This window comes from Streptomyces sp. SudanB5_2050 (assembly GCF_964272335.1).
GTDB classification, from domain to species: Bacteria; Actinomycetota; Actinomycetes; order Streptomycetales; family Streptomycetaceae; genus Streptomyces; species Streptomyces rochei.
The window spans coordinates 5,098,868-5,155,608 of the sequence record NZ_OZ186760.1 but is presented as its reverse complement, the minus strand read 5'-3'; the positions used below and the strand labels follow the sequence as shown (position 1 = coordinate 5,155,608).

49 protein-coding genes (2 of these 49 running past the window's edge) are annotated in these 56,741 nt (G+C 73.3%); 21 read left to right on the top strand and 28 right to left on the bottom strand.

Translation table 11 applies throughout. The annotated features are described in order from the left end of the window. From ACFZP7_RS23105 to ACFZP7_RS23095, 3 genes are all read right to left on the bottom strand, one after another. Positions 1-2,274, bottom strand: the 5' portion of a protein-coding gene (locus ACFZP7_RS23105; RefSeq protein WP_385635501.1) for a UvrD-helicase domain-containing protein. The gene continues 1,431 nt to the left of window position 1, outside the view; only the first 2,274 of its 3,705 coding nucleotides appear in the window; its start codon is at positions 2,272-2,274; the stop codon falls past the left edge of the window. Between the two features lie 106 nt (positions 2,275-2,380). Continuing rightward, entirely contained in the window at positions 2,381-5,995 is a 3,615-nt protein-coding gene (locus ACFZP7_RS23100; RefSeq protein WP_385635499.1) for an ATP-dependent helicase, read from the bottom strand. Positions 5,996-6,402: 407 nt separating this feature from the next. Next, positions 6,403-6,789 (bottom strand): MGMT family protein, encoded by a 387-nt coding sequence (locus tag ACFZP7_RS23095; protein ID WP_019327008.1) that lies wholly within the window; start codon positions 6,787-6,789, stop codon positions 6,403-6,405. Between the two features lie 185 nt (positions 6,790-6,974). On the opposite strand from ACFZP7_RS23095, the gene ACFZP7_RS23090 reads away from it, so the two are divergent. The 3 genes from ACFZP7_RS23090 (at position 6,975) to ACFZP7_RS23080 (ending at position 13,136) form a co-directional block, all read left to right on the top strand. Continuing rightward, on the top strand, positions 6,975-9,806 hold the full coding sequence (locus ACFZP7_RS23090) for a lysylphosphatidylglycerol synthase domain-containing protein (RefSeq protein WP_385635497.1): 2,832 nt from the start codon (positions 6,975-6,977) through the stop codon (positions 9,804-9,806). Between the two features lie 76 nt (positions 9,807-9,882). Then, positions 9,883-11,457 carry an alpha/beta hydrolase gene (locus tag ACFZP7_RS23085; RefSeq protein ID WP_385635495.1) on the top strand — a complete coding sequence of 525 codons (1,575 nt, stop codon included), beginning with the start codon at positions 9,883-9,885 and terminating at the stop codon, positions 11,455-11,457. Between the two features lie 137 nt (positions 11,458-11,594). Beyond that, on the top strand, positions 11,595-13,136 hold the full coding sequence (locus ACFZP7_RS23080) for an alpha/beta hydrolase (protein ID WP_385635493.1): 1,542 nt from the start codon (positions 11,595-11,597) through the stop codon (positions 13,134-13,136). 86 nt (positions 13,137-13,222) lie between these two features. On the opposite strand, the gene moeZ is transcribed toward ACFZP7_RS23080, so the two are convergent. The 7 genes from moeZ to ACFZP7_RS23045 all read right to left on the bottom strand — a co-directional run bounded on the left by moeZ (position 13,223) and on the right by ACFZP7_RS23045 (position 22,668). Beyond that, a complete protein-coding gene (moeZ, locus tag ACFZP7_RS23075) occupies positions 13,223-14,401 on the bottom strand; it encodes an adenylyltransferase/sulfurtransferase MoeZ (protein ID WP_019327012.1) in 1,179 nt (392 codons plus the stop codon). 63 nt (positions 14,402-14,464) lie between these two features. Further along, entirely contained in the window at positions 14,465-15,214 is a 750-nt protein-coding gene (locus ACFZP7_RS23070) for a spherulation-specific family 4 protein (RefSeq protein WP_385635492.1), read from the bottom strand. Then, positions 15,202-16,260: an NAD-dependent epimerase/dehydratase family protein gene (locus tag ACFZP7_RS23065; protein ID WP_385635490.1), complete on the bottom strand. Its 1,059-nt coding sequence runs from the start codon at positions 16,258-16,260 to the stop codon at positions 15,202-15,204. Before ACFZP7_RS23065 ends, ACFZP7_RS23070 begins: the two co-directional genes overlap by 13 nt. 99 nt (positions 16,261-16,359) lie before the next feature. Beyond that, the gene (locus tag ACFZP7_RS23060; protein WP_385635489.1) at positions 16,360-17,655 is read right to left on the bottom strand and encodes a hypothetical protein; all 1,296 of its coding nucleotides are present in this window, start codon (positions 17,653-17,655) and stop codon (positions 16,360-16,362) included. Then, positions 17,652-19,520 (bottom strand): DUF3492 domain-containing protein, encoded by a 1,869-nt coding sequence (locus tag ACFZP7_RS23055; protein WP_385635488.1) that lies wholly within the window; start codon positions 19,518-19,520, stop codon positions 17,652-17,654. The genes ACFZP7_RS23060 and ACFZP7_RS23055 overlap by 4 nt, the downstream gene beginning before the upstream one ends. A 215-nt stretch (positions 19,521-19,735) precedes the next feature. Further along, positions 19,736-21,310: a DUF3152 domain-containing protein gene (locus tag ACFZP7_RS23050; protein ID WP_385635486.1), complete on the bottom strand. Its 1,575-nt coding sequence runs from the start codon at positions 21,308-21,310 to the stop codon at positions 19,736-19,738. A 335-nt stretch (positions 21,311-21,645) separates the two neighbouring features. Further along, positions 21,646-22,668: an alpha/beta fold hydrolase gene (locus ACFZP7_RS23045; RefSeq protein ID WP_031016207.1), complete on the bottom strand. Its 1,023-nt coding sequence runs from the start codon at positions 22,666-22,668 to the stop codon at positions 21,646-21,648. A gap of 231 nt (positions 22,669-22,899) precedes the next feature. Between ACFZP7_RS23045 and ACFZP7_RS23040 the strand changes: the two genes are divergently transcribed. The 4 genes from ACFZP7_RS23040 (at position 22,900) to ACFZP7_RS23025 (ending at position 24,839) form a co-directional block, all read left to right on the top strand. Then, positions 22,900-23,121, top strand: a complete 222-nt coding sequence (locus ACFZP7_RS23040; protein WP_019327020.1) for a hypothetical protein — start codon at positions 22,900-22,902, stop codon at positions 23,119-23,121. A gap of 229 nt (positions 23,122-23,350) precedes the next feature. Next, the gene (locus ACFZP7_RS23035) at positions 23,351-23,992 is read left to right on the top strand and encodes a TetR/AcrR family transcriptional regulator (RefSeq protein WP_029393682.1); all 642 of its coding nucleotides are present in this window, start codon (positions 23,351-23,353) and stop codon (positions 23,990-23,992) included. A gap of 156 nt (positions 23,993-24,148) precedes the next feature. Then, positions 24,149-24,376 (top strand): DUF3107 domain-containing protein, encoded by a 228-nt coding sequence (locus ACFZP7_RS23030; protein ID WP_019327022.1) that lies wholly within the window; start codon positions 24,149-24,151, stop codon positions 24,374-24,376. A 193-nt stretch (positions 24,377-24,569) separates the two neighbouring features. After that, positions 24,570-24,839 (top strand): hypothetical protein, encoded by a 270-nt coding sequence (locus ACFZP7_RS23025; RefSeq protein WP_030971187.1) that lies wholly within the window; start codon positions 24,570-24,572, stop codon positions 24,837-24,839. A gap of 187 nt (positions 24,840-25,026) precedes the next feature. Here ACFZP7_RS23025 and ACFZP7_RS23020 read toward each other — a convergent pair whose 3' ends face one another. Beyond that, positions 25,027-25,800, bottom strand: a complete 774-nt coding sequence (locus tag ACFZP7_RS23020; RefSeq protein ID WP_019327025.1) for a ferritin-like domain-containing protein — start codon at positions 25,798-25,800, stop codon at positions 25,027-25,029. A gap of 523 nt (positions 25,801-26,323) precedes the next feature. On the opposite strand from ACFZP7_RS23020, the gene ACFZP7_RS23015 reads away from it, so the two are divergent. Further along, positions 26,324-29,098 carry a DEAD/DEAH box helicase gene (locus ACFZP7_RS23015; RefSeq protein ID WP_385638511.1) on the top strand — a complete coding sequence of 925 codons (2,775 nt, stop codon included), beginning with the start codon at positions 26,324-26,326 and terminating at the stop codon, positions 29,096-29,098. A gap of 426 nt (positions 29,099-29,524) precedes the next feature. After that, positions 29,525-30,406 (top strand): alpha/beta fold hydrolase, encoded by an 882-nt coding sequence (locus ACFZP7_RS23010; RefSeq protein WP_385635484.1) that lies wholly within the window; start codon positions 29,525-29,527, stop codon positions 30,404-30,406. 142 nt (positions 30,407-30,548) lie between these two features. On the opposite strand, the gene ACFZP7_RS23005 is transcribed toward ACFZP7_RS23010, so the two are convergent. Next, complete coding sequence (locus ACFZP7_RS23005; RefSeq protein WP_019327029.1) at positions 30,549-31,445, bottom strand: NYN domain-containing protein; 897 nt, start codon at positions 31,443-31,445, stop codon at positions 30,549-30,551. A 247-nt stretch (positions 31,446-31,692) separates the two neighbouring features. Here ACFZP7_RS23005 and ACFZP7_RS23000 point away from each other — a divergent pair, with 247 nt between their 5' ends. Beyond that, entirely contained in the window at positions 31,693-31,845 is a 153-nt protein-coding gene (locus tag ACFZP7_RS23000) for a hypothetical protein (protein ID WP_007444413.1), read from the top strand. Positions 31,846-31,914: 69 nt separating this feature from the next. Here the strand turns inward: ACFZP7_RS23000 and ACFZP7_RS22995 are convergent, their stop codons facing one another. From ACFZP7_RS22995 to ACFZP7_RS22985, 3 genes are all read right to left on the bottom strand, one after another. Next, positions 31,915-32,520, bottom strand: coding sequence for a MarC family protein (locus tag ACFZP7_RS22995; RefSeq protein WP_019327030.1), 606 nt, complete (start codon positions 32,518-32,520; stop codon positions 31,915-31,917). 55 nt (positions 32,521-32,575) lie between these two features. Further along, positions 32,576-33,433: a PHP domain-containing protein gene (locus tag ACFZP7_RS22990; protein ID WP_030971178.1), complete on the bottom strand. Its 858-nt coding sequence runs from the start codon at positions 33,431-33,433 to the stop codon at positions 32,576-32,578. 259 nt (positions 33,434-33,692) lie between these two features. After that, positions 33,693-34,334 carry a DUF6758 family protein gene (locus ACFZP7_RS22985; RefSeq protein WP_125773211.1) on the bottom strand — a complete coding sequence of 214 codons (642 nt, stop codon included), beginning with the start codon at positions 34,332-34,334 and terminating at the stop codon, positions 33,693-33,695. Between the two features lie 157 nt (positions 34,335-34,491). Between ACFZP7_RS22985 and ACFZP7_RS22980 the strand changes: the two genes are divergently transcribed. Then, complete coding sequence (locus ACFZP7_RS22980) at positions 34,492-35,715, top strand: MFS transporter (RefSeq protein WP_062132315.1); 1,224 nt, start codon at positions 34,492-34,494, stop codon at positions 35,713-35,715. Between the two features lie 22 nt (positions 35,716-35,737). Here ACFZP7_RS22980 and ACFZP7_RS22975 read toward each other — a convergent pair whose 3' ends face one another. Next, on the bottom strand, positions 35,738-36,334 hold the full coding sequence (locus ACFZP7_RS22975) for a suppressor of fused domain protein (RefSeq protein ID WP_385635481.1): 597 nt from the start codon (positions 36,332-36,334) through the stop codon (positions 35,738-35,740). 535 nt (positions 36,335-36,869) lie between these two features. Between ACFZP7_RS22975 and ACFZP7_RS22970 the strand changes: the two genes are divergently transcribed. Further along, entirely contained in the window at positions 36,870-37,985 is a 1,116-nt protein-coding gene (locus ACFZP7_RS22970; RefSeq protein ID WP_030971166.1) for a magnesium and cobalt transport protein CorA, read from the top strand. Positions 37,986-38,018: 33 nt separating this feature from the next. Continuing rightward, positions 38,019-38,531: a hypothetical protein gene (locus tag ACFZP7_RS22965; RefSeq protein WP_019327036.1), complete on the top strand. Its 513-nt coding sequence runs from the start codon at positions 38,019-38,021 to the stop codon at positions 38,529-38,531. A 22-nt stretch (positions 38,532-38,553) separates the two neighbouring features. On the opposite strand, the gene ACFZP7_RS22960 is transcribed toward ACFZP7_RS22965, so the two are convergent. Continuing rightward, on the bottom strand, positions 38,554-39,291 hold the full coding sequence (locus ACFZP7_RS22960) for a hypothetical protein (RefSeq protein ID WP_029393685.1): 738 nt from the start codon (positions 39,289-39,291) through the stop codon (positions 38,554-38,556). A 285-nt stretch (positions 39,292-39,576) separates the two neighbouring features. Here ACFZP7_RS22960 and ACFZP7_RS22955 point away from each other — a divergent pair, with 285 nt between their 5' ends. The 3 genes from ACFZP7_RS22955 to ACFZP7_RS22945 are packed head-to-tail and all read left to right on the top strand — an operon-like array spanning position 39,577 to position 42,636. After that, entirely contained in the window at positions 39,577-40,869 is a 1,293-nt protein-coding gene (locus tag ACFZP7_RS22955) for a magnesium transporter MgtE N-terminal domain-containing protein (RefSeq protein ID WP_031016200.1), read from the top strand. Beyond that, positions 40,859-41,458 (top strand): DUF1003 domain-containing protein, encoded by a 600-nt coding sequence (locus ACFZP7_RS22950; RefSeq protein ID WP_019327039.1) that lies wholly within the window; start codon positions 40,859-40,861, stop codon positions 41,456-41,458. Before ACFZP7_RS22955 ends, ACFZP7_RS22950 begins: the two co-directional genes overlap by 11 nt. A gap of 44 nt (positions 41,459-41,502) precedes the next feature. After that, the gene (locus tag ACFZP7_RS22945) at positions 41,503-42,636 is read left to right on the top strand and encodes an Mrp/NBP35 family ATP-binding protein (RefSeq protein WP_029393686.1); all 1,134 of its coding nucleotides are present in this window, start codon (positions 41,503-41,505) and stop codon (positions 42,634-42,636) included. Positions 42,637-42,697: 61 nt separating this feature from the next. Here the strand turns inward: ACFZP7_RS22945 and ACFZP7_RS22940 are convergent, their stop codons facing one another. The 5 genes from ACFZP7_RS22940 to sigE form a co-directional block, all read right to left on the bottom strand. Then, positions 42,698-43,369: a hypothetical protein gene (locus tag ACFZP7_RS22940; protein WP_029393687.1), complete on the bottom strand. Its 672-nt coding sequence runs from the start codon at positions 43,367-43,369 to the stop codon at positions 42,698-42,700. Positions 43,370-43,614: 245 nt separating this feature from the next. Next, on the bottom strand, positions 43,615-44,070 hold the full coding sequence (locus ACFZP7_RS22935; RefSeq protein WP_019327042.1) for a sec-independent translocase: 456 nt from the start codon (positions 44,068-44,070) through the stop codon (positions 43,615-43,617). 146 nt (positions 44,071-44,216) lie between these two features. Further along, positions 44,217-46,460: a trypsin-like peptidase domain-containing protein gene (locus ACFZP7_RS22930; protein WP_385635478.1), complete on the bottom strand. Its 2,244-nt coding sequence runs from the start codon at positions 46,458-46,460 to the stop codon at positions 44,217-44,219. Positions 46,461-46,555: 95 nt separating this feature from the next. Continuing rightward, the gene (locus ACFZP7_RS22925; protein ID WP_385635476.1) at positions 46,556-47,533 is read right to left on the bottom strand and encodes a zf-HC2 domain-containing protein; all 978 of its coding nucleotides are present in this window, start codon (positions 47,531-47,533) and stop codon (positions 46,556-46,558) included. Next, positions 47,530-48,201, bottom strand: coding sequence for an RNA polymerase sigma factor SigE (gene sigE, locus ACFZP7_RS22920; protein WP_031016195.1), 672 nt, complete (start codon positions 48,199-48,201; stop codon positions 47,530-47,532). Before sigE ends, ACFZP7_RS22925 begins: the two co-directional genes overlap by 4 nt. Positions 48,202-48,488: 287 nt before the next feature. On the opposite strand from sigE, the gene ACFZP7_RS22915 reads away from it, so the two are divergent. Then, on the top strand, positions 48,489-49,187 hold the full coding sequence (locus ACFZP7_RS22915; protein WP_162602112.1) for an O-methyltransferase: 699 nt from the start codon (positions 48,489-48,491) through the stop codon (positions 49,185-49,187). Between the two features lie 92 nt (positions 49,188-49,279). On the opposite strand, the gene ACFZP7_RS22910 is transcribed toward ACFZP7_RS22915, so the two are convergent. Further along, entirely contained in the window at positions 49,280-49,447 is a 168-nt protein-coding gene (locus tag ACFZP7_RS22910) for a DUF3117 domain-containing protein (protein WP_018105485.1), read from the bottom strand. Positions 49,448-49,811: 364 nt separating this feature from the next. Here ACFZP7_RS22910 and ACFZP7_RS22905 point away from each other — a divergent pair, with 364 nt between their 5' ends. Continuing rightward, the gene (locus ACFZP7_RS22905; RefSeq protein WP_046251306.1) at positions 49,812-50,615 is read left to right on the top strand and encodes an enoyl-CoA hydratase/isomerase family protein; all 804 of its coding nucleotides are present in this window, start codon (positions 49,812-49,814) and stop codon (positions 50,613-50,615) included. Here ACFZP7_RS22905 and ACFZP7_RS22900 read toward each other — a convergent pair. Both ACFZP7_RS22900 and ACFZP7_RS22895 read right to left on the bottom strand, forming a co-directional pair. Beyond that, a complete protein-coding gene (locus ACFZP7_RS22900; protein ID WP_385635474.1) occupies positions 50,600-51,241 on the bottom strand; it encodes a DNA-3-methyladenine glycosylase I in 642 nt (213 codons plus the stop codon). The genes ACFZP7_RS22905 and ACFZP7_RS22900 overlap by 16 nt on opposite strands. After that, complete coding sequence (locus tag ACFZP7_RS22895; protein WP_037822001.1) at positions 51,238-51,588, bottom strand: DivIVA domain-containing protein; 351 nt, start codon at positions 51,586-51,588, stop codon at positions 51,238-51,240. The genes ACFZP7_RS22900 and ACFZP7_RS22895 overlap by 4 nt, the downstream gene beginning before the upstream one ends. Before the next feature lie 226 nt (positions 51,589-51,814). Between ACFZP7_RS22895 and folP the strand changes: the two genes are divergently transcribed. Next, positions 51,815-52,675, top strand: coding sequence for a dihydropteroate synthase (gene folP, locus ACFZP7_RS22890; protein ID WP_030971149.1), 861 nt, complete (start codon positions 51,815-51,817; stop codon positions 52,673-52,675). A gap of 122 nt (positions 52,676-52,797) precedes the next feature. Here folP and ACFZP7_RS22885 read toward each other — a convergent pair whose 3' ends face one another. Together ACFZP7_RS22885 and dapE are read right to left on the bottom strand one after the other, a co-directional pair. Next, on the bottom strand, positions 52,798-53,556 hold the full coding sequence (locus ACFZP7_RS22885) for a TIGR00730 family Rossman fold protein (protein WP_019327052.1): 759 nt from the start codon (positions 53,554-53,556) through the stop codon (positions 52,798-52,800). Between the two features lie 108 nt (positions 53,557-53,664). Further along, positions 53,665-54,744, bottom strand: coding sequence for a succinyl-diaminopimelate desuccinylase (gene dapE / locus ACFZP7_RS22880; RefSeq protein ID WP_385635472.1), 1,080 nt, complete (start codon positions 54,742-54,744; stop codon positions 53,665-53,667). 84 nt (positions 54,745-54,828) lie between these two features. On the opposite strand from dapE, the gene ACFZP7_RS22875 reads away from it, so the two are divergent. Continuing rightward, positions 54,829-55,803: a heavy metal transporter gene (locus ACFZP7_RS22875; RefSeq protein WP_385635470.1), complete on the top strand. Its 975-nt coding sequence runs from the start codon at positions 54,829-54,831 to the stop codon at positions 55,801-55,803. A gap of 321 nt (positions 55,804-56,124) precedes the next feature. Further along, positions 56,125-56,556 carry an ATP-binding protein gene (locus ACFZP7_RS22870; protein WP_385635468.1) on the top strand — a complete coding sequence of 144 codons (432 nt, stop codon included), beginning with the start codon at positions 56,125-56,127 and terminating at the stop codon, positions 56,554-56,556. Positions 56,557-56,672: 116 nt separating this feature from the next. On the opposite strand, the gene ACFZP7_RS22865 is transcribed toward ACFZP7_RS22870, so the two are convergent. Continuing rightward, on the bottom strand, positions 56,673-56,741 hold the final stretch of the coding sequence (locus ACFZP7_RS22865) for a bifunctional succinyldiaminopimelate transaminase/glutamate-prephenate aminotransferase (protein ID WP_030971146.1). Its footprint extends 1,029 nt past the window's final position; 69 of the gene's 1,098 nt are visible here — the last part of the coding sequence; its start codon lies beyond the right edge, outside the window — the gene reads right to left on this strand; it ends in the stop codon at positions 56,673-56,675.

The following is a 56,741-nucleotide window of genomic DNA, read 5'->3' as shown; positions in this document are numbered from 1 at the left end:
CTGACTGGGTCCCCACCAGTGGCCGGAGCCCAGCAACAGGGAGCGGGGGCGGGTGAAGGTGACGTATCCCAGGCGCAGCTCCTCGGTGCGCTGGTGCTCCTTCATGGCCTCGTGGAAGGACTTCAGCCCCCGCGAGTCCCAGGAGTCGACGTCGGGCAGCGTGTCGGCGTCGCCGCGCAGGGCATGCGGCAGCACCTTGCCCTGGGCGGTCCACTTCTCCCGGCCCCGGTCGCTGGGGAAGGCGCCGGTGACCAGTCCGGGTACGGCGACGACGTCCCACTCCAGCCCCTTGGACTTGTGCGCGGTGAGCACCTTGACGGTGTTCTCGCCGCCCGGCAGGGCGTTGTCGAGGCCCTTCTCGTACTGGGCGGCGGTGCGCAGGAAGCCCAGGAAGGCGAGCAGGCCGGCCTCGCCGTCGCTCGCGGCGAAGGACGCGGCCACATCCAGGAAGTTGGACAGGGTCTCGCGGCGGCGGGCGGCCAGGGCGTGCGGGGACGCCGACAGCTCGACCTCCAGGCCGGTGACGGCGAGGACGCGGTGGAGTACGTCCATGAGCGGGTCGGCGAGGGCACGGCGCAGCTCGCGCAGCTCGGTGGCCAGCCGCGCGAACCGCACCCGCGCGTCGGACGAGAAGGGCAGCCCGTCGTCGTCCCCGGTGCCGTCCAGCGGCGTCTCCAGGAAGGTGTCGAGGGCGTCCGCGAGCGATATCACCTCGGCCGGGTCGACGCCCTCGACGGCCGCCGCGAGCCGCCGGTCGGGGTCGTCGTCGCCGTCCACGCGCCCGTGGCTCACCAGGAGCCGGGCGCGGCGGCCCAGGAGGGCGAGGTCGCGCGGGCCGATGCGCCAACGCGGGCCGGTGAGCAGGCGGACCAGGGAGGCGTTGGCGCCGGGGTCCTGGAGCACTTCGCAGACCGCGATCAGGTCGGCCACCTCGGGCAGGTGCAGCAGCCCGGACAGGCCGACGACCTCGACGGGCACGTCGCGGGCGACCAGGGCGCCCTGGATCTCGGCGAAGTCGGTCGCCGTACGGCACAGGACGGCGATCTCGCCGGGCGCCTTGCCGGTGCGCACGAGGTGGGCGATGGAGTCGGCGATCCAGTCGATCTCCTCCGCGTGGGTGGGCAGCAGGGCGCAGCGGACCGTGCCGTCGCGCTCGGCTCCGGGGGCCGGACGCAGGGCTTCCACTCCGGCGTGCATGGCGCGCAGGGGCTCGGCGAGGCCGTTGGCGAGGTCGAGGAGGCGTCCGCCGCTGCGGCGGTTCTCGCTGAGCGCCTGGCGGGCGGCGGGGCGGCCGTCGGCGTGCGCGAAGTGGTCGGGGAAGTCGTCGAGGTTGGCGACGGAGGCGCCGCGCCAGCCGTAGATCGCCTGGCAGGGGTCGCCCACGGCGGTCACGGGGTGGCCGGTGCCGCCGCCGAAGAGACCGGCCAGCAGAACGCGCTGGGCCACCGAGGTGTCCTGGTACTCGTCGAGGAGCACCACCCGGAACTCGTCGCGCAGGGCCCTGCCCACCTCCGGGAGCCCGGCGAGCCGCGCGGACAGCGCGATCTGGTCGCCGAAGTCGAGCAGGTCCCGTTCGCGCTTCGCGGCGCGGTAGCGGATGACCAGCTCGGCCAGTTCCCGGCGCGCGGCGGCGGCTTCGGGGACCTTGCGCAGATCGGCGTTGCCGAGCTTGACGCGCTGGAGGGAGTCGAGGAGGCCGGCGTCCCAGGTGCGCAGCTCCTCGGGGGTGACGAGGTGCTCGGCGAGTTCCGCGTCGAGGGTGAGGAGGTCGCCCACCAGGTCGGGGAAGGAGCGGGTGAGCGCCGGGTAGGGGCCGGGGGCCTCGCGCAGGACGCGCGCGGCGAGCTGGTAGCGGGTGGCGTCGGCGAGCAGCCGGGAGCTGGGCTCCAGTCCGAGGCGCAGCCCGTGGTCGGTCAGGAGCCGGCCCGCGAAGGCGTGGTACGTCGAGATCACCGGCTCGCCCGGCGGCTCGTCCGGGTCGATCACGTCCGGGTCGGTGACGCCGGCCTTGATCAGAGCGGTGCGGACGCGCTCCGCGAGTTCACCGGCGGCCTTGTTGGTGAAGGTGAGGCCGAGGACCTGCTCGGGGGCGACCTGGCCGGTGCCGACCAGCCAGACCACGCGCGCGGCCATCACCGTCGTCTTGCCCGAACCGGCTCCGGCCACGATCACCTGCGGGGCGGGCGGCGCGATGATGCAGGCCGTCTGCTCCGGGGTGAAGGGGATACCGAGGAGCTCCTTGAGCTGCTCGGGATCGGTGAGATGGGCGGGCACGTCGAAGAGGCTAGCCGCGGGCACTGACAGCGCGTGCGCGATCCCCGGCCGGGCACCGTACAAGCGCAGGTCAGCGCGGTCGGTGCGACTCGTCACACCGGCCCGCTCACTCCACCACGTGCCGCCCCTCGGGCCGTGCGCTGCACGACGCGCGGAAGGCGCAGTGGGTGCAGTGCTGACCCGTGGTCGGGGTGAACCGTTCGTCGAGGACCTTGCCCGCGGCCGTGGCCAGCAGGTCCCCGACCCACTCGCCCTCCGGGCCCTCCAGGGACTGCTGCGCCTGCACCTTGGGCAGGGTCTCTCCGCCGTCCCGCTTGGGCGCGCCCTGACGCAGTTGGACGAGTTCGGCGCCGCCCGACTCGGGGCGTGCGCCGCCGAACGCCTCGTCGACGGCGCCCTCGCGGACGGCCAGCTGGTAGACGGCGAGCTGGGGGTGGTGGGCGACCTCGGCCGAGGTCGGCGCCTGTTTGCCGGTCTTGAAGTCGACGACGTAGGCGCGGCCCTCGCCGTCGGCCTCCACGCGGTCCATCTGGCCGCGGATGCGCACCTCGTACTCGCCCGCCTCCAGCGTCACGTCGAAGTCGTGCTCGCTGGCCACCGGCGTGCGTCCGGCCCGGTCCATGACGTGCCACTTCAGGAAGCGCTCGAGCGCCGCGCGCGCGTTGGCCTTCTCCTGCGCCGACTTCCACGGCGCGTCGAAGGCGAGCGCGTTCCACACGGAGTCCAGGCGCTCCATGAGGACGGCGAGGTCGGCCGGGGTGTGTCCGGAGGCCACCTCGTCGGCGAGGACGTGCACCACGTTGCCGAAGCCCTGGGCGGCGGTCGCGGGGGCGTCGGCCTTCACCTCACGTCCCAGGAACCACTGGAGGGCGCAGGTGTTGGCCAGCTGGTCCAGGGCGCTGCCGGAGAGCGTGACCGGCTGGTCGCGGTCGCGCAGCGGCACCTTGCTCTCGGTCGGGTCCCACATGCCCCACCAGCGGTAGGGGTGGGCGGAGGGCACCAGAGGGCGGCCGTCCTCGTCGGCGAGCGCGGCGAGGCGGGCCAGGCGGCGGGCCGCGGCCTCCCTCAGGGGTTCGGAGACGCGCGGGTCGACCGTGGTGGCACGCAGTTCGGCGACGAGCGCCGCGACGGCGAGGGGACGGCGGGGGCGGCCCGTGACGTCGACGGGCTCGACGCCGAGTTCGGTCAGGAAGCGGGAGGGCTGGTCGCCGTCGTCGGCGGGCGCCTTCACCGCGGTCACGACGAGCCGTTCACGCGCGCGCGTGGCGGCGACGTAGAACAGGCGGCGTTCCTCGGCGAGCAGGGCGCCGGGCGTGAGCGGTTCGGCGAGTCCGTCGCGGCCGATGCGGTCGGCCTCCAGCAGGGAGCCCCGGCGGCGCAGGTCCGGCCACAGCCCCTCCTGGACGCCCGCGACCACGACCAGCCGCCACTCCAGGCCCTTGGCGCGGTGTGCGGTCATCAGGCGCACGGCGTCGGGTCGTACGGCCCGCCGGGTGAGGGTGTCGGCGGCGATGTCCTCGGCGTCGATCTCCTCCAGGAAGTTGAGCGCGCCCCGGCCGCCGGTGCGTTCCTCCGCGCGGGCGGCCGTCGCGAAGAGCGCGCACACGGCGTCGAGGTCGCGGTCGGCGTTGCGTCCGGCGGCGCCGCCGCGCCGGGCGGAGCGTTCCAGACGGGTCGGCCACGGTGTGCCGTCCCACAGGTCCCACAGCGCCTCCTCGGCGCTGCCGCCGCCCGCCAGGCGCTCACGGGCCTTGCGGAGCAGGGCGCCGAGGCGCTGGGCGCCCCGCGCGTACGACGGGTCGTGCACCGCCAGCCGTTCGGGCTCGGCCAGCGCCCGCGCGAGCAGTTCGTCCGAGGGCGGCGGCAGCGGGTTGCCGGCCGCCCGCTCCTCCTCGCGCAGGGCGCGGCCGAGGCGGCGCAGATCGGCCGCGTCCATGCCGGCGAGGGGGGAGGTGAGAAGGGTGAGCGCGGTCTCGGTGGGGAGCCAGCACGGGTCCGCCGCGCGGGGGGCGGGCACGGCGGCGTCGGCCATCGCGTCGGGGGCGGGATCGGAGTCGGCGCCCGCCTCGGGCGCGGGAGCAGGCGTGGAGCCCTCGGGCTCGGGTGGGGACGTGTCCCCCTTGGGTCCGGGTGCGGACGTACCCCTCTCGGGCTCGGGTGCGGCGGCGTCGGCCACCGCGTCGGGGGCGGGACCGGGGTTGGCGTCGGGCTTGAGGTCGGGGTCGGGGTCAGGGTTCATGTCCGCCTCGGGCCCGGCCACGGCGGCCACGGCGGCGTCGGACCCGGCCCCGGCCTGCTCCACGCCACCGGCGTCTGGCACGCGCCCCGGGTCTTCCGCGTCCCGCGGGCCGGATTCCTCCCGTACGTCGCGAGCCTCCTCGGCGCCCGCGCCGCTCCTCGCGCCCGCCCCGCCCCTCGCGCCCGCCTCCGCCTCCGCGACCGCGCGCAGGGCCGTCAGCAGCGGGGCCACCGCCGGCTCGTGGCGCAGGGGGAGGTCGTCGCCGTCGATGTCCAGGGGAACGCCGGCCGCGGTGAGGGCACGGCGGACCGTCGGGATCGTGCGGGAGCCGGCGCGCACCAGGACGGCCATCTCGCCCCAGGGCACGCCGTCCTCCAGGTGCGCCCGGCGCAGGATGTCGGCGACGTTGTCCAGCTCGGTGCCGGAGGTCGGGTACGTGTACACCTCGACGCGCCCGCCGTCCCGTACGGGGGTCAGCTCCCGGTGGGCGCGCACCTTGTCGGCGGGGAGGCGGGTCAGCGGCATGCGCTGGGTCAGCAACCGGGTGGCGGCCAGCAGACCGGCCCCCGCGCGGCGCGAGGTCCGCAGCACCTCGACCGGCGCCGGGCGGCCGTCGGCGCGCGGGAAGGCGGACGGGAAGTCGAGGATGCCGTTCACGTCCGCGCCCCGGAAGGCGTAGATCGACTGGTCGGGATCGCCGAAGGCGACGAGGGTGCGCCCGCCGCCGGCCAGGGCGTGCAGCAGCCGTACCTGGGCCGGGTCGGTGTCCTGGTACTCGTCGACGTACACCGCGTCGTACTGGCCGGCCAGCCGCGCGGCGACCTCCGGGCGGCGGGCGAGGAGCACCGCGCGGTGGACGAGTTCCGCGTAGTCGAGCACGCCCTGGAGGTCGAGCACGTCGAGGTACTCGGCGAGGAAGACGGCGGCGGCACCCCAGTCGGGGCGGCCCGTGCGCCGGGCGAAGGCTCCCAGGGCGTCCGGGCCGAGACCCAGCTCACGGCTGCGGGCGAGCACCGCGCGGACCTCGTCGGCGAAGCCCCGCGTCGTCAGGCAGGCGCGCAGCTCGTCGGGCCAGCGCACGTGGGACAGGCCGGCCCGTTCCAGGTCGACCTGCCCGGCGAGCAGCTCGCGCACCGCCACGTCCTGCTCCGGGCCGGACAGCAGCCGCAGGGGTTCCACGAACAGGTCGCTGTCCTGGTGGGCGCGGACCAGGGCGTAACCGAAGGAGTGGAAGGTGGTCGCCCTGGGGGCTCGCGCGGCGCCCATGCGCAGCGCCATCCGGTCGCGCAGTTCGACGGCCGCCTTGCGGCTGAAGGTCAGCACCAGGATCCGCTCGGGGTCGCCGCCGCGCGCGACGCGGTCGGCCACGGACTCCACCAGGGTGGTGGTCTTTCCGGTGCCCGGACCCGCCAGGACGAGCAGTGGTCCGCTCCGGTGGTCAACCACGGCGCGCTGGGCGGCGTCCAGACGAGGGGGGTCCATGGGCGCCGGCGGGGTACGCAGCAGTCGGTAAGCGCCACGGCTCCCCCGTCGCACCTGGGGGTGCGACGGGTGTCGGGTGGAGGAAGAGGAGCTCACGTGGTTCGCCGGTCCTGGTGGGTGTGCTGATGGGCCGTCCGCGCCGCGGGCACGGCGGTTGCCGCGGGGCGAGGGGGACGCGTGCGGCCGACGCTACGCCGACGGATGACGTGGAAGCAGTGCTTCCCCTTCTTCCCTCGGACCCCTCGGGGCCGCCCGGCCCCTCGAGTCCGTCGACTCACTCGCGACGCGTGTCTCCCCCGCCCCTCGAACGTACGTCATGCCACCGACGTACCCGAATTGCTCGGAACGCCCCGTTTACCTCGTACGGATCACAGGTCACACGTCGGTGGCCCGCATGGCGGAAGCTTTCAAGTGTGACCCTGTGCGCGCTCGCCGCCGTCCCACCGCGCCCGCCTCAGGTCGAGGCGCGGCAGATGCCCCTCCGCGGCCCTGCTCGCCTCCTTCAGGGGCGTGCCCTCCTCCCGGTAGCGGGCGAGGGCCTCCAGCTCGTGCCCCGCGAGCAGCGCGCCGTCCGCACGGACCACGCGCCACCACGGGACACCGCCGCCGTAGAGGGACATCACCCGCCCGACCTGACGGGGTCCGCCCTCCTCCAGGTACTCGGCGACGTCCCCGTAGGTCATCACGCGGCCCGGCGGGATCGACTCGGTCACGTCGAGGACCCGCTCGGCGTACTCGGGCAGCGCGTCCGCGTCCTGCGGACGGGCGTCGTCCGGAAGGCTCTGCTCGCTCATCCGTCCCATCCTGCCCCACCCCACCGACAACGGAACCGGGTCGCGACGGTGCGCGTCCCTCGCCCGCGGGCGGCGCTTCCGGCAGACTGTGCGGCCCGCACCGGCACCCTGATGCCCGCCGAGGCCGACGCGGCATGCCACCATCGTGCGGGCGGTGACCAGTGATACGAGAGCAAGAAGAGGCGATGAAGAAGCAGGGTGTGCACCCCGAGGACGCTGAGGGCACCTCTGACTCTTCGTCGCGTCCGGACACCGCGGTCACCGGCCGGGAGAAGACCGGCCGTCGCTCGGGCGGAGGCCCGTCGGCGACGGCCGCCGACCCCGAGGACGTGGCGCACATCGACGAGGTGGAGGGCGACGAACCGCTGCTCCCCGCGCGCGTGCACCGTCCTTCCGACCTGATGCGCCTCCTGGTGGGCGTGCTCGCCGTCGCCGTGCTGCTGGCCGTCGCCGCCTTCGCGCACGGCACCACCTCGGGTCTCGAACAGGACATCAACAAGGGCACGGGACAGGCCCCCGACCTGCTGATCAAGATCGCCGGGCTGGCCTCCAGCATCGCGATCCTCCTGGTGCCGGTGGCCTTCGCGATCGAGCGACTCATCAAACGGGACGGGCTGCGGATCGCCGACGGCGTGCTGGCGGCGGTCCTGGCCCACGGCGTGACGCTCGCCACCGATTTGTGGGTCGCCAAGGCCGCCCCGGGATCCATCCAGGAGGCGCTCACCCAGCCGTCGCCGGGCGACATCCACGCGCTGACCGACCCCGTGCACGGCTATCTGGCCCCGGTCATCGCGTATATGACGGCCGTGGGCATGTCACGCAGACCCCGGTGGCGCGCGGTGCTGTGGATCGTGCTGCTCCTCGACGCCTTCTCCATGCTCGTCACGGGGTACACCACCCCCTTCTCGATCATCCTCACCGTCCTCATCGGCTGGACCGTGGCCTACGGCACGCTGTACTCGGTCGGCTCCCCCAACGTGCGCCCCACCGGCCGGACGCTGATGGCGGGCCTGCGGACCGTCGGCTTCCATCCGGTGACCGCCGCCCGCGAGGAGGTGGCGTCTGACACCGCGGAGACCGGTGACCGCGGACGCCGCTACTTCGTCACCCTGGAGGACGGCCGGCCGCTGGACGTGACGGTGGTGGACCGGGAGCAGCAGGCGCAGGGCTTCTTCTACCGCGCCTGGCGCAATCTGACGCTGCGCGGCTTCGCGACCCGCAGCAGCCTCCCGTCGCTGCGCCAGGCTCTGGAGCAGGAGGCGCTGCTCGCCTACGCGGCCATCGCGGCCGGCGCGAACGCTCCCAAGCTGATCGCGACGTCCGAGCTGGGGCCCGACGCGGTGATGCTCGTGTACGAGCACACCGGCGGGCGCACCCTCGACTCGCTGTCCGACGAGGAGATCACCGACGAGCTGCTGCGCGGCACCTGGGAACAGGTCCGGGCCCTGCAGTCCCGGCGCATCGCGCACCGCAGGCTGGTGGGCGACGCGATCCTGGTGGATCGTTCCGGCACGGTGATCCTCACCGATCTGCGCATCGGCGAGATCGCCGCCGGCGACCTGCTGCTGCGCATGGACGTCTCGCAGCTCCTGGTGACCCTCGGCCTGCGGGTGGGCGCCGAGCGCGCGGTCGCCTCGGCGGTGGCCGTGCTCGGTCCCGACGCCGTGGCGGACTGCCTGCCGATGCTCCAGCCCATCGCGCTCAGCCGCTCCACCCGCGCGACGCTGCGCAGACTCGCCCGGGAGCGGGCCCAGCGCGAGCGCGAGGCCGTCCTGGAGTCCTCCCGCCAGGCGAAGCTCGCCCGCGCGGAGGCGGCCGAGGCCGGGGACGCGCACCAGGTGCACGAGAAGACCGGCACCGCCGCCGCACCCGGGAAGCCCGAGAGACCAGAGAAACCGGATAAACCGGAGAAGCCGGAGAAACCGGAGAAGGCCGACAAGAAGGCCGCGCGCGCCGAGCAGCGGGCCGAGAAGCGGGCCGTGGACGAGGCGATCGAGGAGGCGCGCGAGGAGGACCTGCTCACCCAGATCCGGCACGCCGTCCTGCGGATCAGGCCCCAGGCGCCGGTCGAGCCGGCCCGCCTGGAGCGGGTACGGCCCCGCACCCTGATCAGTTTCATCGCCGGCGCCATCGGCGCGTACTTCCTGCTGACGCAGCTCACCCACATCGAGTTCGGACCGCTGATCGCGAACGCCGAGTGGGGCTGGGTCGCGGCGGCCGTGCTGTTCTCGGCGGCGAGCTACGTCGCGGCGGCGATGTCGCTGCTGGGGTTCGTGCCCGAGCGGGTGCCGTTCCTGCGGACCGTGGCCGCGCAGGTGGCCGGGTCGTTCGTGAAGATCGTCGCGCCCGCGGCGGTCGGCGGCGTGGCCCTGAACACCCGGTTCCTGCAGCGCGCCGGCGTGCGACCGGGGCTCGCGGTGGCGAGTGTCGGTGCCTCACAGCTCTTCGGGCTCGGCTGTCACATCCTCATGCTGCTCTCCTTCGGTTACCTGACCGGCACCGAGAAGACCCCGTCCCTGACTCCGTCGAGGACCGTCATCGCGGGCCTGCTGACGGTGGCGGTCCTGGTGCTCGTGGTGACCTCCGTGCCGTTCCTGCGGAAGTTCGTCGTCACGCGCGTGCGGTCGCTGTTCGCGGGTGTCGTGCCGCGCATGCTGGACGTGCTGCAGCGGCCGCAGAAGCTGATCACCGGCATCGGCGGGATGCTGCTGCTCACCGCCTGCTTCGTGATGTGTCTGGACGCGTCGATCCGCGCCTTCGGCGACGAGTCGGCGTCGATCAGCCTGGCGAGCGTCGCGGTCGTCTTCCTCGCGGGCAACGCGCTGGGGTCCGCGGCGCCCACACCGGGCGGTGTGGGCGCGGTGGAGGCGACGCTGACGGTCGGTCTGATCGCCGTGGGCCTGCCCAAGGAGGTCGCCGCCCCGGCGGTGCTTCTGTACCGGCTGCTCACCCTGTGGCTGCCGGTGCTCCCCGGCTGGCTGTTCTTCAACCACCTGACGCGTAAAGAGGCGCTGTAACGCTCCGGCGTACGCCCCGTACCTCGTACGGCTCGCGTCCCGAGCGCACCGCCGCGCACGGCCGCACGATGGACGCATGCCGAACACCGCCCGGCTGCGCGCCGCCGCTCTGACCGCCGCCTCGATGGTCGTGTCCGCCGCCCTGCTGGCGGGCTGCAGCGACGACTCCGGGGACGGCTCCGGAAACGGCGCCGGGGACGGCGAGGATCTGACCTCCCAGGAACTGGACTGGAAGGACTGCCCGGCTCCCTCCGAGGCCGAGGGCGGCGGCACCGCCCCCTCCCCACTGCCGGACGGGGACGAGTGGCAGTGCGCCGCCATGAAGGCACCGCTCGACTGGGACGACCCCGGGGGCGACACCATCGACCTCGCGCTGATCCGAGCCCAGTCCAGCGGCCCCGCCGACCGGCGGATCGGCTCGCTCGTCTTCAACTTCGGCGGTCCGGGCGGCTCGGGCGTCACCACTCTGCCCGCCTTCGGCCCGGACTACGCGAAGCTGCGCACCCGCTACGACCTGGTCAGCTTCGACCCGCGCGGGGTCGGGCGCAGCGCCCCCGTGGAGTGCCTGGACGACAAACAGCTCGACGCCTACTTCCAGCAGGACGCCACCCCCGACGACGCGGCCGAGCGCCGGGAACTGGTGGACCACACGGAGGACTTCAACGCGGCCTGCGAGAAGCACTCCAAGAGGGTGCTGCCGCACGTGGCGACGACCGACGCGGCCCGTGACATGGACCTGATGCGCCAGGTCCTCGGCGACGACAAGCTGCACTACTTCGGCATCTCCTACGGCACCGAACTCGGCGGCGTCTACGCCCACCTCTTCCCGAAGAACGTGGGCCGCGCCGTCTTCGACGCGGTCGTCGACCCGACGCAGACCCCCGAACAGGGCTCGCTCGGACAGGCGAAGGGGTTCCAGCTCGCCCTCGACAACTACGCCGAGGACTGCGTCTCGAAGGTCGAGGAGTGCCCCGTCGGAGACAGCGCGCAGAACGTCAAGGACCGCATCGCCCGGCTCCTGAAGGACCTCGACCGCAAGCCGATCCCGGGCATCTTCCCGCGCGAACTCACCCAGACCGCGGCGACCGGCGGCATCGCGCAGGCGCTGTACTCGAAGGACTTCTGGGAGTACCTCACCGAAGGGCTGGTGCAGGCGTACGACGGGGACGGCAGGGTCCTGATGGCGCTGTCGGACTCGCTGAACGGGCGCGACGAGAACGGGCGGTACAGCAACATCACGGCCGCCAACGTCGCCATCAACTGCGCCGACGACAAACCGCGGTACGACCCCGCGTACGTGGAGGGCAAGCTGCCCGAGTTCCGGAAGGCGTCGCCGGTGTTCGGCGACTACCTCGCCTGGTCCATGATCGGCTGCACCGACTGGCCGGTGCCCGGCGCCGCCGACCACCCGGACGTCGGCGCCTCCGGCGCGGCCCCGATCCTGGTGATCGGCAACACGGGCGATCCCGCGACGCCCTACGAGGGTGCCGCGAGGATGGCGGACGCGCTGGGCCGGAACGTCGGTGTGGAGCTGACCTACAGGGGCCAGGGGCACGGCGCCTACGACAGCGGGAACGCGTGCGTGCGGAACGCCGTGCACGGCTATCTGCTGGACGGGAAGGTCCCGGCCGACGGCACGGTCTGCTCCTGACCGCGCCACCCCACTTGCTGGACGAAACAGCAGGTCAGAGCGTTATCCACAGGCCGCGGCGGGCTCGGTGCACTCCGCCTACCATGGCATGACCGCCATCCGCCGCACGGCGCGGACGGCCTGCGAGGGGGGAAGCGATGACGCGTCTCGTTCGGTGGACGGCCCTGACGGCCGCCGCCGCGCTGCTGACGGCGGGCTGCAGCGGCGGCTCGTCCGGGAAGGACAAGGACGACGGCGGCCGGAGCGGCGCCGCGCCGACGGCCGCGGCACCGTCCGGAGTGCCGAAGGCGCTGGCTTCCCAGCAGCTCGACTGGGGCCGCTGCGAGGACACCGCGGACTCGCCCGCCCCGGACGGCGACTGGCGGTGTGCCACGCTCAAGGCCCCGCTGGACTGGGCGGATCCGGACGGCGAGACGATCGACCTGGCCCTGATCCGGTCCGAGGCCACCGGCGACGAGCGCATCGGCTCCCTGCTGTTCAACTTCGGCGGGCCCGGCGGCTCGGGCGTCTCGATGATGCCGTCGTACGCCGACACGGTCTCCTCCCTGCACGAGCGGTACGACCTGGTGAGCTGGGACCCGCGCGGGGTGGCCGCCAGCGAGGGCATCCGCTGCCGCGGCGACGAGGCGATCGAGGACGCCGAGTCGGTGGACTCCACGCCGGACACCGCCGCCGAGGAGCAGGCGTATCTGCGGGACGCCGCAGCCTTCGGCCAGGGCTGCCGCAAGGCCGCCGGTGAGCTGATGTCGCACGTGTCGACCACGGACACCGCCCGCGACATGGACCTGATGCGCCATGTCCTGGGCGACGCGAAGCTGCACTACTTCGGCATCTCCTACGGCACCGAACTCGGCGGCGTCTACGCCCACCTGTTCCCGAAGAACGTGGGCCGCATGACCCTCGACGCGGTCGTGGACCCGACCGCCGACACGATGGGCCACGCGGAGAACCAGGCCAGGGGCTTCCAGCGCGCCCTGGACGACTATCTGGAGTCCACCGGACAGGACCCGGAGCAGGGATCGCGGGACATCGCCGACCTGCTCGAACGACTCGACGCGGAGCCGCTGCCGACCTCGTCGCCGGATCGGAAGCTGACCCAAACGCTGGCCCTCACCGGCATCGTGCTGCCCCTCTACAGCAAGTCCGGCTGGCCGGCCCTGACCAGCGCGCTGACGGCGGCCGAGGAGGGCGACGGCTCGGAGCTGCTGGCCCTCGCCGACGGTTACAACGAGCGCGACGCCTCGGGGCGCTACGGCACGACGACCCACTCCCAGCGGGTCATATCGTGCCTGGACGACAGGCAGCGGCCGACCCTGGAGGAGACGAAGGAGCTGCTGCCGAGGTTCGAGAAGGTCTCCCCGGTGTTCGGGGCCTTCCTCGGCTGGGACACGGCCGGCTGGTGCCACGACTGGCCCGTGGCCGGTCAGCACGAGACCCCGGAGGTCAGCGCGCCGGGCGCGGCTCCGATCCTCGTCGTCGGCAACACCGGCGACCCGGCCACGCCCTACGAGGGCGCCCGCAGGATGGCGGACGAACTGGGCAAGGACGTCGGCGTGGTGCTCACCTGGAAGGGCGAGGGCCACGGTGCGTACGGGAGCGGCAGCGACTGTGTCGACTCGGCGGTCGACGCCTACCTGTTGAAGGGCACGGTCCCCGAGGACGGCAAGGTCTGCTCATGACGACGGCGGGGGCCCCACGCACCCACGGTGCGTGGAACCCCCGCCGCTCGGAGAACCCCTCCGCGTCCCGGCCGACCGGGGCGCGGTCAGTAGACGGGCTTCTCCGGTTCGATCTGGTTGACCCAGCCGATGACGCCGCCGCCGACGTGGACGGCGTCGGAGAAGCCGGCGGACTTGAGGACCGCCAGGACTTCCGCACTGCGGACACCCGTCTTGCAGTTCAAGACGATCTTCTTGTCCTGCGGAAGGCTCTCCAGGGCGGATCCCATCAGGAACTCGTTCTTCGGGATCAGCCGGGCGCCCGGGATGGAGACGATCTCGAACTCGTTCGGCTCGCGGACGTCGATGAGTTCGATGTTCTCGCCGTCGTCGATCCACTCCTTGAGCTGCTTGGGAGTGATCGTGGAGTCGGCGGCCGCCGCCTGGGCCTCTTCGGAGACGACGCCGCAGAAGGCCTCGTAGTCGATGAGTTCGGTGACGGTCGGGTTCTCGCCGCAGACCGCGCAGTTCGGGTCCTTGCGGACCTTGACCTGGCGGTACTGCATCTCCAGGGCGTCGTAGATCATCAGGCGGCCGACCAGCGGCTCGCCGATGCCCGCGAGGAGCTTGATGGCCTCGTTGGTCTGGATGGAGCCGATGGACGCGCAGAGCACGCCCAGGACGCCGCCCTCGGCGCAGGAGGGGACCATGCCGGGGGGCGGGGGCTCCGGGTAGAGGCAGCGGTAGCAGGGGCCGTGCTCGGACCAGAAGACGGACGCCTGGCCGTCGAAGCGGTAGATCGAGCCCCAGACGTAGGGCTTGTTGAGCAGCACGCAGGCGTCGTTGACCAGGTAGCGGGTCGCGAAGTTGTCCGTGCCGTCGACGATCAGGTCGTACTGGCTGAAGATGTCCATCACGTTGTCGGCCTCGAGCCGCTCCTGGTGAAGGACCACGTCCACGTAGGGGTTGATGCCCTTGATCGTGTCGCGGGCGGACTCGGCCTTGGAGCGGCCGATGTCGGCCTGGCTGTGGATGACCTGACGCTGCAGGTTGGACTCGTCGACCTCGTCGAACTCGACGATGCCGAGCGTGCCGACACCGGCTGCCGCCAGGTACATCAGGGTCGGCGAACCGAGGCCGCCCGCGCCCACGGCGAGCACCTTGGCGTTCTTCAGCCGCTTCTGCCCGTCCATCCCCACATCGGGGATGATCAGGTGGCGGGAGTACCTGCGGACCTCGTCTACGGTGAGCTCGGGGGCCGGCTCGACCAGGGGTGGCAGCGACACGGGGACTCCGTTTGTCGGTCAGTGATTACGGTTGTTCTCCTCGCAACACTGCCACGGCCTTTTTCATTCCGAGACACCCGTCCCGATACGCGAGACGATCTCGTCCCAGTAGCCGGGCATCGTCTCCCAGGGGTCCACCCGGCCGCCCCGGTCGGTGCGGTCGGTGAACCAGATCGTCGCGGCGCCCTGCCAGCGGGCGATGCGCAGTGCCTCCTCCAGGTGACCGCGGGGCACACCGTGGACGAAGTGGCAGAAACGCTCGGGCGGGTAGTCGGCGCTCCACTCGGCCGCCTGCGACCAGCGGTAGTCGCTCCAGGGACCCGAGAAGGTCACCAACTGGTCGGCGTTCTCGGCGTAGCCGGGGTAGGGGTGGGTGCCGTGGCCGAGGACGATGTGGGCATCGTCACGGATCGCCCGCAAGGTGGTGACCGTGCGGCGGATCTCGGGGAGCGCGGACCGTTCGGAGGGGCAGCGGTCGAGGAGGAAGCCGTCGACCCGGTACCAGTCGAGGTGGCGGTGCGCGTCGGAGATCATCTCGCCGAAGCTCCGCGTCCCGTAGGCGGCGTCGAGGTGCCCGAGGACGCGGACCCCGGCGTTGCGCAGGCGGCCGGCGGCCTCCAGGCAGTGGGGGTCGGGCTGGGCTCCGGGGCCGTCGGCGACGTTCAGGACGACCCAGTGCAGGGGCGTGCCGGGCCAGGTCAGCTCCGCCCACTCGCGGGGTGCGACGAGAGGGTGGGCCAGGCCCGGGACACCGAGGCCGGCGCGGACGTCGGTGCTCGCGATGCCCGCTCGGGTGCGGGTCAGATACGGCATGCCGCCTCCATCCAGATGTCGGCGAGGGATTCTTCGAGGGCGATCCTGGGCCGCCAGCCGAGCCGGTCGCGGGCGGTGCGCACATCGGCCTGCTGCCAGCTTCCGCAGCCGTCCGGGTACAGGTAGGCGACCGGGGCGGCGTGCTCGGTGTCGGGGCGTTCGCCGCGGTGGCCGAGGGCCTCCGGGCGGTGGTGGCCGAGGGCGTCGGCCCGGTGGTGGCCGAGGCCGTCGACGCGGTGGCCGGCCGATTCGCCGCGGGGGTGGCCGATGGTGGGCCGCAGCCCTCCGGGCGGGCCGTCGAGTTCGTGCAGGGCTCCGCCGTAGCCGGCCACCCGGGCGAGGGTCGCGGCGGCGTCGCGCAGGCGCACTGCACGGCCGGAACCGATGTTGATGATGCCCTGCGCCGCCGAGAGCGAGGCGGCGTGGACGGCGCGGGCGACGTCGCGGACGTCGATGAAGTCGCGTTGCGCGCCGAGGCCGCCGAGCCGCAGCTCGCCGTCGCCGGACTGCATCGCGCGGCGCATGGCCTCGGCGAGACGCCCCAGCGGGGAGCCGGCGGGGGTGCCGGGACCGGCGGGTGAGAAGACGCGCAGGACGACGGCGTCCAGGCCCGAGCCGAGGACCAGTTCGGTGGCGGCGAGCTTGCTGACGCCGTAGGGGCCGCCGGGGCGCGGCACGGCGTCCTCCGCCGTGGAGGAGCCGGGCTGGCTGGGTCCGTACTCGGCGCTGCAGCCGACCTGCACCAGGCGGGCGCCGCAGCCGCTGCGGCGCAGTGCCTCGCAGACGGTGGCGACGGCGACGGTGTTGTGCCGGGTGAGGTCCCGCGCGCCGCCTCGGGTGGCCCCCGCGCAGTTGACGACGACTCCGGGGTGGACTGCATCGAGGAAGCGGGTGAGGGCGCCGGGGCTGCCGCTGGCGAGGTCGAAACGGACGTCGGCGTCGTCGCCGCGGCCCAGGGCGGTCAGCTGGACGGCCGGGTCGGCGAGCAGGCGCTCGGCGACGAAGCGGCCGATGTAGCCGTTGGCTCCGATCAGCAGGACTCTCATCGGGCGGCTCCCGGAGCCGAGGCGTCGGGTCGGGAGGTGGTCATCTGGGGGCTCCTTCAGGGAGTGATGCGGATGTGTGGGGGGTGTCTGGGGGCGCGGTCAACGCGCTCGCTCCACGGCCGCGTGCGCGGACGCCTTGGTCAGGCGACGGGCCGCGTGGATCAGGAGGACCAGCGCGCCGGTGCCGCAGGCCGCCGTCGGGACGCCGGCCGGGCCGCAGGCGGCGATCAGCGCTTCCACGGGTGCGGCCACGAAGCCGCAGCCGGGGAGGCGGGCGGCGAAGAGCGTGGCCGACGCCGACGCCTCCGCGGTGGCCGCCGCGGCCAGGACGAGCGCGGGGGCGTGGGTGTGTCCGTGCACGGTGAGCAACCGGGCCAGCAGCAGGAGGGCACCGAGGGTGAGTGTCCGGGCGTGGGCGGGGGGCTCCCCGAGTACCGCGGCGCTCAGCGCCGTGAGCACCGTGAGCGCCCCCATGAACAGGGCGAAGGTGCCGAGCAGCAGAGGGCGTACGGAGGCGGAGAAGTCCGCCAGGCCCCGGCTGGCCGTCAGTTTGCGGCGGGCGCGCACCGCGAAGAGGTGGGCGCTCGCGGCGGCGGGCGCGCAGGCCAGGGCGAGGGCCAGCACGGGCGCGACGGTGACGGGCCACGGTCCGTCGGTGGTGCCGTCGGGCAGGCCGTCGGGGCCGCCGGCGACGGCGGTGTCGAGCAGGCCGTCGCCGAGGAGGGCGTAGCCGAGGAGCCAGCACGTCCAGATCCCGGAGGTGCGTGTGCCGGCGCTCAGCGGCCCCCGGCGCAGTACCGCGCGCACGGCGAGGAGCATGGCCGACGCGCCCACGACGGCCGCGATCAGGCGCGGTCTGCCGTCGGTGAGGCGCAGGCCGGCCACGGCGGCGGCGCACAGGGCACCCGGCAGCAGGGCGAGCGGCATCCAGCCGGCCCGCGCCCGGGCAGGCGGCTGTTCCTCGGGCGTCGGCGGGGTGTCGGCGTCGCGCGGGGTGCGGGCGTACATTTCCTCGGCGAGGGAGAAGACGTCCCGGTGGCGGAACCGGGCGGCGGTCCGGTCGGTGACGCCGTGGGCCTCCAGCCCGGCCGCGATCTCCAAGGGGTCCACGGCACGTTCGCACAGCTCGCGGTGCCGGTGCATCAGCGTCTTCACCGGGTCCGCGGCGACGCGTCGAGCGGCGACGGGCGGGCGCGTACCGGCCTCCCGTGAACCCGACTCTTGCGAACCCGTCTCCCGCGATCCCGTCCCCCGCGAGCCGGTCTCCCGCATGCCGGCCTCGTGCCTGCCGGCCTCGTGCCTGCCGGCGTCGTGCCTGCCGGCGTCCCACGTGCCGGTCTCCCCCGTCACGGCCACGGGCCGCGGGTCGCGGTCGAGTTCGTCGAGGCCGCTCATCGGACCCCCTCGGTGACCGGGACGGAGGCCATGGCCGACGGTTCGTCGATCGCCGTCAGCGGGACCGCGGCCGGCGGGCCCATGTCCGACGCGTCCGGGTTCGGGCCTCCGGACGTTCCTGCCGGCGCCTTCTCGGACGCGGGGTCGCGCACCGTGGCCCGGACGGGAGCGTCCGTCGCCCAGCCCGGGCCCCCGCGGACGGCGGCACGGGCGGTGCTCTCCGTCCAGCGGCCGGGCACGTGCCCCTCGGCCGGGGCGGAGAACGGCACGGGCTCGCCGGTCTCGTCGAGGACGACCCGGCGCGCGGGTGTCCGCGAGAGGATGTCGAGGTAAATGCCGTGAAATGCCGCGACGTTCTGCTCGACGGTGAAGAGTTCCAGTGCGCGGGCGCGGGCGGCGGCGCCCAGGCGCGCGCGGCGCTCGGGATCACGCAGCAGGGCCACGCACGCCTCGGCGAGCGCCCGCGGGTTGCGCGGAGGGACGACGAGTCCGGTGCCGCCGATGGCCTCCACCACCGCGCCGACGTCCGTGGACACCGTGGCCCGGCCGCAGAACATGGCCTCGACCAGGCCGGCCGGGAACCCCTCGACCACGCTGGAGAGGACCACCAGGGCTCCCGAAGCGTAGGCGTCGGCGCGGGAGGGCAGTTCGGGGCCGCCGGTCTCCTCGAAGGAGACCGGGTTGCTCCCTACGGCGTGCGGGCCGTCGGCCTCGTCGGGGAAGAGCTGCGCGGCCAGGCCCTTGCAGTGGGCGAGGTAGGCCGCGCCCTCGGGGTCGGCGGGGCCGCCGACGATCCGCAGGCGCGCCCCCGGTTCCTCCTTGCGGATCTCCGCGAAGGCGTGGAGCAGCGAGACGAGGTCCTTGGTGGGCTCCACCCGGCCGACCCACACCAGGGTGCGGGGGTCGGCGCACTCCGGTGACTCCCCCGCTTCGGCGAACGGGGTCGCGTCCATGCCGGGGTGGACCGTGCGGAGCTTGGCGCGGTCGGCCCCGCAACGCTCCTGCCAGCGACGGGCATGCGCGTTGCCGGGCGTGATCAGGGCCGCGCGCCGGTAGGTCTCCGCGGCCAGCCGGCCGTGGAAGGCGGCCAGCAGCGCGCGTATGGATGGCGAGGAGTCGGGATCCGTGAGGTAGTGCGCCCGCAGCCGCACCCCGTACTCGGTCACCAGCAGGGGCACCTCGCAGAAGTGCCGGGCGAGCAGGCCCGGCAGGGCGGCGGTGCCGCCGGAGGCCGCGTGGCACAGGTCGACGGCGCCCAGGCCGTCGTCCTCGTACCAGTCGAGCGACAGGGGGCGCAGGGCGCGTTCGAGTCGTGCGGCCACGGTGAGCAGGTCCGGGACGCGCGCCTCGCGCGCCAAGCGGTGGGCGCCGGGCGCGCGACAGGCGCGCTCCAGGGCGCGCACGGCGGTCTCCGAGCGCAGCGCGCGGGGCAGACCGCCCTCCTCCCGGGCCAGTTCGGCGAGGCCGTACAGCGCGTTGGCGAAACGGTCCGCCTCAAGGGCGGACTGGTCCGGAGCGGCCTCGGAATCCGCTCGCGAGACCGTCCCGGCCGCTCCGGGGACCTGCCCGGGAACGGTCGTGGACAGGGTGGCGGCGAGTTCGCCGTAGTGCTCGGCGAAGCGCCGGCGCGCGCGCCGTCCGTACACCACCCCGTCGTCCTCGGCGTCCCACAGCGAGGCGGTACGCACCCGGCTCACCTGCGGCGGCAGCGGGACCCAGCCCCGGGCCTCCTGGCGCTCGCTCCGGGTGAGCGCGTAGACGTCGAACTCGTGCTGCCCGAGCCCGCGCACGAGCCGGTCGCACCAGAGTCCGGCCTCACCGCTCACATACGGATAGCCACCCTCCGTAAGCAATCCGATGCGCACGCGCGCACCCCCGATCTCCCGTTGGGACAGCCGCCGTTGGCCCGGCGGCTCGCAGCGGGACGAACGTATGCGGACAAGGCGGTGGCGCGATGGACGGTTGTCCATCGCGCCACCAAAAGGGGTGAACGGTCGTAACTTTCCCGTGCGGGACGCGTTCGGTCGCGCTAAGGGATCAAGGGGTCACGTTACGTGACCCCATGGCCAGGCCGCCGCGGTCAACTGTTCGGGTACGCCCAGGGGTTGGGCCGGCAGTCGATGCCGTCGTGGTCGACGAACTTGGTCTGCTGCTGCATGACCGGGGCGAGTTCGCCGTCCTTGTCGCAGGTGACGTGGTTGTAGCCGATGCGGTGGCCGACCTCGTGGTTGATCAGCATCTGCCGGTACCCGTGGATGTCGTCGCCGTACGGCTCGGCGCCCTGGGCCCACCGGTAGGCGTTGATCATCACGCGCTGGGTGGCGGCCGAGTCGCAGGACACGTTGTCCACGGTGGTGTCCAGCCCGGACTTGGCACACCACTCGGCGGTCGTGCCGGGGCTGGCCAGCGTGATCACGAAGTCCGGGTCGCCGGAGTGGATGCGGCTGAAGGAGCGGGCGCCGTTGTGGGCCCAGCTCCGGTCGTCGTTGAGCGTCTTGTGGACGGCCTCGGCGAACAGCTCGCCGTCGAGCCCGAGCCCCCGCTCCACCTCCACGCGGTAGGTGTACCGCTCGCCCTTCTCCGGCCCGTCGGCGATACCCGCGATGGCCTCGAACTTCCCCGAGCCCGTGAGCGTGGCCCCGAGCGGGTAGATCTTGCCCATCTTCTGCTCGTACGTCAGCGGCTGGACGCTCCGGGAGGCGGAGGGCGTCGGCCGGTCGTCGTTCCGCGACGGCGGGTCATGGGGGCCGCGGGCCTGGTCGGCGGCGGCCTGGGACCGCGCGTTCCCGGCGTCCGAGCCGTCGGCGACCTGGCCCGCCACGACGACCGCCAGCACGGTGGTGACGGCGGCCGCGGCGATGCCGGTGAAGGTCCTGCCCTTGCCGCCCTTGGCCGCCGCGGGGTCGCCCGTGGGACCCGCGTCGTCCGTGTCGGGGCCGGGGCCGGGACCCGTGGGCGGCCCGCCCACGCCGTGTCCGTCGACGGTGCTCCAGTCGGTGACGGAGGCATGCGGGTCGGCGGGCCGCGCGGAGGCACCGGTACGGGGCCGGGGGCGCGGCACGAAGAGGTCGTCGTCGCCGTCGAAGGCGTCCAGGTAATCCTGTCGGGGCCCGCCGTGAGGGGCCTGGCGCGCCCCTCCTCGGCAAGACGGCCCGGCACTCTCCCGCGCCCCGTCCGACGGAGCCTGCCGCTGCCGCGGGAAGGGCGCGCCGGGTCCCGTCGGCCCGCCGGGAGGCCCCGGGTGCGCGGGCGCGTCGGCGGGCGGCGCCGCGGGAGTGCCGTACCCGGCGCCGGTCCGGCCGTTCAACTCGCCCCAGCCGCCGCCGGCTTCACGCTGCTCCGGATGACCGCCGCGAACCCTCGGCACACCGTGCGCGGGCGTGCCGTCCGCGCCCCGCGTGAAGCCCTGCCGCGACGCACCGTCCCGGCCACCCGGGACACCGCGCTCGGCCGTGCCGTCCGGCACCTGCGGGAACCCCTGCGCGGGCGTACCGCCCTGGACCCTCGGGAAGCCATGAGCCGGGGTCCCTTCCGGAACCCGCGGGAACCCACGGGCCGGGGTCCCGTCCGGAACCCGCGGAATCCCGTGCGCGGGCGTCCCCTCGGCGCTCCTCGAAAAACCGTGCGGAAGCGTCCCGCCCGGGACGGACGGCATCCCGTGCGCGGGAGTACCCGCGGGCGCGCCCTCCGCCGGCCTCGCTCGCGGCCCCGCGTACCCCTGACGCTCGCCGCCGCCCTGACGCTCGCCGCCGCCTCGAAGACCGACGTCGCCCGGCCGACGGCCACCGCCGCCCGCGCCCCAGGGGCCGCCCTGCGGTCCCGGGGAAGCCGCGCCGGGGGCTCCGCTCACCGGCGGCGCCTGGTCGCCGGCCGGAGGTTCGGGTGCCCGGCGGCGTCCCAGGAGCCCCGGCCGGTTCTCCCGAGCGGAGGTGTCCGCGCCGGCGGGCTTGGGAGCGGGTCCGCGTCGGCTGTGGCGTCCCACGTCGCGCCTCAGCCTCCTGTGGTCTGGTCGGCGGTCTCGTCCCCGAGGACCCCGTCGGTCCGCTCGTCGGCCGCCGGCTTCGCGGTGTCCGCGAGGAGTTCACGGAACGCCGTGGCCACCGTCTCCGGATACTCCATCATCGCCACGTGACCCGCGTCCGGCAGGGTGAGCAGCCGGGAGTCACGGAAGGCGCGGGCGGCCCGCTGGGCCATGCGGTAGCCGACGAGTTGGTCCCGACCACCGTAGACCAGGAGCGTGGGTGCGAGAACCCGTTCGGCCTGTCGCCACAGCGCGTGCTGGCCGCCCAGCGTGTACGCGTTGACGATGCCGCGCGCGGAACGCGCCATCGCGTCCCAGAAGTACGGCAGTTGCAGCCGCCGCTCCATCTCCTCGACGGCGTTGCGGAAGCCCTCCTCGCTCACCCTCCCGGGGTCGCCGTAGCAGAGCGCGGTGACGCCGCGCACCCGCTGCTCCGCGGTCCACTCCCGGGTGAGCCGGGTGAACAGCGCCGCCACCCCCGGCACCGCCAGCAGCCCCGTCGGCACGGCGCTGCGCTGCACGCGGATCTCCGGCAGCGCCGGTGACACCAGGGTCAGCGTCCGCACCAGGTCGGGGCGCGCGGCGGCGACCCGGGTGGTGACGGCGCCGCCGAGCGAGTTGCCGAAGAGGTGCACGGGACCGCGCCCGGAAGCGTCGAGGTAGCGGATGACCGCGCGCGCGTGTCCGGTGATCGAGTAGTCGCCGTCGTCCGGCGGCGGGGAGTCGCCGAAACCCGGCAGGTCCAGCGCCTCGTTGTCGACCACGCCGTCCAGCAGCGGCATCAGCGCCGACCAGTTCTGCGAGGAACCGCCGAGGCCGTGGACGTAGAGGGCGGGCGGCAGTCCCTCGCGGGCGGGCGGGCGCGAGCGCACCGTCAGGGTGACGCCGGGCAGATGGACCGACCTCAGACGCTCACCGTCCGCGACCTTGACGGCCGAGACCTTCGGCAGCACGTTGGCGGGCGAGGCGGACGGCTGCTCGGTCGAAGACATGCGGCAATGTTACGAGACGATCACGCAGTGGTTCATGTGTTCGCCATCACAAGGGGGGTGGGTCGCTTCCCTCTCCGGGTACCCATGACCGCACCCACCGCCCCCACGGAGGGCCACGGAGGGCCCCGGACGACGCATGGCGTCCGGAACGGGTGTCTCCTACGCTCGTGGAGTGGGCACCCGCGTGTGGCCCCTGCACCTTCAGGGACGTTCGTAAGAAGGGAGCCCGGCATGACCGTCGATCCGACCGACCCCGAGACCTTCGAGGACGAGGCACAGGAAGCGGAGGAGTTCGACGTCGAGGCGCCGGACGCCGACGCGGCCGAGCAGAAGAAGGACATCGCGCCGGAGCGCGACGACCCGCTGACCGGCCACGACCCGGGCCGCGCCAACGAGGCCGACCTGGCGGAGCAGGCCCGGATCGTCTCCCACGACGAGGACGACTACCGCTGATCGGCCGGCCCGCCGCGCGACGACGGCGGCGGCGAAAAGGCCCGATGAGCAGGGACGAGCAGGAAGGAGGCGGATTTCTGCCCGGCCTGGACCCTTTTGAAACCTGTTGTGCGGCTTTCGTCACCGTCCGGTCCGTGAAATTCTGCGCTCGCACCGCACACAGCACGGTTACCGAAAAGTACGATGGCGGCGCGGCGCACACCGCACGAGGACGACTATGGGAGGCGGCGTGACAGCCATCGAGCAGACAGAGGCGGTACGCCCGCGGGGCACACGCCTTCCCCGCCGAGCCCGACGCAACCAGCTGCTGGGCGCCGCACAGGAAGTGTTCGTGGCCCAGGGGTACCACGCGGCCGCGATGGACGACATCGCCGAACGGGCGGGCGTCAGCAAGCCGGTGCTCTACCAGCACTTCCCGGGCAAGCTCGACCTCTATCTCGCCCTGCTGGACCAGCACTGCGAGGCCCTGATCCAGTCCGTGCGCCACGCGCTCGCCTCGACGAGCGACAACAAGCAGCGCGTGCGGGCCACGATGGACGCCTACTTCGCGTACGTCGAGGACGACGGCGGCGCCTTCCGCCTGGTCTTCGAGTCGGACCTGACCAACGAGCCCGCCGTGCGCGAGCGCGTCGACAAGGTCACCAACGAGTGCGCCGAGGCGATCTGCGACGTCATCGCCGAGGACACCGGCCTCTCGCGGGCCGAGTCGATGCTGCTGGCCTCCGGGCTGGGCGGGCTCGCGCAGGTGGTGGCCCGTTCCTGGCTGCACAGCGACCGCAGTGTGCCACGCGACCAGGCGGTGCAGCTGCTGACCTCGCTGGCCTGGCGGGGCATCGCCGGTTTCCCGCTGCACGGCACCGAGCAGCACTGACCGGCACGGCCGCGGGACGCACGGGACGCCTGTTCCCGTCGGCTGTTCGCTCCTGGCGTTCTCCGGCGGAGCGTGTACGTCCCCTCACCGGGCTAATGTGTGCTGGGTACGGCGCGGAAGATCGCGCACTTCACTGACCGTCGGAGGGACATAGCCGTGGAGGTCAAGATCGGCGTGCAGCACGCGCCCCGCGAGATCGTTCTGGAGAGCGGTCAGAGTGCCGAGGAGGTCGAGCGTGTGGTGGCCGAGGCACTGGCCGGCAAGTCGCAGCTGCTGAGCCTCGTGGACGAACACGGCCGCAAGGTCCTGGTGCCGGCCGACCGTCTCGCCTACGTCGAGATCGGCGAGCCGTCCCCGCGCAAGGTGGGCTTCGGCGCGCTGTAGGCCGCGGAGACGGGACGACGACGGACGACATACGGGAGGGGCCCGGCGGTGAGTCACCGCCGGGCCCCTCCCGTATGTCGTGCGCACGGGTGGAGCACAGTTCACCCACAGAGGGAGGGTTGTATTCCGCAGGTCAGGGGTAAGACGGCTGTGACCGTTTCGGGCAGGCCGGCCGCGTGGGAGGGACCCCGACATGCTCTTGGAAGCGCTCTGCGCCGCGATCCTCGGCCTCGCCCTGGCCTGGGCCGCCGCCCACCGGCTGCCGCACCGTCTCCCCGCCCGCGTCCTGGTGCTGCCGACGGGCATCGCCGGGGCTCTCTTCGGGGCGTTCGTCACGCACACCGCGCTGGGCGCCGCCGGTCTCCCGCTCGTCCTGCTGGGCTCGGCGGCCCTGTCCGCGTGCTCGTTGTCCCTGCTGCTGCGGCCCGCGACCAGGCTGCGCCGGCGCTCGGCCACCGCCTGAGCGCCCGCCTCCCGACCGCTGCCCGCGACCGCCGCTGCTGCCGGCAGCCGCGCGCGGGGCCACCGCACGCGGGCCACCGCACGCAGCCGTCGCGACGACCACAGGGGGCTGCCACCGGGCCGGCCCCGAGCCCTAGCCCGGTATCGGCCCCGCCCCCGAGCCCTGTATCGGCCCCGAGCCCGTCAGGTCAGGCCGCGAGCCCCAGGGCCGCCATCCGCTTGGTGTGGGCCTCGGTGATCCGGGAGAACATCCTGCCGACCTCGGCGAGGTCGAAGCCGTCCGCCACCCCGCCCACGAGCATCGTCGACAGCGCGTCCCGGTCGGCGACCACGCGCTGGGACTGGGACAGCGCCTCGCCCATCAGCCGCCGCGCCCACAGCGCGAGCCGCCCGCCCACGCGCGGGTCCGCGTCGATCGCCGCCCGCACCTTCTCCACCGCGAAGCCCGCGTGCCCGGTGTCGTCCAGCACCGCCAGCACCAGTTCACGGGTGTCGGAGTCGAGGCGGGCCGCGACCTCGCGGTAGAAGTCGCTGGCGATGGAGTCGCCGACGTACGCCTTGACCAGGCCCTCCAGCCAGTCCGAGGGGTCCGTCTGCTTGTGGAAGCCGTCGTACGCGGCCACGAAGGGCTCCATCGCCGCCGTCGGCTCCTCGCCGATCTCGGCGAGCCGGTCGCGCAGCCGCTCGAAGTGGTGGAACTCGGCCGACGCCATCTTCGCCAGCTCCGCCTTGTCCGCCAGCGTGGGCGCCAGCTTGGCGTCCTCCGCGAGCCGCTCGAACGCCGCCAGCTCGCCGTACGCGAGCGCGCCGAGCAGGTCCACGACCGCGGCGCGGTACTGCGGATCGGCGGCGGCCGTGGCCCAGTCCAGGGCGGCGACTCCGGTGGCCGCGGGGCCCTCCTCGGCTCCGGTGGTCTCGGCGGGGGCGTCTGCGGCGTTGCCAGGCTTGTCAGAGCTCGTCATGCAGCGCACAATAGCCCGCCCCTCGCCTGCGGGAAGGCCCCCGGTCGGCCCAGGTCGGCGCCCGAACGGCCGTCCTCGATCAGTGTGACGACGACTACGTGACCAAATCGGCCATCGCGTGTGCACGAATCCGGGGTATGGTGGTAATGCGCCTGCCGAGTATGTGACGTACGGGTACGTGACATCATCGTCGGGCCGCACGCATGAGGATGCCCGGTCGGTGGCCCGATCGGCTCCGACCCGACAGCCCTCCCTCCGTACGCCATGCTGCGTACGGATCCCGGAGGGGGACCCTCAGTGGTACGAGCGCTGGAGCGTCGACAGAGGTCCCGTGTCCTACGGCTCACCCGTAAGGCAGCCGACGTCCCCGACACGGTCCGGCACGACCCGCGCGCTCGCCTCGCACCACGCACACAGAAGAGGCAGCACCCTGACTACGACGTTCCGATCCCTCGGGATCCTCCCCGAGACCGCCGAAGCCCTCGAGGCCGTCGGCATCATCACTCCCTTCCCGATCCAGGAGCTGACGCTCCCCGTGGCCCTCTCGGGCACGGACGTGATCGGCCAGGCCAAGACCGGCACCGGCAAGACGCTGGGCTTCGGCCTCCCGCTCCTGGAGCGCGTGACCGTCCCCGCCGACGTCGAGGCGGGCCGCGCCGCGCCCGAGTCCCTGACCGACGCGCCGCAGGCCCTCGTCGTCGTCCCGACGCGCGAGCTGTGCCAGCAGGTGACCAACGACCTCCTGACCGCCGGCAAGGTGCGCAACGTGCGCGTCACCGCGATCTACGGCGGCCGGGCCTACGAGCCGCAGGTGGAGGCCCTGAAGAAGGGCGTCGACGTGATCGTCGGCACCCCGGGGCGGCTGCTGGACCTCGCGGGCCAGAAGAAGCTGAGCCTCAAGCACGTCAAGTGCCTGGTGCTGGACGAGGCCGACGAGATGCTCGACCTGGGCTTCCTGCCCGACGTCGAGAAGATCATCAACATGCTGCCGGCCAAGCGTCAGACCATGCTGTTCTCGGCCACCATGCCGGGGGCGGTCATCGGACTGGCCCGCCGCTACATGTCGCAGCCCACGCACATCCGCGCCACCTCGCCGGACGACGAGGGCGCGACGGTCGCCAACACCAAGCAGTTCATCTACCGCGCGCACAACATGGACAAGCCCGAGATGGTGGCGCGCATACTGCAGGCCGAGGGCCGGGGCCTGGCCATGGTCTTCTGCCGCACCAAGCGCACGGCGGCCGACCTGGCCGACCAGCTCAAGCAGCGCGGCTTCGCCTCCGGCGCCGTCCACGGCGACCTCGGCCAGGGCGCGCGCGAGCAGGCCCTGCGCGCCTTCCGCAACGGCAAGGTGGACGTGCTGGTCTGCACCGACGTGGCCGCCCGCGGCATCGACGTCGAAGGCGTGACGCACGTCATCAACTACCAGTCGCCGGAAGAGGAGAAGACGTACCTGCACCGCATCGGCCGCACCGGCCGCGCGGGCGCCAAGGGTACGGCGATCACCCTCGTCGACTGGGACGACATCCCGCGCTGGCAGCTGATCAACAAGGCGCTCCAGCTCGGCTTCAACGACCCGCCGGAGACGTACTCCACCTCTCCTCACCTCTTCACCGACCTCGGCATCCCCGAGGGCACCAAGGGTGTCCTCCCGCGCTCCGAGCGCACCCGTGCCGGGCTCGACGCGGAGGAGCTGGAGGATCTGGGCGAGCCGGGCGGCCGCGGTGGCCGTGCGCGCGGCGACCGGGGTGGTCGGGGCGGCCGGGACGAGTCCCGTTCCGCCGACCGCGAGCGTGCTCCCCGTACCCCGCGTCGTCGCCGCCGGATGCGCGGCGGTGCGCCGGTGGACGCCGACGGCACCACGACCACCACGACCGCCTCGCCCACCTCGGCCGAGTCCGTGACCGGCGGTGCGGACGGCACCGCCGTGGACACCGACGCCGCCCAGGGGCCCCGCACGCTGCGCCGTCGGCGCCGTACGCGCGGCGGCGAGCCCGCTCGCGGGCCGGTGACGCCCGCCGCCACGGCCGACGAGACCGCTGCCGCACCGGCCGTGGCGGGCACCGCGCCCGCGCTGCCGGAAGCCGCGGACGCCGTCGAGGCACCCGCGAAGCCGCGCCGTCGCCGCACCCGCAAGTCGGCCGAGCCGCAGGCCACCGCGGCCGACGCCACCCCGGTGATCGAGCCGACGGCCGCTGAGCCGACGGCCGCGGAGGCCGCCCCGGTGGCCGAGGCCCCGGCGGAGAAGCCGCGCCGACGCACCCGCAAGGCCACGACCGCGGCGGCCGAGACGGCGGTCGACACGGCGGAGGCGGCGACCGAGGCCGCGCCCGCGGCGACGGAGACCAAGCCGCGCCGCACCCGCAAGGCCGCCGCCAAGGCGGAGACCGCCGCCGACACCGCCGAGGGCACCGAGGCCGCTCCGGCCCCGGAAGCGGCCGAGGCGAAGCCGCGTCGTACCCGCAAGACGGCCGCCGCGAAGGCGGAAGCCGCCGCGGACACCGTCGAGGCGACCGAGGCCGCCGAGGCCAAGCCCCGGCGCACCCGCAAGACGGCCACCGCCAAGGCGGAGACCGCAGCCGACACGGCCGAAGCCACCGAGGCCAAGCCGAAGGCACGCCGCACCCGCAAGGCCGCCCCGGCCACCGAAACGGCCGGGACCGCCGGGACCACGGCCGACATCCCCGCCCAGTCGGCGCAGGAGTCGAAGACCGCCGAGGCGAAGCCGCGTCGTACCCGCAAGACGGCCACCGCCAAGGCGGAAGCCGCCGCCGACACCGTCGAGGCGACCGAGGCCGCCGAGGCCAAGCCCCGGCGCACCCGCAAGACGGCCACCGCCAAGGCGGAGACCGCAGCCGACACGGCCGAAGCCACCGAGGCCAAGCCGAAGGCACGCCGCACCCGCAAGGCCGCCGCCACCGCCGAGACCGCCGACGGCGCGGCCCCGGCACCGGATGCTGCCGAGGCCAAGCCCCGGCGCACCCGCAAGACGGCCGCCACCAAGGCGGAGACCGCAGCCGACACGGCCGAAGCCACCGAGGCCAAGCCGAAGGCACGCCGCACCCGCAAGGCCGCCCCGGCCACCGAAACGGCCGGGACCGCCGGGACCACGGCCGACATCCCCGCCCAGTCGGCGCAGGAGTCGGAGGCCGCGCCGCGGCGCCGGACCCGTAAGGCCGCCACCACGGTCGAGGCCCCCGCCGAGGCCGCCGACGCCAAGCCGAAGGTCCGGCGCACCCGCAAGACGGCCGCCGCTTCCGCCCGGACCGCGGACTCCGCGGACTCCGGCGAGAGCTGACCGACGCCGTTCCGACCGACCGTCGGCCCGGCCCGCCACCCGTGCGGGCCGGGCCGACGGCGTTCCGGCAGCGGGCAACGCGCCAGCCCGGTCGGGCCCTGTCACCGACCCGGCCGACCGCCCTGCCCCGCCCCCGCACGCACCCACGCACCGGCCAGGTCACACGCCCCGTCCGGGCCGCGCGCACCGGACTCCGCGTCTTCCACACGCAGCCCCATCGAGCAGCCCCCCGCTCTCAGCGACGTCTCCGGCCTCGGGCCCGGCCTCAGCGCCCCCGGCCTCGGGGCCCCGGGCCCCTGGACCCGAAGCCCCGGACCCCGCCCCCGCACGCCGCACCCCCCAGTCCCCTCCCGCTCACCCGGCCGCGCCTCACGCGCCCCCCGCCTCAGCCCCCTCCCCCGGCCGACCGCCCGATAGCCTCTGCCCGTGAGCAGGAACGCCGACTTCACCCCGCCCCCCGACGCCCGCACGTACCGGCTGCGCACCGCGCGCGGTGAGTTCGCCGTCGTCGACTCGCCCGTGGCCGGCGGGGTCGAGGCAAGGGGCACGGTGCTGATGCTGCCCGGCTTCACGGGGAGCAAGGAGGACTTCACGCTGCTGCACGAGCCGCTCGGCGCACGCGGGTACCGAACGGTCGCCGTGGACGGGCGGGGGCAGTACGAGTCCGACGGGCCCGCGCACGACGAGGCCGCCTACGCGCAGAGCGAGCTGGCCCGGGACGTGCTCGCGCAGGCCGCCGCTCTCGGAACCTCGGTGCACCTCCTCGGGCACTCCCTCGGCGGCCAGATCGCGCGGGCCGCCGTCCTCCTCGACCACGCGCCCTTCATGTCCCTCACGCTGATGTCCTCGGGCCCGGCGCGGATCTCCGTCTCCCAGCAGCAGCGGGTGAAGCTGCTGCGCGACGCGCTCGACACCATGACGATGGCCGAGGTCTGGGCGGTGATCCAGGCCATGGGGCCGCCCGAGGAGGTCGGCGCCCCGGCGCCCGCGCACGGCCCCGAGGACCCGGAACGACTGCGCGACCGCTGGCTGGGCACCAAGCCGGCCCAGCTGCTCGCGACCGGGCGTCAGTTGTGCACCGAGCCGGACCGGGTCGCCGAGCTCGCCGCCACGCCCCTGCCCTGCCACGTGCTCTCCGGCGCCTACGACGACACCTGGCCCGTCCCGCTCCTGGACGAGATGGCCGTGCGGCTGGGCGCGCGCCGGACCGTGATCGACGGCGCCGAGCACTCCCCCAACACCGACCGCCCCCTGCCGACCGCCCGCGCCCTCGCCGACTTCTGGGACGGCCTGCCCCGCCGGTCGTAGCCCCGGAGGGCAGCCGACCCCGCGCACCGAAGCGGACCGGCGCGGACCGACCCGCACCACCGCCCCGACGCGGACGGCGCGCACCGACCAGCCCCCTCCCCCGGCGCAGCCGCCCCGCCCCGCGGCCACCGCCCGCGTGCGGCTAGTACTGCGCCTGGAGGTGCTCCCAGAAGCCGTCCCGCAGCGCCCGCCGCAGGTCGGGCTGGCCGCGCAGCGAGTACTGCAGCAGGCCCTCGGCCTCCACCAGCAGGTCCTGGTCCACGGAGCCGGGGAGGTAGGGGTGCCCCGGGAGGAGTTCCACCAGGGACTCGCGGCCCCGGGCGGCCAGCCATTTCGCCGCGATCTGCGCGCCGACGAAGCGGACGTCCTCACGGGCGGGACGGGCGGCGTTCGTCACCTCGTACGCCTGAGCCGTGCGCCGGGAGACGTACGGCTTGAAGAAGTCCAGGTCGAAGGTGCGCTGGCTGTCGACCTCCCAGAGCAGCGGGTCGGCCTGGTTGCGGCCCTCGGGCGCCTCGATGCCCCACAGGTGGACGCGTGCGCCGTACCCCTGGGCGGCCTCGACCGCCGACACCAGATCCTCGTCCCCGCCGAGCAGGGCCACGTCGCTGATCGCGCGGTGCCGGGCCAGGGACTCCAGGTCGGAGCGGATGAGGGAGTCGACGCCCTTCTGCTGGTTGTTGGCGTTGAGGTTGCCCAGGCGGACCTTGACGTCCGGCAGCTCGGCGATGGACTGCTGCTCGGCGGTGTGGATGCGGCGCCGGGCCCCGTCGTACCAGTAGACCCGCAGCAGGCGGCTGTCCGCGAAGATGGTGCGCGCCTTGTCGATGAGCGCATCGATCAGGCCCTCGGCGTCCAGGTCGAAGGCGCGGCGGTCCTCGGTCCCGGCCACCAGACGCCCCGCCGCCGCGTAGAGGTAACCGGCGTCGACGAAGATCGCGTGGGTCGAGGGCGTCTTCGCCACCTCGGCGAGCATGCGTTCGAGCAGCTCGTTGGTGCGATCGATGCGGGCGTTCAGGGACGCGAGGTCGTCGTTCATCACCTCCCATTGTCCCGGCGGTCACGCTGCGAACACAACTGGTCCCGGTCAGTCTTGTATCGAACACCCAGTGCTCCGCGAGCGAGCGACTTACCGGTCAGTAATTAGCCGTTCGAAAAATTTCTTTAGCGTAGGGAATGTTTGTAACACGAACCCCGTTGACTATGAACGACTCCCCGGGCACCGACGACCCGGGAGCCACACCAGTAGTTCTCCTCAGGAGGATGACCAGATCAAGGGAGAGGCCATGCGCTTTGAAGTCATGCGACTCGACGACGTCGACGGGACCCCCGTGGACACGACCGTCGTGGACGCCGCCTCCGTGAACCGCATCGTTCAACAGGCCGCCGCCATCGGGCAGCGCCTGTGGATCCGCCCCGCCGACACCTCGGCCTTGTAGCGCGGACACACCCCCGCACGCACCGGGGCCCCCGCACGGCATTCCGTGCGGGGGCCCCGTTCGCCGTACTCACGCCCCTCGGACGACCTGCGTGACCCCGTTGATGATCTGCTGCACCGCGATCGCGGAGAGCATCATGCCCGCGAGCCGGGTCACCAGCACCACGCCACCGTCCTTGATGACACGGATGATCAGCAGCGAGTACCGCATCACCAGCCACAGCACCACGTGGATCGCGAGGATCGCCGTCCACACCGAGACCTGCGCCGTCACGCTGTCGGCCTTCTCCACGGCCAGGATGACCGAGACGATCGCTCCGGGACCGGCGAGCAGCGGCATGCCCAGCGGCACGAGCGCGACGTTGACGTCCTTGGTCTGCTTCGGCTCGTCCGTCTTGCCGGTGAGCAGGTCGAGCGCGATCAGCAGGAGCAGCAGCCCGCCCGCGATCATCAGCGCGGGCACGGAGACGTGCAGGTAGTCGAGGATCCGGTGCCCGAGGAGCCCGAACACGGTGATCACGCCACCGGCGACGCAGACGGCCTGGAAGGCCATCCGCTTCTGCACCTTGGCGGGTCGGCCGGAGGTCAGCGCGAGGAAGATCGGGGTGATCCCGGGGGGATCCATGATGACAAAAAGGGTCAGGAAGAGGGAGCCGAAGACGGCGATGTCGAACATGGGTGAGCTACTGGCCTTGCGGGAGAGATGAACGTGGACGTACGGGGAGTGCGGTTCAGACCCCGCCGGCGCCCGGCACCGGGAAGGCCCCGAACGCCCGCCGCGTGATCTCCCCGTACACCTCGGGGTCCGTCGTGTACTCGCCGAGCAGGCAGGTCTTCCGGCTGCCGTGGTAGTCGCTGGAGCCGGTCACCAGGAGCCCCAGCTCCCCGGCGAGCCCGCGCAGCCGCGCCCGCGTGTCCGCGTCGTGGTCCATGTGGTCGACCTCGATGCCGTCGAGCCCGGCGGCGGCCAGGTCGGCGATGGTGGCCTCCGGCACCGTGCGTCCGCGCTTGGCGGCGGCCGGGTGGGCGAAGACGGCCACACCGCCGGCCGCCTTGATCAGGCGCAGCGCCTCGAAGGGGTCGGTCTCGTGCTTCTCCACGAAGGCCCGGCCGCCGTCGGCCAGCCAGTCCTCGGTGAAGGCGTCGCTCACGGTCGGTACGACGCCCAGCTCGACCAGGGCGGTGGCCACGTGGGGCCGGCCGACCGAGCCGTCGCCGGCGATGCGCGCGACCTGCTCCCAGGTCACCGGCACGCCCAGCGCGTTGAGCTTGGCGACCATGCCCTTGGCGCGCGGCACCCGGTCGTCCCGGACCAGCTCGCGCTCGGCGAGCAGGGCGGGCTCCTCGGGGTCGAACAGGTAGGCCAGCATGTGCATGCTGATGCCGTCGACGCGGCAGGACAGCTCGGCGCCGGTGACGAGGGTCAGCCCCTCGGGCAGCGCGGCGACGGCCTCGGCGTGACCGCGGGTGGTGTCGTGGTCCGTCAGCGCGACGACGTCCAGCCCGGCCGTGGCGGCCTTGCGGACCAGCTGGGCCGGGGTGTCCGTGCCGTCGGACGCGGTGGAGTGGGTGTGCAGATCGATGCGCACGACGCTGACTCCAAGCGGTGACGGGACGGAAGGGGACGCTCAAGGATAACCGGAACTCGGACCGCCGCTGTCACACCTGAAACGGGCCTGCGCCTACTACCGACGGGCGTCACCGCCGCACCCCACCCGGACCGCGCCCGGGTGCCGGACCCGCCGGGCGGGCCGGACCCACCGCCCCACCACACCCGGACCGCATCCCGTCGTCGGACCCGCCGGGCGGGCCGGTCATCGCCGCCGGAGCGGGCCCCGCGAGCCGGGGCTACGGCTGGATCAGCCGCGGGGACAGCGCGCCGCACGGCACCAGGTCCACCTCGGCGCCCGCGTCCCGCAGGTCGGTCAGCACCAGCTCCTCGTACATCAGCAGCCCGGACTGCTCCGGCCACGCGACGGCCCACAGCCACATCCCCAGGGCCTCGCCGGCGAAGACGGCGCGGTCGACGGGGCCGCCGGAGACGTGCCAGAGGGGGGTGGGACGGCCGGCGGCCAGCACCTTCGCCTGGGGCGGCTTCTCGACGTCCATGTACGGGCCGGGGTCCGGGGCGTCGATGCCCGCGTAGCGCGCGCCGAGACCGACGCCGAGTTCCTCCGCGACCAGGATCAGCTCGCCCGTCCCGCCGAGGGGCCCGGGGCCGGAGCAGGCCACGGCGGTCGCCCGGCCCCCGCTGCGGTCGTCGCCCGCGCAGGCCACACCCGTGAACAGCCAGCCGACCGGCAGCGGCCACGGCATCCACACCGGGACCTGCGTGCGGTGCACCACGACGCCGAGCGCCTCGACGCTGGGCGGGAGCACGGGCTGCAGCGGATGCACCGTGCCGTGCAGATCGCACTGCCAGGAATCGGCGAAGAGGCCGGGAGCCCTGACCCGGCCACCACACTTCGGGCAACTGGGTTCGCCCCTCATAGAGCCCCACGGTCCTACCCTCGCTCGCCCACGTCAAGGACGATCACCCATCCGGGCGGAAGGGCTGACCGGCGGAAATAGATGTAGCTTGCATTAGTTAGCATCGCTAACTTACTATGTGCATACACCAACTACCTCGTCGGCATTGGAGCACTGCATGGACCCCTTCGACGCGGGTGCGGGCGGCATCCTGCGGCAGCCCAAGGCGGTGTGGGCGACCGCCGGCGCGTCCGTCGTGGCCTTCATGGGCATCGGACTCGTCGACCCGATCCTGCCGTCCATCGCCCAGGGTCTGGACGCGAGCGCCAGCCAGGTCTCCCTCCTGTTCACCTCGTACTTCCTCATCACCGCCCTCGCGATGCTGGTCACCGGCTTCGTCTCCAGCCGCATCGGCGGCCGCAGGACGCTGCTGCTCGGCCTCGCCCTCGTGGTGGTCTTCGCGGGCCTGGCGGGCACCTCCGACACGGTCGGCCAGCTCGTCGGCTACCGGGCGGGCTGGGGGCTGGGCAACGCGCTGTTCGTCTCCACGGCCCTCGCGGTGATCGTCGGCGCGGCGGCCGGCGGCAGCGCGGCGGCGATCCTGCTCTACGAGTCGGCCCTCGGGCTCGGCATGGCCTGCGGCCCGCTGGTGGGCGCGCTGCTCGGCGACGCCAGCTGGCGCTACCCCTTCTTCGGCACGGCGTTCCTGATGGCGATCGGCTTCCTGTGCATCACGGCGTTCCTCAAGGAGCAGCCGAAGCCGGCCCGCAGGACCTCGCTGCTGGACCCGGTCAAGGCACTGGGCCACGGCGGTCTGGCCTCCGCCGCGGTCTCGGCGTTCTTCTACAACTACACGTTCTTCACCGTGCTGGCCTTCACCCCGTTCGTGCTGAACATGACGCCGTACAGGTCCGGCGCCGTCTTCTTCGCCTGGGGCGTGCTGCTCGCCGTCTTCTCGGTGCTCGTGGCGCCGCGCATGCAGAAGCGGTTCGGCTCGCTGAAGGTGCTCGGCGGCTCGCTGGTGCTGCTCGCCGCCGACGTGCTCGTCCTGGGCTACGGCAACCACACCGCGGCGGTCGTCTGCACGATCCTGTCCGGAGCGTTCATCGGCGTGAACAACACCGTCTACACCGAGCTGGCCCTCGGGGTGTCGGACGCGCCGCGTCCGGTGGCGAGCGCGGGCTACAACTTCGTGCGCTGGTTCGCGGCGGCCGCGGCGCCCTACTTCGCGCCGAAGATCGAGGAGTGGACCGACGTCCACATCCCCTTCGTGGTGGCGGCGGTCACCGCCGTGCTGGGCGCCGTCGTCGTCCTCGTACGACGCCGATCGCTCACCTACGAGGCGGAGGAGCTGGAGCCGAGGCACGCGACCGAGGACGGGGTCACCGTCTTCGCCAACTGACGAACGGCGACGGTGAGTTGCGTCACTCCAGCGAGGCGGACCTGCGGGACGGATCGCGCAGGTCCGTCCCCTGCGTCAGCCAGCGCTCCTGGAGGGCCTGCGCCCCGTGCACACGCTTCCAGGCGGCCTCGTTCGGCGTCATCGGCAGCAGCGGCAGGAACCGCACGGGGTCCAGCGGCGCGTCCAGCTCCAGGTCCTCCACCAGACCGCCCGGCTCGGCGACCAGGACCGAGGTGAAGGGGGCACCGGGCCACAGCGCCTCGCCGACGTCCAGCGACGCGCCCGGCGCCACGACCACACCCTCCACCTGCGGCGACGCGGCCAGCACGGCGAGCGGGCGGAGCACCTTGTCGGTGTCCGCCCGGCCGGAGCGGACGGAGAGGACCAGTTCGGCGCGGGGGCCCTTGACCGGGTCGGCGAGCACGGCCGTGGGATCGGCCATGGGCTGCGCGGACATGCCCAGGGTGGCGTACCGGACGATGTCGCCCTCCTGGCCGCCGCCCGGGAAGCGCAGCACCTCGATACGGTCGGTGCCGAGGAAGGTGACCGCCGCGCGCGCGTCCGGTTCGCCCAGGGCGCTGAGCAACCGGGCCTCGACCAGAGGAAGAACATCAACCATGCGGCGAGCATAGAACTCGTCAGCGGGAGGCAAAGCGGCGCCTTGACACGTCGGTGGCTGATACTCTGAGCCAGCGATTCGGGGCAGCACGCAGCAGCGTCGCGATCAGCACCCCGACGCCTGAAGACTCCCCTACGGGGAACCCTCCTAAACGGAGGGAATCGATCGTCCCTCACGAGGGACCGGCCGGAGGAGGTGGGGCTGGCATGGACCGAAGTCGACCGTGCAGTACCACCCGCTCTTCCGGCCGCTGACGCAGCCGCCCCGGCTCACCGCCCCCGCGGCCTCCCGTCTCCCGCGCGCCCGCATTCGGAAGAGCACTTCGTCTCGTTTTGCCTGATCCGGCCCCTCGGCCTCGTCATCGACGTCGCCCGGTCCGGGTCTGCCGCTGAATCAGCAGCGAAGCCGGCCACCGCGACGGTGCGGTGCTCCCCGCTTTGTGGACGTGCCGAGCACGTACGGCCAGGACGTCCTCATTCCGGGTGGTTCCACCCGCCGCCGGCCCCGTTCGCTGCCCGTCGCGAAGGAGCCTGCCATGTCGATGATCCGTGACCTGCGCGCCGCGGTCCGCCCGTCCCGCGTCTCACTGCGCAAGGACAGTGGCGTCTACGACACCACCCGCGACCCGGAGACCGCCTCCGCCGTCGTCGACTGCGCCGTCTACCGTGACGGCGCGCGCGTCGAGACGGACGCGCCGCTCAGCCCGCACCAGGCGATGCGCCAGGTGCGCCGGGACGGCGGGTTCGTGTGGATCGGCCTGCACGAGCCGACCGAGGACGAGTTCGCCGGTATCGCGCGGGAGTTCGGACTGCACCCGCTGGCCGTGGAGGACGCCGTCCAGGCCCACCAGCGCCCCAAGCTGGAGCGCTACGACGACTCCCTGTTCACCGTCTTCAAGACCATCCACTACGTCGACCACGACGAACTGACCGCCAACAGCGAGGTCGTCGAGACCGGCGAGGTCATGTGCTTCACCGGACGGGACTTCTTCATCACCGTCCGGCACGGCGGACAGGGCTCGCTGCGGGCGCTCAGGCGCCGGCTCCAGGACGACCCGGAGCTGCTGCTCAAGGGCCCCTCGGCGGTGCTGCACGCCATCGCCGACCACGTGGTCGACGGCTACATCGCGGTCGCCGACGCGGTGCAGGACGACATCGACGAGGTCGAGACGGAGGTGTTCTCGCCGGGCCGCAAGGGCACCCCGCGCGGCACCGACGCCGGCCGGATCTACCAACTCAAGCGCGAGGTGCTGGAGTTCAAGCGCGCGGTCTCCCCGCTGCTGCGTCCGATGCAGCTGCTGAGCGAACGGCCGATGCGGCTGATCGACCCGGAGATCCAGAAGTACTTCCGGGACGTGGCCGACCACGTGGCCCGGGTGCAGGAACAGGTCGTCGGCTTCGACGAGCTGCTCAACTCCATCCTCCAGGCCAACCTCGCCCAGGCGTCCGTCGCCCAGAACGAGGACATGCGCAAGATCACCTCGTGGGCGGCCATCATCGCCGTACCGACGATGGTGTGCGGGGTGTACGGCATGAACTTCGACCACATGCCGGAGACCCACTGGAAGTACGGATATCCCATGGTCATCGGCGTCACCGTGGCCATCTGCCTGGGCATCCACCGCACCCTCAAGCGCAACGGCTGGCTCTGAACCCGCCACGGCGCCCGTGGATAGGCTGAGCGCATGACAAGCGAGCTGCTCGACCAGGCCCTCGTCGAGGAGGCCACGAAGAAGTCCGGCCTCATCTGGGTCAGGGGACCCGGGGTGCCCGCCCGCGCGCTGTGGCACGTCTGGCACGAGGGCGCGGCGCTCGTCGTCGGCGACGGTCCCGGCGAGCAGCCGCTGCCCGCCCTGGCCGACGGCGTCACGGCCGACGTGACCGTGCGCAGCAAGGACAAGGGCGGCCGGCTGGTCTCCTGGACGGCACGGGTCGTGGAGCTGCCGTCCGGGTCCGAGGCGTGGCAGGCGGCCGTCGCCGACCTCAAGGGCAAGCGGCTCAACGCCCCGGACGGCGAGGCGATGACCGACCGCTGGGCGCGCGAGTGCCGGGTGCTGCGTCTGGAGCCCACGGGGAGCACCGCGCCGATGCCCGACGGTTCGCTGGCCGAGGCGCCGCTGCCGAGCCCGGCGACGACGCGCGGGCCGGTCCCGGCGGGGCTGCCCCGGCTGCTGCTCAAGCGGCGGAAGCGGCGCTAGCGGCGCTAGCGGCGCTAGCGGGTCACGACGTCGGCAGCTGTTTGCCGTAGTCGAGGGTGTCGTCCTTGGCCGGTTCCTCGAGCGCGAAGTCCGTGTTCCAGTCCGAGAAGCCGATCGTGCCGGCGCTGCCCGCGCGCACCAGGCGCAGCGGGTACGGCGTGCCCTCCAGGGAGACGTCCAGGGAGCCGCCGGCGCCCTCGTCGCCGCTGATCCGGATGGTGCGTACGCCCGCCTGCTCGTGGCGGCCGTCCTTCTCCACCGTGCCGTGCAGGGCGAGCAGACCGTCCAGGAGGACGTCCTTGTCGGTGAAGCCGCTGAACTTCTTGTACACCGGGTCGCTCTCGGGCACCTTCACGTACTTGCCCGCCAGCTTCTCGGCGGCCTTGGCGTCCCCGCCGTCGTGACTCCAGAACCCGGCGTCGGCCTTGAGGAAGAGCTGGTCGCCGACGCGCAGCAGCCCGAAGGTCGCCCCCTCGGCGGCCACCGACCCGGTCCCCCCGTCGGACTTCAGCCGCATGTCGAGGGTGTAGGTGCTGCCGGCCGCCTCCACCGACCCGTGCAGGCGGACGGAGTCCGCGGCCCCGGCGGCCGAGCGGGCCTTCGTGTGGATCTCGTCGGCGGAGAGCTTGCCGAGGCCGTTGGTGCCCGCGTCGGGGTCCTCGCTGCTGCATCCCGTCAGCCCCGCTCCCGCCACCGTCAGGGCGCACACGGCGCCGATCAGTGCGGCCCTGCTCAGTCGGCGCCGGGGAGTCACGAACACAGGAAGGGCTGCCTTTCTGACATGGGCGGACACGGAGCCGGCCGGGCACCCGGGAGCTGTCGGACGGACCCTGGCGGCGTACCGCAGCGTACCGGGGCCCCGGACGGCGAACGGAGCCAGTCCGTCCGGAGCGGCCACCAGGGCGGAGCCGTTCGGGACGGGCTAGCCTGAAGCCCGTCCGAGCGGGCAATTCGGAAAAGGAACACCGTACGAAACAGCTCTCACACCGTGGGCCGATCAGCCCTCACCCGTGGTGAGCGACGCTTAGGAAAAGGAGCCGCGGCCATGGCAGCGGGCGCCCCCCGGATCTTCGTCTCCCACCTCTCCGGCATCGCCGTCTTCGACCCGGCCGGCGATCAGGTGGGGCGTGTCCGCGATCTGGTCGTCATGCTCCGCGTCGGCCGCAAACCCCCGCGGGTGCTCGGCCTGGTCGTCGAACTCACCACCCGCCGCCGCATCTTCCTGCCCATGACCCGGGTCACCGGCATCGAGTCCGGCCAGGTCATCACCACCGGCGTGCTCAACGTCCGGCGCTTCGAGCAGCGGCCCACCGAGCGCCTGGTCTTCGGTGAGCTGCTCGACCGGCGGGTCACCCTCACCGAGACGGGCGAGGAGGTCACCGTCCTCGACCTGGCCGTGCAGCAGTTGCCGGCCCGCCGGGACTGGGAGATCGACAAGGTCTTCGTCCGCAAGGGGAGGAAGGGCGGCGCCTTCCGGCGCAACAAGGGAGAGACGCTGACCGTGGAGTGGTCCGGCGTGACCGGCTTCTCCGTGGAGGAGCAGGGGCAGGGCGCCGAGAACCTCCTCGCCACCTTCGAGCAGCTGCACCCCGCCGACCTCGCCAACGTCCTGCACCACCTGTCCGCCAAGCGCCGCGCCGAGGTCGCCGCCGCGCTCGACGACGACCGGCTGGCCGACGTGCTGGAGGAGCTGCCGGAGGACGACCAGATCGAGATCCTCGGCAAGCTCAAGGAGGAGCGCGCCGCGGACGTGCTGGAGGCGATGGACCCCGACGACGCGGCCGACCTGCTGGGCGAGCTGCCCGAGGCGGACAAGGAGCGGCTGCTGAGCCTGATGCAGCCCTCCGACGCGGCCGACATGCGGCGGCTGATGGCGTACGAGGAGCACACGGCCGGCGGTCTGATGACGACCGAGCCGATCGTGCTGCGGCCCGACGCCACCGTCGCCGACGCCCTGGCCCGCATCCGCAACCCCGACCTGTCCCCGGCGCACGCCGCCCAGGTCTACGTCTGCCGCCCGCCCGAGGAGACGCCGACCGGCAAGTACCTGGGGACGGTCCACTTCCAGCGCCTGCTGCGCGACCCCCCGTACACGCTGGTCGGCTCGATCATCGACGACGACCTGCAGCCGCTGGACCCGGACGCCGCGCTGCCCGTCGTCGCCGGGTTCTTCGCCACGTACGACATGGTCGCGGCGCCCGTCGTGGACGACTCCGGGTCGCTGCTGGGCGCGATCACGGTGGACGACGTGCTGGACCACATGCTGCCCGACGACTGGCGGGAGACCGAGTACCACCTGGAGGAGACGGACCGGGAGGTGAGCGCCGATGGTGTCTGAGCGCGAGACGACGACCCGTGAGCGTGCCGCGTCGGGGGCCACCGCCTCCTCCAGGGCGCGGACCCGGCTGGACCAGCCCCGTCCGCCGCGCCGCCGGCTGCTGCCCGAGTGGGACCCGGAGTCCTTCGGCCGGCTCTCGGAGCGCGTCGCGCGCTTCCTGGGCACCGGGCGGTTCATCGTCTGGATGACGGTCGTCATCATCATCTGGGTGGTGTGGAACGTGTCCGCGCCGAGCGGTCTGCGCTTCGACGAGTACCCGTTCATCTTCCTGACGCTGATGCTCTCGCTGCAGGCTTCCTACGCGGCCCCTCTGATCCTGCTCGCGCAGAACCGGCAGGACGATCGGGACCGGGTCAATCTGGAGCAGGACCGCAAGCAGAACGAGCGGTCGATCGCCGACACCGAGTACCTGACGCGGGAGATCGCCGCCCTGCGGATCGGCCTCGGCGAGGTCGCGACGCGGGACTGGATCCGCTCCGAGCTGCAGGATGTTCTCAAGGAGCTGGAGGAGCGGCGGGACGGCCACCGTCCCGAAGGCGGGGTATTCCCGGCGGATCGGTCCGCGGGGCGTGACGTACACGACCGCTGACGGGGCTTTCCGCCTCCGGTGGGCGGCGCCGTACCATCGTGTCCATGGCTACGGAAGACGCGGTGCGCGAAGCGCTGGCGACGGTGAACGACCCTGAGATCAACCGGCCCATCACCGAACTCGGGATGGTCAAGTCGGTGGCGATCGGTGCGGACGGAGCGGTCGCGGTCGCCGTGTACCTGACGGTCTCCGGCTGCCCCATGCGGGACACCATCACCCAGCGCGTGACCGAAGCGGTCTCGCGGGTGGAGGGGGTCACGCGCGTCGACGTCGAGCTGGACGTGATGAGCGACGAGCAGCGCAAGGAGCTGGCGACCGCGCTGCGCGGCGGCCAGACCGAGCGCGAGGTGCCCTTCGCCAAGCCCGGCAGCCTGACCCGGGTCTACGCGGTCGCCTCCGGCAAGGGCGGTGTCGGCAAGTCCTCGGTGACGGTGAACCTGGCGGCGTCGATGGCGGCGGACGGTCTGAAGGTCGGTGTCGTGGACGCCGACATCTACGGCCACTCCGTGCCGCGGATGCTGGGCGCCGACGGGCGGCCCACCCAGGTCGAGAACATGATCATGCCGCCTTCGGCCAACGGCGTGAAGGTCATCTCGATCGGCATGTTCACCCCGGGCAACGCGCCGGTCGTCTGGCGCGGCCCGATGCTGCACCGCGCCCTCCAGCAGTTCCTGGCGGACGTGTACTGGGGCGACCTGGACGTCCTGCTGCTGGACCTGCCGCCCGGCACCGGCGACATCGCGATCTCGGTGGCGCAGCTCGTGCCGAACGCCGAGATCCTGGTCGTGACGACGCCTCAGCAGGCGGCCGCCGAGGTGGCGGAGCGGGCGGGCGCCATCGCGGTGCAGACCCACCAGAAGATCGTCGGCGTGGTCGAGAACATGTCCGGGCTGCCCTGCCCGCACTGCGGCGAGATGGTCGACGTGTTCGGCACGGGCGGCGGCCAGCTGGTCGCCGACGGCCTGACCCGCACGACCGGCGCCTCGGTGCCGGTGCTCGGCTCCATCCCCATCGACGTCCGGCTGCGCGAGGGCGGCGACGAGGGCAAGCCGGTCGTCCTGTCCGACCCGGACTCCCCGGCGGGCGCGGCGCTGCGCGCGATCGCGGGGAAGCTGGGCGGGCGTCAGCGAGGCCTGTCCGGGCTGTCGCTGGGAATCACCCCGAAGAACAAGTTCTGACCTCGCGTACGGAGGTCGGGGGCGCTGTCCGGGCGGACGGCGCCCCTTGCCGCGTCCGGGGTCAGGCGTACGAGGCGATGTCCTTCACCACGGCGAAGGCCAGCCCGTAGGCGCTCATCCCCCGCCCGTACGCGCCGAGGTGGACGCCCTGCTCGGTGGAGCCGGCCAGCACCCAGCCGAACTCGGACTCCCGGTAGTGGAAGGACGTGGGCACGCCGTCGACGGGGAGGGACAGCGTCGTCCAGTCCGGCCCGTCGAGGTCGTCGGCGAGGACCCACGCGGTCTCCGTCTGCTGCTCCAGCCAGTCGTCGCGCAGGGAGTGGTCCATCTGGCCGGGCCAGGTGAACGACAGCAGCCCCACGCCGGCCAGCCAGGCCGCTGAGGACACCGAGGTGGCCTCCAGCAGACCGGTGCCGTCGGCGCTGCGCCGGTCGGGGTTGGCCGCGACGGTCACGACGACCGCGAACTTCTCCTTGGCGTCCTGGTCGTCGCCGGACACGTGCTCGTTGCGCACCGACGGTTCGTCGCCGTGCCCGGTCGAGCCGTGCTCCACGGTCCCGTCGGCCGCCGTGCCGACCTGCATCAGCCAGCGCCGCCCCGTGAAGGCCTCGTCGAGGCCGTACCACGGGAAGGGCGCACGCAGGTAGCCGTCGATCGTCCGCCGGGCGGAGGGGACCTCTTGTCCGTCCTCCGCGCCCGGCGTCTGCGCGACCGCCTGACTCGTCGTCTCCATGTGCCCGGACGCCTCCTCGCTCTCGTCGGTCCGGAACGGCCCGCCCCCCTTCGGGCGCACTCGTCCGGTCCGCACAACAACTCGGGCAGCATAGCCACACCACCGGCGGCAGGCGGGAAACCGCCGGGCGCGTGGGTCGCGTGGGCGTCGTCTTCAGGCCCTGTGCGCCCCGTCCGGAGTGTGAGACACGTCACGCATGGCACAGATGGCTCATACGTCGCCGGCGCTCGCGGCGCGGGGTCGGCTCAGGTGGCGTCGGCGTCGAAGGGCGGACGGTCGTCGCGGGCCGGGGTCTCCGGCTTCTTCGACATGTCGATCCGGCCACCCGTTGAACCGGAGGAACCGGACGAGGAGGAGGTCCCGGACGACGACTCGGACTCCCGGCCGTGCACCGCGTCGGTGACCTCGGCCATCTCCTTCTTCAGGTCGAAGCCGTTGCGGATCTCCTTGAGCCCCAGCTCGTCGTTGTCCAGCTGCTTGCGGATGAACGTCTTGGGGTTGAGGTCCTCGAACTCGAAGTCCTTGAACTCGGGGCCCAGCTCCTGCCGGATGTCCTGCTTGGCGCTGTCCGAGAACTCCCGGATCTTCCGGATGGTGCGGGAGACGTCCTGGATGACCTTGGGGAGCTTGTCCGGACCGAAGACGAGCACGGCGAGGACGACGAGTGTCACCAGCTCGAGTGCGCCTATGTCATTGAACACCTGAAGCTCCTTGGGATGTCCGGGCCGCCCCCACGGTACCCGCCGATCCCGTCCGACCGGTACCGTCCCGTGAGCCCCGAGTGGGTGTATGCGCGCGCTTTCCGAATTGTTTGCCTTCCTTGCCCCTTGTCGGGACTGCGCCGCGGTCAGTCGCCGCCGGAGGAGCCGAGGACCAGTGAGACGTGCGTCTCCTTGCCGTCCCGCTCCAGCGTCAGCTCCAGGCGGTCGCCGGGGCGGTGGGCGCGGGTCTTGACGATCAGCTCCTCGCCGGAGTGCACGCGCCGGCCGTCGACGGCGGTGATCACGTCCCCGGCCCTGATGCCCGCCTCGGCGCCCGGGCCGCCCGGGGTGACCGGGGAGCCGCCGTCGCTGCCCTTGGCGGCCACGCGGGCGCCGTCGCCGGAGTAGGCCATGTCGAGGGTGATGCCGATGACCGGGTGGGTGGCGCTGCCGGTGTTGATCAGCTCCTCGGCCACGCGCTTGCCCTGGTTGATCGGGATGGCGAAGCCGAGCCCTATCGAGCCGGCCTGCCCGCCGTCCGACTCGGTGCCGCCGCCGTCGGCCGACCGGATGGCGGAGTTGATGCCGATGGCCCGGCCCCGGGCGTCCAGGAGGGGGCCGCCGGAGTTGCCCGGGTTGATCGGCGCGTCGGTCTGCAGGGCGTCGACGTACGACACGTCGCTTCCGTCGCCCTCCTCGCCGCCGGCCGTGATGGGCCGCTCCTTGGCGCTGATGATGCCGGAGGTGACGGTGCCCGCCAGGTCGAAGGGGGCGCCGATAGCGACGACGGGGTCGCCGACCCGCACGTTGTCGGAGTTGCCGAGGGGCAGGGGGGTCAGGCCGCTGACGCCCTTGACCTTCACCACGGCCAGGTCGTAGCCGCCGTCCCGGCCGACGACCGTGGCCTCGGCGGTGTCGCCGCTGTTGAAGGTGACGGTGATCTCGCCGCCGGTGCCGGCCGGCTCCACGACGTGGTTGTTGGTGAGGATGTGACCGCGGTCGTCGAGGACGAAGCCGGTACCGGTGCCCGCGGCGTCGCCGCCGTTCACATGCAGGGTCACCACGCCGGGCAGGGCGCGGGCGGCGATCCCGGCCACGCTGTCCGGCGCCCGCTCGGCGGACTCCTTGCCGGCCTGCGGCAGTTCCACGGTGCCGATGCCGCCGTTGCGTTCGAGGTAGGTGCCCAGGGCGCCGCCGACGCCGCCGGAGACCAGCGCGATGATCAACGCCCCGCCGACCATCGACCTCCTGACCCGCCTGCGCCGCTGGTCCCGCGAGGGCACGGCCGCGCCGTTCTGCTGGAGGGCCGCGGCGGCGGAAGCCGCCCAGGGGTCGTAGCGCCCCCAGGGGTCGGCGCTCCCTCCGTCACCACCGGCAGCCGACGCGGCGGGCCGCGGGGCGTCCGCGTGGGCCGCCTGGGCGGGCACGGGCGCCGCGCCCGGGGGCGGGGTCTGGGACGGTACGGGCGCCGCGCCCGGGGGCAGGGCCTGGGACGGTACGGCGGCGGCCGGGTGGGCGGCACCGGCAGGGGCGGCGCCGGGACCCGGCGCCGGGTGGGCCGCGGGCGGCGGGGTGTCCGCGAAGGCCGGGTCGGGTCGCGCGCCCGGGGGCGGCGCCACGGGGCCGTCGCCGGTGTGGGAGGCCGCCGCGACCGTGCCGTGCGCCGGGGTGGTCGCCGGGTGCTGCACCGGCGGTGCGGGGGCCCACGGACCCGGCTCACCGTAGGGAGGGGTGCTGTACGGGTCGGGGTCGTGCAGCGGCTTGGGGCGCCCGGCGGTGTGCGCGGCGCCCGTGGGGACGCCGGGCGGGTCGTCGGTCGCCTGCGTGCCGCCGGGTCGCGCCGCGTCGGTCCCGTCGTCGGACGCGGCGGCGGGCGTGGAAGTGGGCCCCGCGGTGAGGGCGGGGTCGGCGACGGTGGCGGGGGTGCCGCCCTCGCCCGTTCCCGGTTCGGTGTCCCCGCCCGTGGCCGTGCGGGGGCCCGCGGCATCGGTGGCGCGCGCACGCTCGTCCGTGTCCTCGGTGCCGGGACCGTGCGGGTCGGTCCGGTCGGCGCCAGGACCGGGCAGCCCCGTCTCCCCGGCCCCGGGGAGACGCGGATCGGAGTCATCCGGACCGGGGTCCCGAGGTGCGGTGTGCCGGGGCGGTGTCACCGACGGGGGCGCGTCGGCGGGACCGGGCGCCGGCCGGTCCAGTTCGTAGTCCCCCGTGTCGGTCCCGGCGGGCGCCGCCGGGCGTTCCAGCTCGAAGTCGCCCCCGGCGGACTCCTCGTCACCGGTGACGGTGGTGGGGGCCGTGCGAGGGCGTTGCAGCTCGAAATCGCCGTCGGCCGCGCCGTCGGACGAGCGGGGACGGCTCCACCACTTCCCCTTCGTGGGCTTCCCCTCGTTCATGTTCTCCCCCACAGACGGCCGCGGATCGTCGGCGCCGAGGATCTGGCGCCGTCCCGGGATTCAATCAGGTCCGCGGGCCGGTGCGCAGATCCCGGTCAGCGGGCCGACCGGTGGGAGGCCGCCGGGTAGGGGGACGGGAGCGGGTCGGGGACGGGCGCGGCGAACAGGCCCGGCGGCCTGACGTCGGCACTCGCCGACCAGGAGGCCAGCGCGAGGGGCGGTACCGCTTCGAGCGGGCGTATCAGCGGGGAGACGGCGGCGGCGCCGGCCGTCACCGGTGTGGTCAGCGCGCGCAGCGTGTGCTCCCGCGGATCGGCTCCGGCGGGGGCCGGCAGTCCGGGAAGCAGCGGCGCGGACGCCTCGGTGGGGGCCACGGGGGTGTCGCCGAGCACGCGCTGCCCCTGGGCCTGCCCGAGCAGCGGCGTGCCCGAGCGGCGGCGCTGGCTCTCCGGGGTCGCCGCGCCCGTGCCCTGGGTGCGCGCCGGCGTCACATTGCTGCCGCTCCCGGAGCCGCGCGCCTCCGTGCTGGTGTCCGGCGTGCCTACGGTGACGCCGCCGAGCGCGATCGCGGCCAGCGAGACCGCTCCGGCGGCGGCGAACGCGAACCGCAGGCCGCGGGAGGACGACCGCTCGGCCTCGTGCCGGCTCACGTCGTGGATGCGGAAGCCGCGCCCCGGCGAGGAGGGCGCCAGCACCGACGAGGAGTGCGGCCGGGCGGGGACGTAACCGAACTCGAACCGCTCGCCGCGCTTGGCCCCGAAGACCCCGTCGAGGCCCTTGGAGAAGCCCTCGCCGCCCAGCGGCGAGCCGCCACCGTCCACGTCGCCGCCGGGCAGCCCCTGGAGGCGGGCCAGGAAGCTCTCGGACGGAGCGGGCGGTGCCGCTTCGGCGAAGACGTTCTTCAACCGGCGCTGCGCGTCGACCTCCGCCTTGCACTTCGGGCAGGTGGCCACGTGCGCGAGGACGCGCTCCCGCGCGTCATGACCGAGCTCACCGTCCACCAGGGCGGAGAGTCGGTCTCCCAGATGCTGCTCTGCGAGGTGTCCCTCGGATTCCGGACGTGACCCACTCACGCGCTCGTGCCCCCTCCTCCCAGTGCGGGAACACGGGACACGAACGAGCGACGCTCGGCCCGCGCCTCGGGGGAACGGTGGGCGAGGGCCTTGCGCAGCTGGGAGCGACCGCGGTGGATGCGGGAGCGGACCGTGCCGAGCTTGACGCCGAGCGTCGCGGCGATCTCCTCGTACGACAGCCCCTCGATGTCGCACAGGACGACCGCCGCGCGGAACTCGGGCGCGAGGGTGTCCAGGGCCTGCTGGACGTCCGCGTCGAAGTGGGCGTCGTGGAAGACCTGCTGCGGGGTCGGCTCCTTGCTGGGCAGCCGCTCGGCCGCGTCGTCGCCGAGCGCGTCGAAGCGGATGCGCTGCTTGCGGCGGACCATGTCCAGGAAGAGGTTGGTGGTGATCCGGTGCAGCCAGCCCTCGAAGGTGCCGGGCGTGTAGGTCGACAGGGACCTGAAGACACGGACGAAGACCTCCTGGGTGAGGTCCTCGGCGTCGTGCTGGTTGCCGGTGAGGCGGTAGGCGAGGCGGTAGACCCGGCCGCTGTGGGTGCTGACGATCTCCTCCCAGGTGGGCGGAGTCCACGCCTGCCCGTCCGCGTCGCTGGTGAAGGTCGCGGTCTGGGCGTGTCCCGAGGCGGGACGGTCGGCGTGGCTGTGGTCAGCAGCGGTGTCGTTCACGGATTTCGGCCTGCCTGCCGATCCGAGGAAGCGCCGCAGCACTCCTCCCCGATCCGCGGGTGCGGCCGCACCTCCCCTGTCGGCTCTGGTGGTGTCCAGTGGAGCCCCTACCATAGCCACCTCGCCCGTTAGCTCCGGATAAGCGGTTTTACGAGAATTTGATCTGGGCTGACACGGCTCGTACGGCTGCGTCAGCACTTGCTCGGCACCCTGGCCCACTTCGCCGCCCCCGTCGCGTCCAGCCGTCCAGTCGTCTCTCCTTGCTCTCCTCTTAAACGACTGGTCCCATCTGCGGGTTCCCGACGCCAACGGATACAGTCACGCCGAGGCAACCACGGGGACAGGAGAGGGTCATTACCGGCAACCGGCAGACGAGCTGGGCGTTCGCCGACGCCTATGTCGCCGAGGACGACGCGCTGCTCTGGGCACGCGACCGGGCCCGCGAGGCGGGCCTGCGCTCGGTGACCCCGGGCACGGGCTCCGCGCTGGGACTGCTCGCCGCCGCCGTGGACGCGAAGGCGGTCGCGGAGATCGGCACCGGCTGCGGCGTCTCCGGTATCCATCTGCTGCACGGCATGCGGCCGGACGGCGTGCTCACCACCGTGGACCCCGAGCCGGAGCACCAGCAGTTCGCCCGTCAGGCGTTCCGCGCCGCGGGCTTCGCCAGCAACCGGGCCCGCTTCATCCCCGGCCGCGCCCTGGACGTCCTGCCCCGGCTCGCGGACGCCGGTTACGACCTCGTCTTCTGCGACGGCGACCGTCTCGAGTACCTGGACTACCTCGCTGAATCGTTGCGCCTGCTGCGTCCCGGAGGTCTCGTCGCCTTCGAAGGCGTCTTCGGCACCGGCCGGACGATCGACTCCGGGCCGCAGCCCACCGAGGTGCTGCGACTGCGGGAGCTGCTGCGCGCGGTGCGGGAGAGCCAGGAACTGGTGCCCTCACTGCTGCCGGTGGGCGACGGCCTGCTGTGTGCCGTGAAGCGGTGAACCCTCGCGCGTACGGCCGCGGGCAGCGAACGCAGTCGCCCCGGCACCGCGTGCGGTACCGGGGCGACTGAACGGGTATGGTCGCTCGCGCGTCAGCCGACGACCTGCTTGAGGGCGTCGCCGAGCGCGTCGGCCTCATCGGGGGTCAGCTCGACGACGAGCCGCCCGCCGCCTTCGAGCGGAACGCGCATGACGATGCCCCGCCCCTCCTTGGTCACCTCGAGCGGGCCATCGCCCGTCCGCGGCTTCATGGCCGCCATGCTCGTTCCCCTTCCTGATACCAGCTCACCGTCACCGCCGACGGCCCGTGAGGGCACGCGCAGTCCGGCCCGGACGCGCGACACCGGCATCGAACACATTGCTTCCCAGCCATTATCCCGCATCCCACGACCCGATGACCAACATCGGTCGGCATCGCTTGGGCAACGCGCGCGAGCAAAACCACTCAATTCGGCGATGTGACTGCGATACTGCGCGCCCCCGCGCACATCCTCACGACGGATACGGACCGGAATCCTTTGACGCAGGTCACATCCGCGGGGCGATCCACTTCCGGTGATCTCCGTCATGCTGAGTCCCGGACACACGTACCACCACGACCGTCTACGACCCGGAGGGGAACCCATGGCCGACACCGTGCTCTACGAGGTGAGCGACGGGCTCGCGACGATCACGCTGAACCGCCCCGAGGCGATGAACGCGCTGAACATCGAGACCAAGGTCGCGCTCCGGGACGCGGTGCGTTCCGCGGCGGCCGACGAGGCCGTACGGGCGGTTCTGCTGACGGCGGCCGGGGAGCGGGCGTTCTGCGTGGGGCAGGACCTCAAGGAGCACATCGGGCTGCTGTCCGCCGACCGGGAGACGGGCTCGGGGCAGACCATGAGCACGGTGCGCGAGCACTACAACCCGATCGTGCGGGCCCTGGCCGGCGCGCGGAAGCCGGTGGTCGCCGCCGTGAACGGCGTGGCGGCCGGGGCCGGCTTCGGCTTCGCGCTCGCGGCGGACTACCGGATCGTCGCGGACACCGCGTCCTTCAACACCTCGTTCGCCGGCGTGGCGCTCACCGCCGATTCCGGGATCTCCTGGACGCTGCCGCGCGTCGTCGGCCCCGGGCGCGCCACCGACCTGCTGCTCTTCCCGCGCACCGTGAAGGCGCAGGAGGCGTACGAGCTGGGGATCGCCAACCGGGTCGTGCCCGCCGCCGAGCTGCGCGCCGAGGCGGAGAAGGTGGCGCGGGCCCTGGCCGAGGGGCCGACCGTGGCCTACGCGGCGCTGAAGGAGTCGGTCGCCTTCGCGCTGACGCACTCGCTGGACGAGGCCCTGGAGAAGGAGGACGAGCTGCAGTCCCGGGCCGGGTCCTCCGAGGACCACGCGATCGCCGTCCGTGCCTTCGTGGAGAAGGAGACGCCGCGCTATCTGGGCCGGTGAGTCACCGGCTGCCGCGCGCGGTGGCCGTCTCCCGGGCCGTCCCCGGGGCGGCGTGCCACGCAGTCCTTCAGGTGGTCGTCCACCAGTCCGCAGGCCTGCATCAGCGCGTACGCGGTCGTCGGGCCGACGAAGCGCAGGCCCCGCTTCTTCAGGGCCTTGGACAGCGCCGTGGACTGCGGGGTGACGGCCGGGACGTCGGCGAGGGTCCGGGGCACGGGACGTCCGACGGGGTCCGGGGCGTGCGACCAGATCAGCTCGTCCAGCTCGCCGGGGGCCCAGTCGGCGAGGACGCGCGCGTTGGCGAGGGTCGCGTCGATCTTGGCGCGGTTGCGGATGATGCCGGTGTCGGCGAGCAGGCGGTCGCGGTCCTCGTCGCCGAAGGCCGCGACCTCGGCGATCCGGAAACCGGCGAAGGCGGCGCGGAAGCCGGGGCGGCGGCGCAGGATGGTGAGCCAGGACAGGCCGGACTGGAAGGCCTCCAGGCTGAGGCGCTCGAAGAGGGCGTCGTCGCCGTGGACCGGACGTCCCCACTCCTCGTCGTGGTACGCCACGTAGTCCGTGGTGGACAGGGCCCAGGGGCAGCGCGGCGCTCCGTCCGGCCCGGCGACCGCCTCCCCCGCGCTCACTGCTGCTCCTCCGGCTCCGGCTTCTCCATGGACACGTGCCGGTGGGCGGCGGCCCGGGCGCCGGCCAGCGCGGACTCCAGGTCGGCGATGCGGGCGTCGCGTTCGGCCAGCTCGGCGCCGAGGCGGCCGAGGGCGTCGTCGACGTCCGCCATGCGGTAGCCGCGTGCGACGAGCGGGAAGCGGAGCCGCTCGACGTCCGCGCGGCCGACGGGGCGGTCCGGGGGCAGGGAGTCCCGCAGCCGCTCGGGCGGGGCGTCGGGCAGCGGCCCGCTGTCGCCGCCGCTCACCACGGCGAGCGTCACCGCGGCGACCACGACGGCCAGCGCGACGACGAGGAACAGGAACATGACCATCGCTGGGGCCCCCATGGTCGGTCGTTGGGTCGGTCGTTCGATCTGCGTCCGGGTCCGAGCCGGCTCCCGATCGAACCGGAGTCGGTTGTGCCGGGTCCGATCGTGCCATGCGAGTCTGACAGTCGGGGCCGCAGGCGGCCGGAGGCCGGGAGTCCGGTTCCTTTTCGCCGCGCCCGGTTCAGTGGACGAGAAGGGTGTGGACGAGGAGATGTCACAGGGGATGCTCAGACTGGGCAGGCGTGAATTCGCGGCGCACGAGCCGGTGATCATGGCGATCGTGAACCGGACCCCGGATTCCTTCTACGACCAGGGGGCGACCTTCCGGGACGAGCCCGCCCTCGCGCGCGTGGAGCAGGCGGTGGCCGACGGGGCCGCCATCATCGACATCGGCGGGGTGAAGGCCGGGCCGGGCGACGAGGTGTCGGCCGAGGAGGAGGCGCGGCGGACGGTGGGGTTCGTCGCGGAGGTGCGGCGGCGGTTCCCGGACGTGGTGATCAGCGTGGACACCTGGCGGCACGAGGTCGGCGCGGCCGTCTGCGAGGCCGGGGCGGACCTGCTGAACGACGCGTGGGGCGGCGTCGACCCGAAGCTGGCGGAGGTCGCGGCGCGGTACGGGGTGGGGCTGGTGTGCACGCACGCCGGTGGCGCGGAGCCGCGGACACGGCCGCACCGGGTGACGTACGACGACGTCGTGGCCGACATCCTGAAGGTGACGGTGGGGCTGGCCGAGCGGGCGGTGGCGCTCGGGGTGCCGCGGGAGTCGGTGCTGATCGATCCCGGGCACGACTTCGGGAAGAACACGCGGCACAGCCTGGAGGCGACCCGGCGGCTCGGGGAGATGGTCGAGACCGGGTGGCCGGTGCTGGTGTCGCTGTCCAACAAGGACTTCGTCGGGGAGACGCTGGACCGGCCGGTCAAGGAGCGGGTGATCGGGACGCTGGCGACGACGGCGGTGTCGGCGTGGCTGGGCGCGCAGGTGTACCGCGTGCACGAGGTCGCGGAGACGCGGCAGGTGCTGGATATGGTGGCGACCATCGCGGGGCACCGGGAGCCGGCGGTTGCACGGAGGGGGTTGGCGTAGGCGGGGCGGGGGCGCAGGGGTGGTGCGGTCGGGGGTGCTCGCCCCCGCCGCCCTCACCCGTTCCCGTCCCCAGGGACTCCGCCCCGTCGACCCTGCCAGGGGCTGGGCCCCCGGACCGCCGGCTAGCGCCCCGCCTCCTTGGAGACCAGGGCCACCGCCTCGTCCACGTCGTCCGTGACGTGGAAGAGGAGCAGGTCCTTCTCGGCCGCCTTGCCCTGGGCGACCAGGGTGTTCCGGAGCCAGTCGACCAGGCCGCCCCAGTAGGCGGAGCCGAACAGGACGATGGGGAAGCGGGTCACCTTCTGGGTCTGGACCAGGGTGAGGGCCTCGAAGAGTTCGTCGAGGGTGCCGAGGCCGCCGGGCAGGACCACGAAGCCCTGGGCGTACTTGACGAACATCATCTTGCGGACGAAGAAGTAACGGAAGTTCAGGCCGATGTCGACGTACGGGTTGAGCCCCTGCTCGAAGGGCAGCTCGATGCCGAGGCCGACCGACGTGCCCTTCGCCTCCAGGGCGCCCTTGTTCGCCGCCTCCATGGCGCCGGGGCCGCCGCCGGTGATGACCGCGAAGCCCGCCTCGACCAGGCCCCGGCCCAGCCGCACGCCGGCGTCGTACTCCGGCGAGTCCACGGGCGTACGGGCGGAGCCGAAGACGCTGATGGCGGGCGGGAGTTCGGCGAGCGTGCCGAAGCCCTCGATGAACTCCGACTGGATGCGCAGGACGCGCCACGGGTCGGTGTGGACCCAGTCGGTCGGAGCGCGCTCGTCCAGCAGGCGCTGGTCCGTGGTGCTCTTCTGGACCTGACCCCGCCGCCGGAGGACAGGGCCCAGGCGCTGCTCCTCCGGTGGCCGCTTCTTGCCCTCGGGGTTCCCGGTAGCCATGCGCGCTCCCTCCAGTTGCAGGTTCTTCCACCTCAGCGTAGATCTACGCGGGTTACGTACGAGGGACCTGAGCATGTCCGCCACGCGGCGGCGTAAACCCGGCGTGGATCAGGTCGTCAGCCAGGACCGCAGCCGCTCCTCACCCGCGAGGATCTTCGCCACCTCGACCCGCTCGTCGCGCTTGTGCGCCAAGTGCGGGTTGCCGGGCCCGTAGTTGACCGCCGGGACGCCCAGCGCCGAGAAGCGGGACACGTCCGTCCAGCCGTACTTGGGCTGCGGGGTGCCGCCCACCGCCTCGATGAAGGCGGCCGCGGCCGGGTGGGAGAGGCCGGGCAGGGCGGCGCCGCTGTGGTCGTCGACCACGAACTCCGTCACCCCGCAGTCCGCGAAGACCTCGCGCACATGGGCGAGGGCGTCCTCGGGGCTGCGGTCGGGGGCGTAGCGGAAGTTGACGGTGACGACGCACTCGTCGGGGATGACGTTGCCCGCGACCCCGCCGGTGATGCCGACCGCGTTCAGGCCCTCGCGGTACTCCAGGCCGTCGATCACCGGGTAGCGCGGCTCGTAGGCCGCCAGGCGCGCGAGAATCGGGGCGGCGGCGTGGATGGCGTTGGAGCCCATCCAGGAGCGCGCCGAGTGCGCCCGCTCGCCGGTCGTCTTCAGCAGCACCCGCAGCGTGCCCTGGCAGCCGCCCTCCACCTGGCCGTCGGAGGGTTCGAGGAGCACCGCGAAGTCGCCCTCCAGCCACTCGGGGTGCGCCTCGGCGACGTGCTTGAGGCCGTTCAGCTCGGCGGCGACCTCCTCGTTGTCGTAGAAGACGAAGGTGAGGTCGCGGTTGGGGGCCGGGACGGTGGCGGCGATGCGCAGCTGCACGGCGACGCCCGCCTTCATGTCGCAGGTGCCGCAGCCCCACAGGACGCCGTCCTCGTCCAGCCGGGAGGGCACGTTGTCCGCGATCGGGACGGTGTCGATGTGGCCGGCCAGGATCACGCGCTCCGGCCGCCCCAGGTCCGTACGGGCCACCACGTTGTTCCCGTACCGCTCGACCGACAGGTGCGGCAGGGCGCGCAGGGCGCTCTCGATCGCGTCCGCCAAGGGCTTCTCGGTGCCGCTCTCGGAGGGGAAGTCGACGAGCCGCGCGGTAAGCTCCGCGGCGTCCAGCGTGAGGTCAAGCGGGGTATCGGCCATGGCTCCGACCCTAACGCCCCTGCCCTTTCGGGCATTGCCCGTACCCGGCGTACACCACTGGCTACCCTCCAGTACCTTGTACGCGTGCTTCAGCCGTCACCCACCCGCAATCGCCGTGGCCGCCTTCTCCGTTCCGGGGCGGCCGTCGTGGTCCTGCTCGCGGTCGCCGGCTACCTGGCGGTGCAGTACGTCACCGGCGGTGGAGGCGCTCCGGGCTGCAAGGTGGTCTCCGCCGAGGACGGCGGGAAGACCTACGAGTTCACGCCGGAGCAGGCGGTGAACGCGGCGACGATCACCGCCGTGGGCACCGCGCGGAACCTGCCGGAGCGCGCGGTGACGATCGCGCTCGCGACCGCGCTCCAGGAGTCGACGCTGCGCAACCTCGACCACGGCGACCGCGACTCCCTCGGCCTGTTCCAGCAGCGTCCGTCGCAGGGCTGGGGCACACCGCAGGAGATCATGGACCCGGCGTACTCGGCGGGCATGTTCTACGACCACCTGGTCGAGGTGCCCGACTACACGCGCCTGCCGCTGACCGTCGCCGCGCAGCGCGTGCAGCGCAGCGGCTTCCCGGACGCCTACGCCAAGCACGAACCGGACGCCGCGCTCCTGGCCGCCGCGCTGACCGGAAGGTCGGCGGCGACGCTGACCTGCGAGGGCCGCCCGGCCACCACCCGGGGCAAGGGGCCCGACGCGGTCCGCGCGGCGCTCGTGAAGGACTTCGGGCAGGACGTGCTCCGGCCGGCCGCCGCCCGGGCGGACGGGGACGCGGCGACGACGACCGCACCGGCCGCCGGCGGCTCCGCCGGCCGCACCGTGACGCTCCCCGTCGACGCCGGCGCGGGGTCGGGCACGGAAGGGGACGCCCGGCGGCGCGGCTGGCAGCTGGCCCACTGGGCGGTGGCCAACGCCTCCGCGCTGCACATCGAGCGGGTCACCTACGCGGGCCGGCAGTGGACCGCCGGGAACACCGACAGCAAGTGGCACCCGACGGGCGGCGACGGAGCGCGGGGCGCCGAGCGGGCCGCGGGGCCGGTGCGGATCACCTCCGCGCGATAGCGCCGCCCGTACGCGCCGTCACCCGTGCGAGTTACCCGTCAGGGCGTCGCGTCGACGCGGCGTCCACCTTTTCCCGGGCGTCCCGCCCGATCCGCCGCAGCCCAGGGAAATCAAGGGCTGTAAGGATTCCGCAGGCATAGCGACCGGCGACCTTTTGCCCGTTTTTATGGGCACCTGATAATGCGACGCATTACCAACTCTTTACGTTGGGTGTCCGCAACCTTCGCGGCGCTCGAGCGGTAGTCACTGCGTCCGAGCCCGGTCGATCACGCGCCGGGAACGGTCGGACACCCCATCGTCGACTTCCGTCTAAGGAGCATCATGTCCCTCCCCCTGACCCGCCGGATCGCCCGTGCCGCGCTGCTCGTAGCTGCGGGAGCGGCCGCCGGGGTCGGTGCGGCCGGCTCCGCCAGCGCGGCTCCCGAACTGCCCGCCACCCCGAACCTCGGGGGACTGACCGCGCTGGACGGCGCGAACGTCGGCAACACCGTCGACGCCGCGGCCCAGAACGTCACCGAGACCGCGGGCGACACCGGCGGCAAGGCCGTCAAGAAGACGGTGCCGGCCGCGGGCAAGACCGGCGGTTCGCTCGTCAAGAAGACCACGCCGGTGGCGCAGAAGACCGCGGGTGACGCGGCGGGCTCCGCCGGGGACGTCGTCGGTGACACGGCGAAGACGGCCACCGAGAACGGCCTGCCGACGGACGCGCTGGGCAAGGGCGGGCTGCCGGTGCAGGGTCTGCCGGTCGGCTAGAGCACCCGGCTCGTACGGCTGCGGGGTCTGGGGGTTCCCAGGCCCCGCAGCCGTGTGCGCCCGCGTCGGCGCGGTGGGCGTTCGTCGGCCGCGCCCGGCGTCAGGACGTCAGGACGTCAGGACGTCAGCCTGGCCACCGCAGCGTGTACGCGCTCGTCCGTGGCCGTGAAGGCGACGCGGACGAA

Coding starts and splice junctions, on each gene's coding strand:
- ACFZP7_RS23100 (WP_385635499.1), bottom strand. CDS start 5,995: ATGGACCCCCCTCGTCTGGACGCCGCCCAGCGCGCCGTGGTTGACCAC.
- ACFZP7_RS23095 (WP_019327008.1), bottom strand. CDS start 6,789: ATGAGCGAGCAGAGCCTTCCGGACGACGCCCGTCCGCAGGACGCGGAC.
- ACFZP7_RS23090 (WP_385635497.1), top strand. CDS start 6,975: ATGAAGAAGCAGGGTGTGCACCCCGAGGACGCTGAGGGCACCTCTGAC.
- ACFZP7_RS23085 (WP_385635495.1), top strand. CDS start 9,883: ATGCCGAACACCGCCCGGCTGCGCGCCGCCGCTCTGACCGCCGCCTCG.
- ACFZP7_RS23080 (WP_385635493.1), top strand. CDS start 11,595: ATGACGCGTCTCGTTCGGTGGACGGCCCTGACGGCCGCCGCCGCGCTG.
- ACFZP7_RS23070 (WP_385635492.1), bottom strand. CDS start 15,214: ATGCCGTATCTGACCCGCACCCGAGCGGGCATCGCGAGCACCGACGTC.
- ACFZP7_RS23065 (WP_385635490.1), bottom strand. CDS start 16,260: ATGAGAGTCCTGCTGATCGGAGCCAACGGCTACATCGGCCGCTTCGTC.
- ACFZP7_RS23060 (WP_385635489.1), bottom strand. CDS start 17,655: ATGAGCGGCCTCGACGAACTCGACCGCGACCCGCGGCCCGTGGCCGTG.
- ACFZP7_RS23050 (WP_385635486.1), bottom strand. CDS start 21,310: ATGCCGTCCGTCCCGGGCGGGACGCTTCCGCACGGTTTTTCGAGGAGC.
- ACFZP7_RS23045 (WP_031016207.1), bottom strand. CDS start 22,668: ATGTCTTCGACCGAGCAGCCGTCCGCCTCGCCCGCCAACGTGCTGCCG.
- ACFZP7_RS23040 (WP_019327020.1), top strand. CDS start 22,900: ATGACCGTCGATCCGACCGACCCCGAGACCTTCGAGGACGAGGCACAG.
- ACFZP7_RS23025 (WP_030971187.1), top strand. CDS start 24,570: ATGCTCTTGGAAGCGCTCTGCGCCGCGATCCTCGGCCTCGCCCTGGCC.
- ACFZP7_RS23020 (WP_019327025.1), bottom strand. CDS start 25,800: ATGACGAGCTCTGACAAGCCTGGCAACGCCGCAGACGCCCCCGCCGAG.
- ACFZP7_RS23005 (WP_019327029.1), bottom strand. CDS start 31,445: ATGAACGACGACCTCGCGTCCCTGAACGCCCGCATCGATCGCACCAAC.
- ACFZP7_RS23000 (WP_007444413.1), top strand. CDS start 31,693: ATGCGCTTTGAAGTCATGCGACTCGACGACGTCGACGGGACCCCCGTG.
- ACFZP7_RS22995 (WP_019327030.1), bottom strand. CDS start 32,520: ATGTTCGACATCGCCGTCTTCGGCTCCCTCTTCCTGACCCTTTTTGTC.
- ACFZP7_RS22985 (WP_125773211.1), bottom strand. CDS start 34,334: ATGAGGGGCGAACCCAGTTGCCCGAAGTGTGGTGGCCGGGTCAGGGCT.
- ACFZP7_RS22980 (WP_062132315.1), top strand. CDS start 34,492: ATGGACCCCTTCGACGCGGGTGCGGGCGGCATCCTGCGGCAGCCCAAG.
- ACFZP7_RS22975 (WP_385635481.1), bottom strand. CDS start 36,334: ATGGTTGATGTTCTTCCTCTGGTCGAGGCCCGGTTGCTCAGCGCCCTG.
- ACFZP7_RS22970 (WP_030971166.1), top strand. CDS start 36,870: ATGTCGATGATCCGTGACCTGCGCGCCGCGGTCCGCCCGTCCCGCGTC.
- ACFZP7_RS22965 (WP_019327036.1), top strand. CDS start 38,019: ATGACAAGCGAGCTGCTCGACCAGGCCCTCGTCGAGGAGGCCACGAAG.
- ACFZP7_RS22955 (WP_031016200.1), top strand. CDS start 39,577: ATGGCAGCGGGCGCCCCCCGGATCTTCGTCTCCCACCTCTCCGGCATC.
- ACFZP7_RS22950 (WP_019327039.1), top strand. CDS start 40,859: ATGGTGTCTGAGCGCGAGACGACGACCCGTGAGCGTGCCGCGTCGGGG.
- ACFZP7_RS22945 (WP_029393686.1), top strand. CDS start 41,503: ATGGCTACGGAAGACGCGGTGCGCGAAGCGCTGGCGACGGTGAACGAC.
- ACFZP7_RS22940 (WP_029393687.1), bottom strand. CDS start 43,369: ATGGAGACGACGAGTCAGGCGGTCGCGCAGACGCCGGGCGCGGAGGAC.
- ACFZP7_RS22930 (WP_385635478.1), bottom strand. CDS start 46,460: ATGAACGAGGGGAAGCCCACGAAGGGGAAGTGGTGGAGCCGTCCCCGC.
- ACFZP7_RS22910 (WP_018105485.1), bottom strand. CDS start 49,447: ATGGCGGCCATGAAGCCGCGGACGGGCGATGGCCCGCTCGAGGTGACC.
- ACFZP7_RS22905 (WP_046251306.1), top strand. CDS start 49,812: ATGGCCGACACCGTGCTCTACGAGGTGAGCGACGGGCTCGCGACGATC.
- ACFZP7_RS22895 (WP_037822001.1), bottom strand. CDS start 51,588: ATGTTCCTGTTCCTCGTCGTCGCGCTGGCCGTCGTGGTCGCCGCGGTG.
- folP (WP_030971149.1), top strand. CDS start 51,815: ATGCTCAGACTGGGCAGGCGTGAATTCGCGGCGCACGAGCCGGTGATC.
- ACFZP7_RS22885 (WP_019327052.1), bottom strand. CDS start 53,556: ATGGCTACCGGGAACCCCGAGGGCAAGAAGCGGCCACCGGAGGAGCAG.
- dapE (WP_385635472.1), bottom strand. CDS start 54,744: ATGGCCGATACCCCGCTTGACCTCACGCTGGACGCCGCGGAGCTTACC.
- ACFZP7_RS22870 (WP_385635468.1), top strand. CDS start 56,125: ATGTCCCTCCCCCTGACCCGCCGGATCGCCCGTGCCGCGCTGCTCGTA.